A 56418-nucleotide genomic window follows, 5' to 3' on the forward strand; every position below is an offset into this window, starting at 1 on the left:
AACATCTACACGCACCACAACCACCTCGACGTCACCCCGCCCGCCGCCGAGCCGGAGAAGCCCTACTGGGGCTGGCACCAGGACGGCTACCGGCAGAACTCCGACCCGGAGACGATGGACCCCAACGTCCCCCGGCCGATGTTCTCGCTGAAGGTGGCGTACGTCCTGTCGGACCTCTCCGAGAACGGCCGCGGCGCGACCAAGGTCATCCCGGGCAGCCACCTGTGGAACTCGCTGCCCCGCCCGGCCGACCTGACGGTGCAGAACCCGGACCCCGAGGGCACCGTCGAGATCACCGCGAACCCCGGCGACGCGTTCATCTTCGACCGCCGCCAGTGGCACTCGCGCTCGACGAACCTGTCGACCATCACGCGCAAGATGCTGTTCGTCGGTTACACGTACCGGTGGATCCGCCCGCTCGACGAGCTGCACGTCGACAAGGAGTCGGAGTGGTACCGCAACCGCACCCCGGTGCAGCGCCAGCTGCTGGGTGAGGGCACCCACACGGCCAACTACTGGGGCATCAACTGGGACGGCTACATCGACGACGAGATCCCGCTGCGCAAGGAGCTCAAGACCCGGGGTCTGCTCGACCGCAACATCCCCTGGCTGCGCTGATCTCTTTTCGGAAGCCCGGCCCCTTTGTTCGGGGGCCGGGCTTTCTCATTTCTGGACGCCGACGCGACGGCGGATCTTGGCCAGCATGCGCTCCGGCAGGTCGTCGGCCTTGAGGAGGTTCGGCAGCAGTTCCGGCTGGCCGTTGAAGGCGCGGAAGGTCTCGCCGATCGTCACGCCGTGGTCGGGGCGGTGGACGACCTCGATGGTGTCGTCCGCGCCGACCTGCCCCGGCGTCAGCACGCGGAAGTAGGCGCCGGGTGCCCCGTGGACGGTGAACCGCTTGATCAGGTCGGGGATGCCCCAGAAGCCGGCGAAGGTCATGCAGGGTTCGCGGGGCTTGGTGACCTGCAGGACGGCGTCGCCGATGGCCCACCGCTCGCCGATGACCGCGCCGGTGACGTCGACGCCGCTGGTGGTGAGGTTCTCGCCGAAGGCGCCGGCGCCGAGCGGGCGACCCAGTTCGGTGGCCCACCACCGTGCGTCTTCGACGGCGTACGCGTAGACCGCCTGGTCGGTGCCGCCGTGGACCCGGCGGTTGCCGATGTAGTCGCCGTCGACGCCCTGGTCCGAGACCGTGACCCGGTCGATGGTCGGCTGCTTGTCGATGCCGGTCTGCCCACCCGGCCCGTCGGCGTAGTCGGTGATTGTGCGGCTGCCGATGTTGACCGAGAGAACGCGCCCTGTCATGCGAGCCAGGCTACGCAACGAGGGCCGGTCCGCGATGATCGCGGCCGACCCTCCGTTGTTCCGCGCGCGTCAGGCAGCGGGGACGTTGAGCTTCTTGGCGATGGCCGACTTGCGGTTGGCCGCCTGGTTCTTGTGGATGACGCCCTTGCTCACGGCCTTGTCGAGCTTGCGCGACGCCTCGCGCATCAGCACGGTCGCCTGCTCGGTGTCGCCGGCCGCGGTGGCCTCGTGGAACTTGCGGATCGCGGTCTTCAGCGACGACTTGACCGACTTGTTACGCAGCCGGCGCTTCTCGTTCTGCCGGTTGCGCTTGATCTGGGACTTGATGTTCGCCACGCGACAGCCTCGTCCTGCTCCTGGTTGGTTGAATGGGGCGCAGGCGAACCTCGCCACACGCGAAAAACCAGACTACCAGTCACTCCATTGACGGGCCAAAACGGCCCCTTACGTAGGCCGCGGTGAGGGCGACGGCCCGGTCGTCGTCCTGCTCCAGTGTCTCGATCGCGCGGCGCGCGGTGCGGCCCGGGATGTCCGCGAGGGCCTGCGTCAGCCGCTGCCGGGCGGCCGGGGTGCCATCGGCGAGGCGGTCCACGAGCGCGCTGGCGATCCCGTCCGCCAGCGCGGGGTCGGCCGCCAGCGCGCGCAGCGCATCGGCGGCGTCGGCGTCGGACTCGCCGTCGACGATCATCTCGATCAGCGGCGGGGCCGCCTCGGCGACGCCGCGGGCGCCGAGCGCCAGGGCGGCGAGCCGGCGGACCGCGTCGTCGTCGAGCGCTTCCCGCAGCAGCGCGGTGGCGGCGTCGCCGTCGATCTCGGCGACGCACTGGGCAGCGCGCATCCGGACCTCGGCCGTGGGCGCTTCGAGGCCGTCGGCGAGCAGGGGCAACGCGCGGTCGCCGGCGCGCGCGAGCGCCCAGCGCAGCGATCCGCTGTCTGGTCTGCGCGATGAGGTCGTCGACCAGCTCGGCGGGGGTGAACCCGGGATCGTCGAGCGCGCGCTTGACCTCCCGCAACGACAGTCCCAACGACCGAAGGCTCTCGATGTGGAAGATCCGCGCGATGTCCGCGCCGGAGTACTCCCGGTAGCCCCCGACGGTCCGGCCCGTCGGCCGCACCAGCCCGAGCGAGTCGTAGTGCCTGAGCATGCGAGCGCTCACCCCGGACCGCCGCGCCACGTCGCCGATCAACACGGCCCCTCCTAGCTGGTGCCACCCAGTGCCACGATCCGCTTCGCCTCCTCGATCGCCAACTCGAACCCGGCGTCGGGGTCAGTGGTCAGCCGCTCGGTGGCGTGGGCGTGCCTCCGCACGCGAGGGTCCGGGTTGTCCGCCGCGGCCTTTACCGCTGGTGCGCCGGCCTCGCCGAGCGCGACCAGTGCCCGGCTGAGGCTCAGCTGGGTCGGTGGCCCGCCGCGGCCGAGCTGGGCCGCGAGCTGGGCGGCCAGGGCGGGCTCGTCGCCGTCCGGTACGAGGGCGACCGCCGCCCGCCACGCGGCCCGCGCCACCTCGTCGTCGACGTCGGCGAGCAGCGCCGGGGTGATCGCCGGCCACGCCTCCGGGTCCCCGATCTTCGACAGCGTGTGCAGGGCCTGACTGCGCGCCTGCGCCGTCCCGGACCGCAGTTCGGCGACCAGCCTGGGAACGGTGACCGCGGGCGGCAGGCGGGTGAGCGCCCAGGTCAACATCTCCCGCACGGAGAACTCGGGCTCGACCGCACACCGCGCGACGAGCACGTCGACCAGCCGCGCGTCCGGCGTGGTCCCGACGGCCAACGCCGCCCGCAACCGCACCGCCGCGTCGTCGCTCCCCAACGCCTTGCCGGCCCGCGCGATGTCGTCCGCCGCCATGCCCATGACAACCACCTCCGGGCTCCAGTGAAGGCCTTGTCACGGTGTCAAGGTCAAACCACGTCACCCCCGCGGCCTGCGCCGCCGCTCCCTCCTTGCTCTGCAGCCATATACGCAACACCTTCGTGCCTGAGCGTTGCGTGTATGGCTGCAGAGCAAGGAATCACCGTATTTCGGTCAAAGCGAACTCTCGTGACGTCTCGGGGCTATCACGGCCGTTGGGCCGGACTCACGGGCGGGTCGGAGGCCGTAAAGAGTGTCTGTTCGGGTCGACACGCTTCGGCGTGTGCGTACATGCCGGAGCATGTCGGCTCCAGGAGAGGCCCACCGCCGACCCGGCGCCGCGGGTCAGAGGGTGAGATCCCAGCCCTGGCGGGCGGCGAGCCAGGTCAGCGCCACCTCGCCGTGCCAGGTCTGGTGGGCGCGGACCGTCGGGGCCGCGTCGTTGAGGGGAGCCGCGCCGCGCGTCAGGAAATAGCCCGACAGGGCGGCCAGGGCGCCGTCCAGGGCGCCGGGCGGGGCGTCGGTCGCGGTCGGGTGGCTAGACCAGAGTTGGTCCGCGTCGAGACCGCCGGCGTAGGCGGTGATGAGCAGGACCGCCGTGTCGAACCAGGCCGGGCCGTGGCAGAGCCAGTTCCAGTCGACGATCCAGGCCCGGCCGTCCGGGTCGATGATGACGTTGTCGAGGCGCAGGTCGCAGTGGGTCAGCTCCGGGCCGGCGGTCGTGACGAGCGCCGCCGCGCCCGATTCCAGTGCGGCCAGGGCCGGCAGGAGGTCGCGCGCCGCGGACGCCGACGGTGGGAGCGGGACCTTGCCGTCGGCCATCCAGCGCCAGCCGCCGAACTCGTCCGCGATCATCGGGGCCAGGGCGGGTAGGCGCAGGTCGAGCAGCGCCGGCGGTGGGTCGGCCAGCGCGGCCGCCGCCGTCGACCAGGCGTCGAGGGTCGCGGTCAGCTCGGCCGGCTGCCACGGCAGCGCCGGGGTGCGGCCCTCGACGGCCTCCGCGCACAGGACGAAGAAGTCCGGGGTGGCCAGCGTCCAGAGCGGCCGCGGCGCCCGCACCGACGGCGGGAGGGCGGCGGTGACCAGCGCCTCGTGGGCGTACCAGTCGCAGAGGTGCCGTTGGTCCGCGGAGCGGGCGGCCTTGACGAAGACCCGGTCCCCGGCGGCGGTGGTCAGCAGCCCGGCGAAGCCGCTGGTGAAGCCCGCGCCGGCGACCGCCGCACCCACCACCGGCGAGCCGAGGCGGCCCTCGATCGCGGCCCGCAGGTCGGCGGAGAGGTCGCCCCAGGACGGGCGCACGGCGGTCGCGGAGTAGGCGAACGGCGGCGTCGCGAGCATGGCGGCCATCCTGCCCGACCGCGTGCTGCCGGCCTACTCAATTGGACATGGGAGCATAGAGAGCGACCTCGACGACCGCCGACCAGAACGGACCACCGTGCCACCGACGCTCGACCCCGGCGCCAACCAGCCTGGTGCCACCGACCCGGCGCGCATCCGCAACTTCTGCATCATCGCCCACATCGACCACGGCAAGTCGACGCTGGCCGACCGGATGCTGCAGCTGACGGAGGTGGTCGACCCGCGGCAGATGCGCGCGCAGTACCTGGACCGGATGGACATCGAGCGCGAACGCGGCATCACGATCAAGTCGCAGGCGGTCCGGATGCCGTGGACCGTGCGCGAGGGTGACCAGGCCGGCCAGAGCGCCGTGCTCAACATGATCGACACACCTGGGCACGTCGACTTCACGTACGAGGTGTCCCGCAGTCTCGCCGCCTGCGAGGGCGCGGTCCTGCTCGTCGACGCCGCCCAGGGCATCGAGGCGCAGACGCTGGCCAACCTCTACCTGGCGCTCGAGAACGACCTGCACATCATCCCGGTGCTCAACAAGATCGACCTGCCGGCGGCCCAGCCGGAGAAGTACGCCGAGGAGCTCGCCCACCTGATCGGCTGCCGGCCGGAGGACTGCCTGCGGGTGTCCGGCAAGACCGGTGAGGGCGTGGCGCACCTGCTCGACGAGATCGTCCGGCAGTTCACGCCGCCGGTCGGCAACGCCGACGCGCCGGCCCGCGCCATGATCTTCGACTCGGTGTACGACATCTACCGCGGCGTCGTCACGTACGTCCGGGTGATCGACGGAAAGATCGAGGCGCGCGACCGGATCAAGATGATGTCCACGGGGGCCGCGCACGAGCTCCTGGAGATCGGCGTCATCTCGCCCGAGATGGTCAAGTCGCCGGGGCTCGCGGTCGGCGAGGTCGGCTACCTGATCACCGGCGTGAAGGACGTGCGGCAGTCCCGGGTCGGTGACACGGTCACGATCAACGGGCGGCCGGCGACCGAGGCGCTCGGTGGCTACAAGGACCCGAAGCCGATGGTCTACTCGGGCCTCTACCCGATCGACGGCTCGGACTACCCGGCGCTGCGCGACGCGCTCGACAAGCTCAAGCTCAACGACGCGGCGCTCGTCTACGAGCCGGAGACCTCCGCGGCGCTCGGCTTCGGCTTCCGCGTCGGCTTCCTCGGCCTGCTGCACCTGGAGATCATCCGGGAGCGGCTGGAGCGCGAGTTCAACCTGGACCTGATCTCGACGGCGCCCAACGTGGTCTACCGCGTGATCATGGACGACGGCGAGGAACTCTCGGTGACGAACCCGAGCGAGTTTCCGGTCGGCAAGGTCGCCGAGGTCTACGAGCCGGTCGTACGCGCGACCGTGCTGACGCCCAACGACTACGTCGGTGCCGTGATGGAGCTCTGCCAGGGCCGGCGGGGGTCGCTGCTCGGCATGGACTACCTGTCGACCGACCGGGTGGAGCTGCGCTACACGCTGCCGCTCGCCGAGATCATCTTCGACTTCTTCGACCAGCTGAAGAGCCGCACCAAGGGCTACGCCAGCCTCGACTATGAGCCCTCCGGCGAGCAGAAAGCGGACCTGGTCAAGGTCGACATTCTGCTGCACGGCGAGCCGGTCGACGCGTTCAGCGCGATCGTGCACAAGGACAAGGCCTACACCTACGGCGTCAACATCGCGGCCAAGCTGCAGAAGCTGATCCCCCGGCAGCAGTTCGAGGTGCCGATCCAGGCCGCGATCGGCAGCCGGGTGATCGCCCGCGAGACGATCCGGGCGATCCGCAAGGACGTGCTCGCCAAGTGCTACGGCGGTGACATCACCCGGAAGCGCAAGCTGCTCGAGAAGCAGAAGGAAGGCAAGAAGCGGATGAAGATGGTCGGCCGGGTCGAGGTGCCGCAGGAGGCCTTCATCGCCGCGCTGTCCACGTCGGACACTCCCGCGGACGCCAAGGCCGGCAAGAAGTGACGTCCCCGCTCGCCGCGGGGCCGTCGGCCGCCTTCTGCCCCCGGTGCGGCGCGGCACTGGCCAGCCGGCCGCCGACGGCGTGCCCCGCGTGCGCGTACCAGATGTATGTGAACGCTCGACCGACCGCGAGCCTGATCGTGGTCGACGGCGGTCGGTTCCTGGCGCTGCGCCGGGCCGTCGAGCCGATGGCCGGGCTCTGGGAGACGCCGGGCGGGTTCTGCGACGGCTTCGAGCACCCGCGGGACGCCGCCGCCCGCGAGGGCCGCGAGGAGCTCGGCGTGGAGGTCGAGATCAAGGACTTCATCGGCATGTACGTCGGGACGTACGAGTTCCAGAACGAGTCACTGCCCGTGTTGGACTGTTTCTTCTTCGCGACCCTCGACCCGGCGGCGATCCGGCTCGAGCCGACCGAAGCGACCGAGATGACCTGGTTCGACTTGGCTGATCCCCCGAAGATGGCGTTCTCGACGATGGACGCCGCCTTGGTCGACGCGGCCAATTCATTGCTGTCGGCGAAATAAACTTCCCATCCGGAGGAAAGATCCGGTTTGGCTTCTCCGCGCCTCGGGAACTTAGCGGCTGTCACACACCCCCCGAGGAGGAGGAAGGGCCATGACCGCAGGTGGGATCATCACCGCGCTCATTATCGGTCTCATCATCGGCGCTCTGGGCCGTCTCGTCGTGCCCGGCCGCCAGAACATCCCCATCTGGCTGACGCTGGTCATCGGTGTCGTCGCCGCTCTGCTGGGCTCCGCCATCGCCCGTGCCGGCGGCTTCGCGGAGACCAACGGCTGGATCGACTGGCGGGAGCTGCTGCTGCAGATCGCGCTCGCCGCGGTGGGTGTGGCTCTCACCGTCAGCATGTGGGGCCGTCGGCGCCGGGTCAGCCGGTACTGACACACCGTAACAACGCACTTCCGGAAGAGGGCGCTCCCGCGGGAGCGCCCTCTTCCTGTGTCCGCGCCCCGTCCCCCGCCGGATCACGAAACGACACCTAGCTCTGTCGTAAAAGAAATTTACGTACTAGTCTGCCGCGAAGAAGGTTACCTACATCCCCCGAACCCCCATCGCGGAAGGGAATGCGTCGTGAAGACGAGGCGGAAACCGTTCCAGGTTGTCACGGTGATCCTCACGGCCGCCCTGCTGGCCAGCGCCTGCGGCAGCGACGATAGCGGCAACGAAGAGCCCGCGGCAGACCCCGCCAAGCTCACCGTCTGGATGATGGGTGAGGGCGGCGACGCTCAGAACAGCTTCCTCGACGGCGTCGAGGCGGAGTTCAAGAAGAAGCACCCCAACACGGACGTGGTCGTCCAATACATCCCCTGGCTCGAGGCGCCCAAGAAGTTCCAGGCGGCGCTGGCCGGCGGCGAAGGCCCCGACGTCACCGAGCTGGGCAACACCGAGACGCAGGGCTGGGCCCAGCAGGAGGCGCTGTCCGACCTGACCGAGCGGATGGGCGGCTGGGCGCCGGGCAAGGACATCCTGCCCGACCTGGTGAAGAACGCGCAGCTCGACGGCAAGCAGTACGGCATCCCCTGGTACGCCGGCGTCCGCGCGATCTACTACCGCACCGACTGGTTCCAGGAGGCGGGCGTGCAGCCGCCGAAGACCTGGGACGAGCTCGTGTCGGTGGCCAAGGCGGTGCAGGCCAAGAAGCCGGGCACCTACGGCATCGCCGTGCCGGGCAACTCCGAGCTGCCGTTCTACTCGTTCCTCTGGGGCGCCGGCGGCGAGATCGCCACGGACAACGGCGGCACCTGGAAGTCCGGTTACACGTCGGCGGAGTCGCGCAAGGCCGTGCAGTTCTGGACCGACCTCGTGAAGGTGCACAAGGTGGCGCCACCCGCGGCCGCCGGGTGGAACGAGGTCGACGCGCGTACCCAGTTCGCCACCGGCAAGGCGGCGATGGCGTTCGCCGGCAGCTGGCAGCAGGCCGCGATGTTGCAGGCCGACCCCAAGCTCGACCAGGTCTGGGGCACCTTCCCGATCCCCGGCCCGACCGGCGGTGAGGCGCCCGCGTTCGCCGGTGGCTCCGACATCGCGATCTGGGAGGACAGCAAGGCCAAGGACGCCGCCTGGGACTACATGACGGTGCTGCTCGACAAGCAGAACAACAAGAAGTGGGCCGACAGCCTGAAGTTCTTCCCGGTCTACTCCGACCTGGTCTCCGCCGGCTACAACGACGACAAGATCATGGCGGCGTTCGCGGCGAGCATGAAGAGCACCAAGCTCACCCCGATGACGCCGAAGTGGGTCGAGGTCAGCCGGACCAAGACGGTCACCCAGGCGATGAACAGCGCGGTCATGAAGGGCCAGAAGACGGTCGACCAGGCGACGACCGACGCGGCCGCCGAGATCGAGAGCATCCTCAACGCCAAGTGACGACGACGACCCGCGTCGGCCCTGACGCACCGGCCCGGCCCGCTCCCCCGGCTCGCTCCTTCCGCCGGGGGGCGGGCCGGCTCCCGTACCTGCTGATGCTGCCCTGCCTGGTGGTCATCGCGGCGCTGCTGCTCTGGCCGCTGGGCCAGGTCGTGGTGATGTCGCTGTACGACCTCGACAGCGTCCGTCAGGTGCGCGGCGACCGTCCGTGGCCGTTCGCCGGGCTCGCCAACTACCGCGAGATCCTGACCGACCCGTTCTTCCACACGGTGCTGCGCAACACGGTGCTGTTCGCGGTGGCCAACGTCGTGCTGACCATGGTGCTCGGGACGCTGGTCGGGCTGCTGCTGCACCGGCTCGGGCCGCGGATGTCGGCGTTCGTGGGCGGCTGTGTGCTGCTCGCCTGGGCGACGCCGGCGCTGACCGGCACGATCACCTGGAAGTGGATCTTCGATGACACGAACGGGTTGGTGACGTGGCTGTTCAACGCGCTGCCTGACGGGTTGTCGTCTTCGCTCTTCGGCCGCGCTGACTGGACCGGCTACGGGTGGTTCAACGCGCCGCTGTCGTTCTTCTCGATCCTGACGCTGGTGGTGGTCTGGCACTCGTTCCCGTTCATCGCGGTCTCGGTGCTGGCGGGTCTCAAGAGCCTGCCGACGGAGCTGCTGGAGGCGGCCCGGGTCGACGGCGCGGGCGCGTGGCGGTCGTTCTGGTCGATCACGTTCCCGCTGCTGCGGCCGGTGTTCGGCATCCTGGTGGTGCTCTCGACGATCTGGGACTTCAAGGTCTTCACGCAACAGTTCGTCCTGGCCGGGGGTACGCAGGACCGCCCGACCTTCATGCTGTCCATCTACTCGTACGCCACCGCTTTCTCGCCGCCGCCCAAATATGGCCTGGGCGCGTCGATCGCGGTCGTGCTGACGGTGATCCTGTTGGTCGTGACCGGGTTCTACGTGCGGTCCCTGCTCAAGCAGGAGGAGCTGTGAGACGGTCCGCCCTGAACCTGCTCGGCGTGCTGGTGGCGCTGTTCGCGGTCTTCCCGGTCGTGTGGATGGTCGCGACGTCGTTCAAGTCGACCCCCGAGATCTTCTCCGGCGGCCCGGTCCCGTTCCCGCGTCACCCCACGCTCGACCACTACCGCTCGATCCTCACCGGCGACCTGATCCCGGGCGTGACCTTCATCGACTTCTTCCGCAACAGCGTCGTGGTCGCGGTCCTGACGGTGCTGCTCAGCGGCGTCGTGGCCCTACTGGCCGCCACCGCCGTGGCGCGGTTCCGCTTCAAGCTGCGGACCAGCTTCCTGATCATGCTGCTGGTCGTGCAGATGATCCCGCTGGAGGCGCTGGTCATCCCGCTGTTCCTGATGATCCAGCGGCTGGGCCTCTACGACACGCTGGCGTCACTGGTGCTGACGTACGTGGGCTTCTCGCTCCCGTTCGCCGTCTGGATGCTGCGGGGGTTCGTCGCCGCGGTGCCGGTGGAGCTGGAAGAGGCGGCGGCGATCGACGGCGCCAGCCGGGCGCAGATCTTCCGGCGGATCCTGCTGCCGCTGGTAGCGCCTGGGCTGGCGGCGACGAGCATCTTCTCGTTCATCGTGGCGTGGAATGAGTTGATCTTCGCGCTGACGTTCCTGAACGACCAGACGAAGTACACGCTTCCGGTCGCGATGACGTTCTTCTTCGGCCGGGACGATACGGCTTGGGGGCCGGTCATGGCGGCGTCGACGATTTTGACGGTGCCGGTTCTGATTTTCTTCCTGGTCGTGCAGCGGCGGATGGTTGGTGGGTTGGCTGCTGGGGCTTTGAAGGGCTGACCGGGGCCGGTGGTGCCCTTCGAGCTTTGTCCGATCTGCCGGCTAGAACGCCGTTGTGTCCGCATTCGCGCGACGCGGCTCGGCGCGGTTCGCGCGACGCGGCTCGGCGCGGTCCGCGCGGCGCGGCTCGGCGCGGTCCGCGCGGCGCGCGGTGGGTGCTGACTTATTCGTAGCGGCGGGTTGCGGCGTGGCGGGCGCGTTGGGCAGGGGTGTCGACGACATCGCGGCCGGACGGGGCTCGGGCTGGGCGGCCCGGCTGGAGGTCGATCGGTGGCGCGTTGACCGCCGTGGCGGTGTTGGCCTGGCGGGCCACCGGGATTGCGCCGCCGTGAGATCCATGCCGGCGTTCCGCGGTGTCGGTCAGGTCGTCGTCGTCTGCCCAGTCGTCGGTGTCCAAGACCGGCAGGCCGGCGTCGGCCGCCGCGGTAGCGGTGGGCGGGGCTGCGGGACTGGGCGGGGCCGAGCGGTAGACGCGGCCGACCTTTTCGGCGCCGGCGCCGCCAGGCACCTGGGCTCGGCCGACCGTCCGGAAGGGGCGCATCGGGCGGCGGACCGACGCGCGACCTTCGCGGTGCGCCGCCGCGCGTACCGCCGCTCCGGCGACCAGGTCGTTGATCTTGACCATGGCGGCGATGCAGACCGGTAGGAGCACGACGCCCCACAGCGGGATGAGCTCGGCCAGCGCGAGGATGATCGCGAACGCGGTCGCGCCTTCGAGGAAGACGAAGCACACCGTCGAGCTGGGGTTGATGTGGCGGAGCCGCAGCACGCGGGCGTAGAACGGGCGACCGCTCAGATCGCCGGCGGCGGCGAACTGGGCCGTGAGTCGTCGAACTGTCATCGGCTACCCCCACTACGGCGGCCGGTGGTCTGGGAACCGCCGCGGCCGGCGGCGGCGCGGGCGGCCGCGCGGCCGTCCGTCGGTCGGTTGGCGCTGAACCCCGGGCCGCCGGGCGCCTCGCCGGAGTCTCCGGAACGCGCGGCGACGACGGCGAAGACCGCGCGCTCGAGCGCGTACCCCCGGTCGTCGGCACCGCCCTTCACCTCGGCGTTGCAGTCGGCGGCGGCGCGCATCGCGACGACCAGGCCCTCGGGCGTCCAGCCGCGGGCCTGGCGCTGGGCCCGCTCGATCTTCCAGGCGGGCATGCCGAGCGTGCTGGCCATCTGGTAGGCGTTGCCCCGCCCCGCGGACGCGACCCGCGCGACCGTGCGGACGCCGTCGGCGATGGCGTCGGCGATCGGGACCGGGTCGACGCCGACGTGCAGGGCCCAGCGCAGCGCCTCGAGCGCCCCCGGGACGTCGCCGACCATCGCCGCGTCGGCCACGGTAAAACCGCTCACCTCGGCCCGGCCGCGGTAGTAGCGGGCCACCGTCGCCGCGTCGATGCGACCCTCGACGTCGGCGAGAAGCTGCGAGCAGGCGGCCGCCAGCTCGCGCAGGTCGTTGCCGACGGCGGCGAGCAGGGCTTCCGCCGCCTCCTCGGAGCCACGGTTGTTGCCACGCCGCAGCTCCTCGCGGACGAACGCGACTCGATCGCGATGAGACTTCAGCTTCGCGGCCGTGACCACCTCGGCGCCGGCGTTGCGCAGCCCTTCGGCGAGTGCCTTGGCCCGCCCGCCGCCGGTGTGCGTGACGATCAGCGTGACGTCGGGGTCGGGGTGCTTCGCGTAGTCGAGCAACGCCGCGACGACGTCCTTGCGCGCGTCCTGCCCGCCCCGCACGACCACCAATCGGCGCCCGCCGAACAGCGAGGGGCTGATCATCTCGGCCAGCTCGCCGGCGGCCAGCGCGTTGCCCTCGTACTGCCGGACGTCGGTGGACGCGTCGCCCGCCTTCGCGGCTTGAATTGCCTTGTCAACGGCGCGCGCCACCAGCAGTTCCTCGTCGCCGAGCACGAGTTGAATTGGGGGAAGGCCGCCGGTCACCGGGCCATACTCGCACGCGCTCCTGAATGACCGAACGTCCTCACCCAAATGAGTAGTCGATCACTCATCAACCGCAAATCGCGACAAATCATTGTGCGACACGGCTGCGCCGAGAATCCCGTACACGGGATCAGCGGCGATCGTGCGAGGCACCCGAGGCAACCACGGCGAGACCACCTCCTCTCCGCACGACCGCCAGGTCACCGGCGTGATCGGTACGCAGCACCCGCGCCCCGTCACGGGTGAGCCGCGCGAGCAGCGCCGGGTTCGGATGGCCGTACCCGTTGTCGACGCCGACCGACACGAGCGCCACCGCGGGGTCCACGGCGTCGAGGAACGCCGGCTCCTGGTAGGCCGAGCCATGATGCGCGACCTTGAGCACCTGGGCCCGCAGAGCACCCGCACCGTAGTGGTCGATCGTCGCCCGCTGCTCCTCCTCTTCGGCGTCGCCGGGAAGCATGACGCCCACCCCGTCGACGGTCGCCCGGAGGACGAGTGAGTTGTTGTTGGGGTCCGACCGTGTCCCTGACATTTCCACGGGCGGGCCGAGCGTGACCAGGTCCGTGGTGCCCACCGACCACCGCCAGCCGGCGTCGACGGCGGCGACGGTCGCGTCTGCCTCGGCGGCCGCGCCGACGACGAGGTCACGTCCCGCGTCCGGCTCCACATGGCGGGGAGTGATCACCGCTTCGAGGCGACGGCCGCGGCCGATGCCCTCCACGCCGCCGACGTGGTCGATGTGGAAGTGGCTGACGACCAGTAGTCGGACCGTACGTACGCCCAGCCGATCCAGGCAGCCGTCGGCCGCGGCCGGCTCGGGTCCCGCGTCGATGACCACGGCGCTCCCGGCTTCGGCGGGTAGCACCATCATGTCGCCCTGGCCGATGTCGCAGGCCACGATCACCCAGCCGGCGGGCGGCCAGGTGCTCGTGAGGACGCGTACCGGCAGGGCACCCACGACGGAGGCCGCCGCCACGACGGCGATCAGGCGGCGGGCGAGCCGGCGCCGGAACGCCACCAGGACGACGGCCGTGAGCACGCCCAGCAGGACGCCACCGCCGACGCCGCCGGGCCAGGGCAGGCTGCCCATGGGCGTGTTGGCGCCGTGGCGCGCGATCAGTACCAGCCACTGCGCCGGCCAGTGCGCGATCCAGGCGAGGAAGCCGGCGGCCGGCGGCCACACCGCGGACGCGATGGTCGCGAAGACGCCGAGAACCGTCGCGGGTGCCACGGCCGGAGCGGCCAGCAGGTTGGCCGGGATCGAGACCAGACTGACCGCGCCGGACAGGCCCGCGACGACGGGCCCGCAGGTCACCTGGGCAGCCGCTGGGATGGCGAGTGCCTCCGCGAGGCCGGGCGGCACGCGACGACGGCGCAGCCAGTCGCGCATCTTGGGCGCGAGGAGCAGCAGCCCGCCGGTCGCCAGCACCGACAGCGCGAAACCGGCGTCGCCGGCCAGCTCCGGGTCGAGCACGACCAGGATGACGATGGCGGCCGCCAGGGCCGGCACGGCGGCGCGGGAGCGGCCGCTGGCCAGTGCCAGGAGGCCGATCGCGCCCATGGTGGCGGCGCGGATGACGCTCGGCGACGGGCGGACCAGGATCACGAAGCCGACCAACGCCAGTCCACACAGGATGGCGGACGTCCACCGGCCGGCCCGGCACCAGCGCGTGATGAGCAGCACGAAGCCGATCACGATCGCCACGTTGGCGCCCGAGACGGCTGTCAGGTGCGTCAGGCCGGTGGTCTTGAAGTCGTCGGCCACGGCGGGGTCGAGGCGGCTGGTGTCGCCGAGGACCAGCCCCGGCAGGAGGCCGCCGGGTTCCGGCGGCAGGGTCGTGCAGGCGCGTTGTAGGCCGGCCCGGAGCACACCTGCGGCGCGTTGCGCCCATGACGGGCGGCCGACCAGCTCGGGCGCGGCGCCGGAGGAGATGACGGCGGCGGTCAGGTCGCCACCGCGCGGGCGGGCGAGCCTGCCCTCGAGACGTACGCGCTGACCCGGTAGTGGCGCGCCCCAGGCCTGGTGGGTCGCGAGGACGAGAATGCGGGCCCGGGCCTCGATCCGGTGCGCGTCGGTGTCGATCGGCCGGAGCCAGCGCAGGTCGGCGGTGACGACGTACATCGGTCGGTTGGCACCCCCGACGAGCCGCGGATCGTCACGGACCAGGACTTCGGCGACGACAGAGGCTCGCTCGTCGGCGTAGCCGGCCAGCGTCGGCGCGTCCCGCACCGCGACCCGGGCTGCGGTGGCGCCCGCTCCACAGACGACTCCTAGCAGCACCGCGACCGCGATCCGCCGCCACACTGGCGTGCCGAAAACGGCCCGCAGTCGCGGCCGCCCCGAGAGGCGACGCCGGAACCGACCGGCGCCGATCCGCTGTCGACCTGGATCGGCAACGGTCGCCTGCCGTGGCCAATCGACTTGGACCCGTTGTCGCGGCCAACCGGCGAGCCTTCGCCATAGCGGCCGATCGGCAGGAACCTCCCGCCGGAGCCAGTCGCCTTGAACCCGCTGTCGCGGCCAACCGGCGAGTACTCGCCATAGCGGCCGACCGGCAGGGACCCGCCGCCGCGGCCAGTCGATTCCAACCCGCTGTCGCGGCCAATCGGCGAGCACTCGCCACAGCGGCCGATCGGGTGGTCGCAGCTCGTTTGAGACGAAGCGTGGTCGCCGCCGACGGTCGCCGTCGCGGGCGTGCCGGGCGCGGCGGTTGGCGACGTACAGCGGGACCGCCAAGGTCGCCGCTCCGGCCGCGATGAGGGCACTGATCACCGCGCTCGCATACAGCGCTCCTAGTGCGCTCAGCCACGTCCCCAGTGCCAGGCCAGCGAGGCGGAGATCGGGTGGCGGTCGCCCGCCGGCGGGATCCGGCGCCGACAACTCGGTGGTCATACCGTCACCAGGTCCTTCAGGTCCTCGTAGCGGCTCGCGCCGATGCCGTCGACGTTGCGCAGGTCGCCGACGCTTTTGAAGCCGCCCTTGGCGGTGCGGTGGTCGAGGATCCGCTGCGCCAGGACGGGGCCGACGCCGGGTAGGGAGTCCAGCTCCGCCAGCGTCGCGGTGTTGAGGTTGACCTTGCCGTCGCCGGCACCGCCGACAGCCGGCCCGCCCGCCGACGGGTCCGGTGCGCTGCCGGGCGGCGGGGTGACGCCGACGAGCACCATCTCGCCGTCGGTCAGGCGGCGCGCGAGGTTGACCGTCGAAAGGTCGGTGCCGGGTGTCGCGCCGCCCGCGGCCTCCACGGCGTCGGCGACCCGCGCGCCGGCCGGTAGGCGTACCAACCCTGGTTTCCTGACCTTGCCCGCCACCGCCACGAAGATCTCGCCTGAAGCGCTGGTCGCTGGGCCCGCGTCGACGGCCGGTGGTGCGGAGACGGCGGTGACGGGTTCGACCTTCGGTCTGGCGCGGTAGGCGAAGAACGCCGCCACCAGCACCACCACGGCGGCGACGACCGCCAAGGCCTTGATGCCGCGCCGGCCGGGGTCGAAGGGCCCAGGCCCACCGAGGAGACGGCGGCCCGCGGGCTCGGGCTCGGGCTCGAAGCCTTCCGGCCGAGGAGACGGCGGCGACGGCTCGACCCGCGGGAACGTGGTCGCGAACGTCGCCGGGTCGTCGAGTCCTTCGAACGGCGACCGAAGTGGACGGGTCAGCGCCGTGTAGGGGTCGGCAGGGCTCGACTCGGCCGTCAGCCGGGCCAGCCGCTGGCGCACGAGCGCCTCGTCATCAGACACGCGGGCGACGTTAGGCCCGATGGCTCACCGGATGTACGCCGTCCGTCGCACCCTGTGGATAACTTCGAACTGTGGATAACCGAATGATCTTCGTGCGATTCGTCGACACTGGACGCCCTGTCTCACTTACGGAAGGGCTTCCCCCATGGCGCGATCACGGACCGGCGTCCACGCGGTGACGGCTAGGAGCGTCGGTGTACGACCACCGAAGCGAGCCCCGGACCCACATGCGCGGCGACGGCGGCGCCGATCTCCGTCACATAGGAGTCGCGCAGCCGCTCGCCCAGGCGCTCCTTCAGGCTGACCGCCAGCTGGTCGGCGCGGTCGGCGCCGTCGAGGTGGTGCACCGCCACGTCGACGTCGTCGTCGCCGGCCGCCTCGACCGCGAGGTCGACGAGGCGGGCGAGGCCGCGGCTGGCGGTGCGCACCTTGTCGCGGACGACGATGCCGCCGTCGACCACGTGCAGGATCGGCTTCACCGACAGCGCCGTGCCGAGGAGTGCCGACGCGGCGTTGATGCGGCCGCCGCGGCGAAGGAACTCCAAGGTGTCGACGTAGAACAGGGTCGAGGTGCGTTCCGCGGCCTCGGCGGCGGCGCGCTGGACCGCGTCGGCGTCTTCGCCTCGCCTGGCGGCCTCGCTGGCCGCCAGCGCGGGAAAGCCGAGCCCCATCCCGGTGGACTTCGCGTCGACGACCGAAACGGCGGGGCCGATCTCGGCGGCGGCGAGGCGGGCGGCCTCGACGGTGCCGGACAGCTGCGCCGACAGGTGCACGGAGACGACGGCGGACGCGCCTTCGTCGAGCAGACGTCGGTAGACATCCGCGAAGGCGGCCGGTGACGGACGGGAGGTGGTGACGGAGACCCGGCGGCCGCCGAGGGCGCGCGCCACCTCGATGGGGGTGACGTCGACGCCTTCGGACCCCTCGACGCCGTTGATCACGACGGTCAACGGCACCACCACCGCCATCGCCGCGTACGCGGACGGCGGCAGGTAGGCGGTGGAGTCGGTGACGACCGCTACGGGCATGCCGGCACGTTAGCCGAGATCAGCCACCGGCGCGGACGATGCCAGGAAGAAGGGGCCATCCAGCCCAATCACGAAAGCGACAAAGCCCAACCACCCAGGACGCCTCGGAACGCCACCGAACCGAGCGCCGAGAGGAGGCACGAGGACGACGCGAATCACGACAAGGCCGCGATCGGCTGGGCAAGCCCGGACCGCCACGCGAGCGCGAACCGCGCTGCGTACGCCAAGGCCACCAGGCCGGCTCGCGACGCACCGCGGGCGCGAACCTCAATGCGGGCGGACATCAACGCGGGCGCGCACATCAACGCGGCGCGCACATCAACGCGGGCGCGCACATCAACGCGGGCGCGCACATCAACGCGGGCGCGCACATCAACGCGGGCGCGGACCCAACCCGGGCTGCGGCCCGCGCTGCGCCGGGACGCGGCTCGGTCCCGCGGGCGCTGCGCGGGGACGCGGCTCGGTCGCGCGGGCGCTGCGCGGGGACGCGGCTCGGTCGCGCGGGCGCTGCGCCGGGACACGGCTCGGTCGCGCGGGCGCTGCGCGGGGACGCGGCTCGGCCGCGCGGGCGCTGCGCCGGGCCGCGGCGTGCCCGTCGGGACAAGGCGCCGGGGCGTGCCGTCGCGCTGCGGGCAGGCCTAGGAACAGAGGCGGTCAGATCTGGCTGTGTGTGCCCACGTTGTGGGCCATCAGTTGCCAGCCCGTCCCGCCCGTGCGCCGCGACCTGTCGCGCAGCTCGGTCCAATGGCAGTTGTGGAGCGACCCCAGTGTCCGGGTGGCCTCGTTGGGCCAGCCGAGCAGCGCACCGCAGCCCTGCCGCGCGGCGCCGCCATGCGTCGTCACCACGACCGTGCCGCCCGGAGCCAGCGACGCCGCGTCCTGCAGCGCCTCCATGACCCGCTTCGCCAGGTCGTCCAGGCTTTCGATGCCGCAGCCCGGCGAGGGCTCGCCGGCGCGCCAGCGGGCGTACTCCGTCGGGTGGCGGGTTTCGATGTCCGTGAGCAGTGAGCCTTGCCACTCGCCGAAATGCCGTTCGCGGAGTCGCACGTCCGGCGTGACCGACAGGCCCGTCAGCGACGCCAGGGCCGACGCCGTGTCGAAGGCTCGTGACAGGTCGCTGCTGATAAGGGCGTCGGGCTGGTACGTGGCCAGCAGCGCCGCGGCAGCAGCGGCCTGGTCGCGGCCCCGGGCGTTCAGGGGCGCGTCGGTCTGGCCCTGTACGCGGCCGCCCGCGTTGTAGTCGGTGTTGCCGTGCCGCCAGACGAGCAGCCTGGTCATTCGGTCGGGCTCGCCTCGTTGCCGGTAGGGGCGGCGGGGGCGGCCGGCACCAGGTCGCGGTCGAGGAACGGGATGGTCGGGCAGTCCTTCCACAGCCGGTCGAGGGCGTAGAACTCCCGCTCCTCGGCGTGCTGGATGTGGACCACCAGGTCGACGTAGTCGAGGAGCACCCAGCGGCCCCCGCGCTCGCCTTCGCGGCGGACGGGCTTGGCCTTTTCCGGGAGGTTGACCAGCCGCTCCTCGATCGCGTCGACGATGGCGAGGACCTGCCGCTCGTTGGGCGCGGAGGCGATCAGGAAGGCATCGGTGATCACCAGTTGGTCGGAGACGTCGATGATGACGATGTCTTGCGCCTTCTTGTCGGCTGCGGCCTGCGCGGCGGCGAGGGCCAGCTCGCGCGTGCGGTCGGTAGCGGTCACCTTGCTCCTCTGGTCGACGGCATTCCCTTCAAGCCTCTCACATGCCCGACCATCGTCCACCCAACCGCGGGCCCGAGGCGCCGCGCGCCAGCGGCTAGGAAACCGCAGCTCACGCTCGGTACAGGTGCCGTTTCGCTATGTATTGGACGACTCCGTCGGGCACCAGGTACCAGACGGGTTTGCCGGCGGCGACGCGCGAACGGCAGTCGGTCGACGAGATCGCCATGGCCGGGACCTCGATCATCGAGACCGCGTCGTCCGGGAGATGGTCGTCACTGAGGGTGAAACCGGGCCGCGTGACGGCGACGAAGTGCGCCAGCTCGAACATCTGGTCCGTGTCTTTCCACGACAGGATCCGGTCCAGCGCGTCTGCGCCGGTGATGAAGAAGAGCTGCGTCTTCGGGCCGTACATGGAACGGATGTCGCGCAAGGTGTCGACGGTGTAGGTGGGGCCCTGGCGATCGATGTCGACGCGGCTGACGTGGAACCGCGGGTTGGACGCCGTCGCGATCACGGTCATCAGGTAGCGGTCCTCGGCCGGCGAGACCTCGCGGCTGTCCTTCTGCCACGGCTCGCCGGTCGGGACGAACACCACCTCGTCGAGGGCGAAGATGTCGGCGACCTCGCTCGCGGCGACCAGGTGACCGTGGTGGATCGGGTCGAACGTGCCACCCATGATCCCGACCCGGCGGGCGCCGTGATCGTCGTCAACGTCCATCAAAGGATCGTATGCCCGTCATCGCCCCCGGGCAGCGAGTGCGAGACGAAGGTCATCGTCGTTGTCGATCACGACACGGCGCAGCACCGCCGGCAGGTCGTCGCGCGCCAGCATCGCCGCCGCCAGGTCGCGGGTGCGCTGCTCGACCGCATAGCGGGGGAACGCCAGGTCGGCGAGGTGCTCGGCCGCGTAGGGCGTGCGCCGCCGCGCCGCGGCCGGCATCTCGGCGAAGTAGCGCTCCACGTAGGGCGCCGTCAGCTCGGTCTGCTCGGGCTGGAACAGCCCCCGCGCGCACGCGTCGAGCAGCCGGTTGGACAGCGTGTCGTCGTCGATCACCGCGGCCCAGGCGGCCGCCTTGGCCTCGGGGTCGGGGCGGGCCGCCCGCGCCCGGGCCGCCCACTCCTCCCCCGCCGCGCTCCGGTCGGCGGCGAGCTCGGCCGCGATCCGGTCGGCGTCGACGGCCCCCAGCACCGCGAGCCGGTGCACGATGCGCCAGCGCAGCTCCTCGTCGACCTCGACGCCGGCCGGCACGTCGACCCCGTCGAGCCACCCGAGCAGGCGCGACGCGTCGACGCCGGCGTCGACCAGGGCCCGCATCGCGGCCAGCCGGCGCGACGCGCCGGCATCGGGGTCGGCGACCAGCACCTCGCACACGGACGCCACCCGGGCCAGCGCGGCCGCGCGATCGCCCGGCGCCAGGTAGCGGTCGATCAGGTTGCGGGCCTGCAGCAGCGCGTCGACCACCACGATCACCTCGGTCTCCGCCGGGAGGGCGGCCACCAGCAGGTCGACGAGGTCGCTGACCGGGCGCTCCGCGTCGCGTACGGCGTCGATCGTCGAGGTCCAGAGCACGGCCCGGCTCAGCGGGTCGCGCAGCCCGGGCAGCACGGCCGGCACCGCCGCCGCCGAGGCGGGGTCGAGCCGGATCTTGGCGAACGTCAGGTCGCCGTCGTTGAGCAGCAGCAGGTCGGGCGCCGGCTCGTCACGCAGCTGCGGCACCTCGGTGCGTTCGCCGTCGACGTCGACCTCGATCCGGCGGCGCAGGGTGGTCGCGCCGTCGGCAGCCCGGTCGTAGAGGCCGAACGCCACCCGGTGCGGGCGCAGCACGGCCCCCGACTGGACGATCGCGGCGGGCGCCTCGACGCGCAGCGTGTTGACACCCGGCTCGCGCAACCACCGCGCCGCCCACGCCGACAGGTCGCGCCCGCTGGCCGTCGACAGCGCGCCGAGCAGGTCGGCCAGCGTCGCGTTGCCGAACGCGTGGGTCTGGAAGTGCGCCCGGATGCCGGCCAGGAACGCCTCGTCGCCCACCCACGCGACCAGCTGGCGCAGGGCGGCGGCGCCCTTGGCGTAGGAGATGCCGTCGAAGTTGACCAGCGCGTCGGCCGAGTCCGGCACGCTCGTCGGGGCCACCGGGTGGGTCGACGGCCGCTGGTCGGTCTCGTAGCCCCAGCCCTTGCGGCGCATCCCGAACGTGGTCCACGCGTTGCGGAACCGGGTCGCCTCGGCCGTCACCCGGGTGCCCATGTATTCGGCGAACGACTCGTTGAGCCACAGGTCGTCCCACCACCGCATGGTGACCAGGTCGCCGAACCACATGTGCGCCATCTCGTGGGCGATCGTGGTGGCGCGCAGCTCGCGCTCGTTGTCGGTGACCGCCGACCGGTAGACGTATTCGTCGCGGATCACCACCAGGCCCGGATTTTCCATCGCGCCGGCGTTGAACTCGGGCACGAACGCCTGGTCGTATTTGCCGAACGGGTAGCGGAAGCCGAACAGCTCGTGGAACCGGTCAAGACACTGCCGGGTGATCGTGAAGATCTCGTCGGCGTCCTTGTCGAGGTGCTCGGCCACCGACGCCTTGCAGAACAGCGCCAGCGGCAGACCGTCGTGAGTGGACTCGACCACATGGTAAGGGCCGGCGATCACCGTGACGAAGTAGGTCGCCAGCGGCGGCGTGGTGACGAACTCCCAGCGGTTGGTGGCCCCCGCGGGCGACCGCGAGGCGACCGCCGCGTTGGCCGCGACCGTCCACGCCGCCGGCGCGGTCACCCGCATCGTCACCGGCGCCTTGAGGTCGGGCTGGTCGAAGCAGGCGAAGATGCGCTGCGCCTCGTCGAGAAAGGACGTGGCGTGCAGGTAGACGCCGCCGTCGGCCGGGTCGACGAACCGGTGCAGGCCCTCGGAGGTGTTGGAGTAGGCCATGTCGGCCTCGACCGTGAGCTCGTTGTCGGCGCGCAGGCCGGTCAGCGCCAGCCGGTTGCCGTCGAGCGCCGCCGGGTCGAGCGCCGCGCCGTTGAGCGTCGCCGCGTGCAGGCGAACGGGCTTGAGCTCGACGAACGTCGCCGAGCCGGGCTCCGCCGCGCGGAACCGGATCGTCGTGGTCGACCGGAAATGGTCGTCGGTCGTCACGTCGAGGTCGATGGTGTAGGCCTCGACGGTGATGGCGGCGGCGCGGTCGGTCGCCTCCTGTTGGGTCAGGCTGCGCATCCGCCTATCGTGCACGAACGTGTCCGGACCGGGCGACCCCACCCTGATGCGGTATAGCCTGACGGTCCGCCCCAGCGGCGCGAGCATCCGAGGAGCAGCGCGATGGCACACCACCCTAAGGGAGACTTCGACCTGGCGCGCGCCGAATGGCAGCGCGTCGGCGACGCCCCCGCCGAGCACGGCTCCGTCGAGGTCGCGTTCGTCGACGACCTCATCGGCCTGCGCAACTCGGCCGAGCCGCAGGGCCCCGTGCTGGTCTTCACCCAGGCCGAGTGGGACGCCTTCGTGGCCGGCGCCCGCGACGGCGAGTTCGACCTGGCCTGAGCGCACCGCGGCCGTCATGCCGCACCCAGCAGATGGCGGATGAGCTGCATGTGCCGGATCCGCGGCGTCAACGCGCGCAGTTGCAACGCCAGGTTGGTGGCCGCCAGGATCGGCTCGTCGTCGGGCAGGTCGAAACCCATCCGCTCGCGCAGCCAGGGCGACACCTGGGCCCAGCTGTAGTAGCTGGTCTCGCGGTCGGGTTCGAGCGGCGCCGGGAAACCGCCGGGCCCGCGCCGGCCGAGCGCCCACAGCCGGACGATCTCGCGCGAACGGCCGATCCGCGCGCCGATCTCGGCCAGGGTCAGCCAGTCGCGGTCCGCCACGCGTACGACGTGGAGGTCGGTCCTGGTCTCCACCTGCTGGATGGCGGTCGCGACGGCGTCGGCGAGCACGGACGCCGGACGGTCGAAGGCCAGCCGGTGCGTGCCGTCGGGACCGGTCTGCGAGCGTGGCGGCGCCGGCAACGTGGCCAGCCGCCGCCGCTCGATGAGGCCCGGCGCCCGATCGACCACCAGAAGGAACTGTTGGACCCGCATGGCCGCCTCCCCCGTCGGGCGCACCGTGCGCCCGTTCGCGACCGAGTCTGGTCGTCGCTCGGCTTCCCGGGAGGAGCCAGCGGAAGCCCGTTTCAGCTTGCGCGGGACACCGAGATGCGCTAGTCGCTGATAGCCTCCATCGCATGCGGACGCTGAGTTTCCTCGGCTGGTGGACGCCCTAGGGGCGGCCCCGCATCCGCGTGCCCAACGTCGACGGCCGCCCGAGTCCGGGTGGCCGTTTCGCGTGTCCGGCCCGGCTCCCGCGGCTACCCCGTCCTCCCGGAGGCAGCCATGACCCGCACCGTCACGACCCGCCGGCTCACCGGCCTCAAACCGACCGGCGAGCCGCACCTGGGCATCCTGCTCGGCGCGATCCAGCCGATGGTCCGCGACCAGTACACCAGCGACGCGACCGTGTTCCTCGCCGACCTGCACGCGCTGACCGCCGCGCACGAGCCGCGCACGCTGCGCGAGACCACCCTCCGCCACGCGACCGTGCTGCTCGCGGCCGGTCTCGACCCGGACCGGACCGTGTTCTACGTGCAGTCGCAGGTGCCCGACCACGCGGAGCTGCACTTCCTGCTGGAGCGCACGGCGGCGCGCGGCCGGGCGGCGTACCCCGTGTTGCAGGCCTCCGACATCCTGTTGCACGACACGGCGGAGGTGCCCGTGGGCGCCGACCAACGCCCGCGCGTCGCGCTCACCCGCGACATCGCGATGCGGTTCAACCAGCGGTACGGTCCGACGTTCGTGGTGCCGGAGCCGGTCACGCCGACGGTCGCGGCCCGGGTGATGGACCTCGCCAACCCGACGGTGAAGATGGGTCAGACGACGTCGTCGGCGTCCGGCGCCATCGGGCTGCTGGACCCGCCCGCCCTGGTCACCCGCAAGCTGAGCCGGGCGGTGACCGAGACCGACGGGATCATCGCGTACGACCCGGCGGCCCGGCCCGGGGTGAGCAACCTGCTGGAGATCCTGGCCGCGTGCGTGGGCGGGACACCGGTCGAGATAGGAACGGCGCTGCGGGGGTACGGAGATCTCAGGCGCGCCACGACGGAGGCGGTTCTCGGCCTGCTGGGGCCGTTGCGCGCGCGCTTCGAGACGTTGGCCCGGGATCCCGGCTACGTGCGGCAGGTGCTGGCGGAGGGTGCGGAGCGGGCGCGATCCCGTACTGCCGAGACCGTCTTCCGCGCGAAGCGGGCGATCGGGGTGCTCGCCTGACGCCTTGTCGTACCGCCGTGCTAGACCTGTCGACGCACGCTCACGTCCGAGGGGATCGCGTCATGACCGCATCGACCGGCGACACCGAGCGCCGCGCCCAGGCCAACCCGTGGCTCGTCCTCGTCACGCTCTGCCTGGGCTTCTTCATGATCCTGCTCGACACGACGATCGTGAACATCGCGATCCCCGACATGAGCACGAGCCTCGACGCCTCGCTCGACCAGATCCTCTGGATCATCAACGCGTACGTGCTGGTCTACGCGGTTCTCCTGATCACCGCCGGCCGGCTGGGTGACCTGTTCGGACCCAAGCGGCTGTTCGTGCTCGGGCTCGTCGTGTTCACGGTCGCGTCCGCCGCCTGCGGGCTGGCCTCCTCGCCGGAGCAGCTGATCGTGTTCCGGGTGATCCAGGGCGTCGGCGGCGCGCTGCTGACGCCGCAGACGCTCTCCACGATCACGGTGATCTTCCCGCCGGACAAGCGCGGCGTCGCGTTCGGCGTCTGGGGCTCGGTGGCCGGCGTGGCGACGGTGGCCGGCCCGACGCTGGGCGGCTACCTGGTGACCGACTTCGGCTGGGAGTGGATCTTCTTCGTCAACGTGCCCGTCGGCATCGTGACCGTGGTGCTGGCCCTGATCGCCATGCCCGACCTGCGGCTCAACCGCCGTCACCGGCTCGACTGGGTCGGCACGGCGCTCGCCACGGTCGGGCTGTTTCTCCTGGTCTACGGCCTGATCGAGGGCGAGTCGCACGACTGGGGCCGGGTCTGGGGTCCGATCACGATCGTCGAGCTGATCGGCGCCGGCGTCCTGGTGCTGGCCGTCTTCCTCTACCACCAGCACATCACCCGGACGGGCGAGCCGCTGGTGCCGTTCGGCATCTTCAAGGACCGCAACTTCGCCGTGATGAGCGGGGTCAGCGCCGCCATCGCGTTCGGCATGCTGGGCCTGTTCCTACCCCTGGTGATCTACCTACAGTCGGTGCTGGGGCTGTCGGCGCTGCAGGCCGGCATCGCTGTCGCGCCACTGTCGCTGCTGTCGATGGTGATCGCCCCGTTCGCCGGGCGGGTCGCCGACCGCGCGGCCGGCAAGTGGGTGCTGACGGCCGGGCTCGTGCTCTGGTGCGCGGGCATGGCGACGGTGGTCGCGCTGGCCGAGGTCGGCACCGGCCAGTGGGGCCTTCTACCTGGCCTGCTGATCGCCGGCACCGGCCTCGGCATGGTGTTCGCTCCACTGCAGACGATCGCGATGCGCAACGTGCCGCCGCGCCAGGCCGGCGCCGCGTCCGGCCTGATCAACACGACCCGCCAGCTCGGCGCCGTGATCGGCTCGGCCGCCGTGGGCGCGCTGCTGCAGGCGCAGCTGGCCGGCAAGCTGTCGGAGGCGGCCCGGTCCAACGCGGCCGACCTGCCACCGGAGGTGCGCCAGCCGTTCGTCGACGCGGTCGCCGGGGCCAGCGGCGGCAGCCTGCACGTCGGCGCGGGCCAGTCGGGCGCCGCGCTCCCGGCGGACGTGCCGGAGCAATACCGGCAGGCGCTGACCGAGATCGCCACGCGCACGTTCCACGAGGGCTTCACGGGCGCGATGAAGGCGACCCTGCTCCTGCCGCTCATCGTGCTGGCGGTGGCGGCGGTGACCTGCCTGTTCATCCGCACCCGACGGACGGCGGCCGCGCCGGCCGCCGAGGCGACCCCGGTGGACCGCGGTGGGGACCCGGTCAGGCCCGGGCCGGGGTCCTGAGCGCCTTCTCGAAGCAGCGGCTGTAAGGGTTGGTGACGTACTCGCCGTAGGTCGGGATCGGACGGTAGCCGGCGTTGCGATAGAGGCCGAGCGCGGCGGGGAGATAGCTGCCGGTCTCCAGCCGCGCCACCGCGTAGCCGTCGGCGGCCGCGCGCTCCTCGAGCACCGCGAGCATGGCCCGCCCGAAGCCGTCGCCGCGGTGTTCGGGGCGCACGTACATGCGCTTGATCTCGACCGCGGTCGCGTCGATGGCCTGCAGCGCGCCACAGGCGACCGCCTGGTCGTCCACCACGATCACCAGGTAGCGGATGTCGTCGTGCAAGGGGAAGGAGCCGTCGATCGCGTCGCTGGCCCGCTCGGCCGCGCGCAGTTCCGCTTGCTGGGCGGTCACGAGCGCGAGCAGGTCCGGCTCGTCGCCCCGCCGGGTCTCCACGTTCACCGGCCGACCGTAACCGCGACGGATTTCCGGCCTGTTACACCCGCGCACCCGGCGGCCACGCCGCGCCACCACGCCTCCGCGCCGCCGCTCCGGGTCACTCGTCGTCGGTGTCGTCGTCCTCGGCGGTGTCGTCGTCGAAGTCCGTGCCGTAGACCGGCAGGTTCGGGGTCGGCTGGCGGCGGGCCTTGCGGGCGGCGAGCCGCTCGGCGGCCCGGGCACGGGTGGGGCGCTCGGTGATCCGCGGGTCGGTGCCGCGCAGGCCGGCGGTCGGGTCGATGCCCGCGCCGAGCGTCGGCTCCCAGTCGAACTCGCGGTCGCCGATCCGCACCAGGCTGCCCTGGACGGCGCCGGCCTTGGCGAGCTGGTCCTCGACACCGAGGCGGTTGAGCCGGTCGGCCAGGTAACCGACGGCCTCGTCGTTGTCGAAGTTGGTCTGGCGGACCCAGCGCTCGGGCTGCACGCCGCGTACGACGAAGGCGCCGTCGATCGGGTCCTCCTCGACGGTGAAGCCGGCGTCGTCGACCGCCCGCGGCCGCAGGATGATCCGGGTGGGCTCGCCCTCCGGCATCGCCGCCCGCCGCTGCGCGACGAGCTCTGCCATCGCGTAGGTCAGCTCGCGCAGCCCCTCGCGGGTGGCGGCGCTGACCTCGAACACGCGGAAGCCGCGCTCCTCCAGGTCGGGGCGGACGATCTCGGCGAGATCCCGGCCGTCCGGCACGTCCACCTTGTTGATCGCGACGAGGCGGGGACGGTCCTCGAGACCGCCGTACGCGCTCAGCTCGGCCTCGATCGCGTCGATGTCGGAGATCGGGTCGCGGCCGGGCTCGAGCGTGGCCGCGTCGACCACGTGCACCAGCACGGCGGTGCGCTCGATGTGCCGGAGGAACTCGAGGCCGAGGCCCTTGCCGGTGGCCGCGCCCGGGATGAGCCCGGGCACGTCGGCGATCGTGAACGTGTGGTCGTCGAGCCGCACGACGCCGAGGTTCGGCACCAGCGTGGTGAACGGGTAGTCCGCGATCTTCGGCTTGGCCGCCGACAGCACGGCGATCAGCGACGACTTGCCGGCCGACGGGAAGCCGACGAGGCCGACGTCGGCGACGCTCTTGAGCTCGAGCACGACGTCGAGCCGCTCCCCCGGCTCCCCGAGCTCGGCGAAGCCGGGCGCCTTGCGGCGGGAGTTGGCCAGCGACGCGTTGCCCCGCCCGCCACGGCCGCCGCGGGCCACCTCGACGGTGGTGCCGGCGCCGACCAGGTCGGCCAGCACCTCGCCGTCGCTGGTCAGCACCACGGTGCCGTCCGGTACGCGCAGCATCAGGTTGTCGCCGTTGGCACCGTCACGGTTGGAGCCGGCGCCGCCCGCGCCGTTGGCCGCCTTGACGTGGGGCCGGAAGTGGAAGTCGAGCAGCGTGTGCACCTGCGGGTCGACGGTGAACGAGACGCTGCCGCCGTGCCCGCCGTTGCCGCCGTCGGGCCCGCCGAGCGGCTTGAACTTCTCCCGGTGGATCGACACGCAGCCGTGCCCGCCGTCGCCGGCCCGCAGGTGCAGGACGACCCGGTCAACGAACGTAGCCACGCATCCTCATTTCGATCAAGTCATTGCTCGGGTCCGCCTGGGGCGCGACCGTCGCTCCCGCCAGGGACCGCTCGCTCACGCGTCGCTGCCAGGTCCGCGGTCGGCTCTTCCATTGTGACCGGCCTGTGCGGCCGCGCCGACGTGATGTCGGTCGTGCCCCGGCAAACGCGAAGCGGGCCGGGACACCTGGTCCACGGCCCGCTTCGTCGACTGCTGTGCGGCAGGTGCCTGCCTCAGTGCTCGCTCGGCACGATGCTGACGGTCTTGCGGCCCCGCTTGGTGCCGAACTGGACCGCGCCCGCGGCCAGCGCGAACAGCGTGTCGTCGCCGCCACGGCCGACCAGGTCGCCCGGGTGGAACTTGGTGCCGCGCTGGCGGATCAGGATCTCGCCGGCGCTGACCACCTGGCCACCGAACCGCTTCACGCCCAGGCGCTGGGCCGCGGAGTCACGACCGTTGCGCGAGCTGGACGCACCCTTTTTGTGAGCCATCGCCTACGCCCTACTTCCCGCTGGAGATGCCGGTGACCTTCACCTGGGTCAGCTTCTGGCGGTGACCCTGGCGCTTGTGGTAGCCGGTCTTGTTCTTGAACTTGTGGATCCGGATCTTCGGCCCCTTGGTGTGCGCGGCGATCTCGCCGGACACCGAGACCTTGGCAAGCTTGGCCGCGTCGGTCACCAGGTCGTCACCGTCAACGAGGAGCACCGCGGCGAGCGTCACCGCGTCGCCGGGCTCGCCGACGAGCTTCTCGACCTCGATCACGTCACCCTCGGCGACCTTGTACTGCTTGCCGCCGGTCTTGACGATCGCGTACATGGGACGCGGACTCCTGTCGTAGCGTGGCGGTGGTCTTTCGACGTTCGCCGGGCCGCCTGCGCGCGGAAGGCGCATCGGCGGGCACACGTGAACGCGGCGCACGGAGGTGCGCCACAGGCAAGCGTACGGCATGCCTGCCTGGCATCCCAAACCGGCCCTGCTCCTCAAGCGGGACGCAAGCCGGCACGCGGGACCCGTCCAAGGATACCGCTGTTGCTGGTGAGATCACCCGGCGGCGACGGGTTCGGGCCGGGCGCCCGCGATCCGCAGGGCCTCCACCAGGCGGCGGTAGAGGGCGTCGGTGGCGAGCAGTTCAGCGTGGGTGCCGCGGGCGCGGATGCGCCCCTCGTCCAGCACCACGATGGTGTCCGCGTCGAGGACCGTGGACAGGCGGTGGGCGATCGTGACGACCGCGCCGACGGCGGCCCGATCCCGGATGCAGTCGTGCAGGGCCGCCTCGGTCAGCCCGTCGACCTGGGCGGTGGCCTCGTCGAGGAGGAGCACGTCGGGCGTGCGCAGGATGGCCCGGGCCAACGCGATCCGCTGGCGCTGGCCGCCGCTCACCGAGTTCTCCGTCAGCGACGTGTCGAGCCCGTCGGCCAGCGAGTCGATCTTGTCGTCGAGGCGCACGGCCCGCAGCACGGCCCGGACCTCGGCCTCGGTCGCGTCGGGATGGGTGAACAGGATGTTGTCGCGAATGGTGCCCGGGACGACCGGCGTCTCCTGCTCGACGTAGGCGAGCCGGGAGCGCACCTCGTCGTGGGTGAACGACCGGTAGGGCCGGCCGTCGAGCAGCACCTCGCCGCTCTCCGGCTCGAGAAAGCGCAGGATCAGCGAGAACAGCGTCGTCTTGCCCGCGCCGGAGGGGCCGACGATCGCCGTGTGACCCCGCCGCGGCACGGCCAGGTCGATGCCCCGCACGGCCGGCTCGGTGCCGGGCGCATAGCGCGCGGTGACCGACCGGAACTCGATCACCGCCTCGGCACCCGGCGCGTCGTCGCCCACCGCCGACGGCCCCGCCGCGTCCGCCCCGGTGCCGGCACCCGCTCGCCGCATGGGCTCTTCGGCGGCGCCCGTCCGCGCGGGACGCGGCGACTCGATCTCCATGGCGTCGACCTGGCGGATGCGCGCCGCGGCGGCCATGCCGGCCTGCAGGCTCGTGACGTTCTGCGTGAGCTCGGTGATCGGGCCCATCAGCGCGAACGCGTAGAGCAGGAACGCGATCAGGCTCGAGACCTCGATCAGGCCGCGGTCGGCCCGCCAGGCACCGATGCCGAGGATCACGATGATCGCGAGCTGGATGCCGGTCCACGAGATCGTCCAGACGGTGGCGGTGCGGCGGGCGGCGCGGATGCCGTGCGCCGCCGCATCGCGGGCGTCGGCGACGATCCGCTCGGTCTGCCGCCGCTCCGCCCGGCTCGCCTTGACGGTGCGGATGGCACGCAGGGTGCCTTCGAGCGCGCCGCCGAGCCGACCGACGGACTCCTGGGCCGCCTCCTGCGCCTTCGCGATCGCCGGCATCAGCGCCATCATGATCGCTCCGACCACCAGGACCGAGCCGAGCGTGAGGCCGAGCAGGACGACATCGAGCACGCCCATCAGGACCAGCGTCGCGACCAGCGCGAGCGCGCTGTTGAGCATGCCGACGATGCTGGCGGACGCGTCGTGCAGCAGGCCGGCGTCGGACGTCACCCGAGTGACCAGCTCGCCGCTCGGCCGCCCGGTGATGTCGCGCACCCGGGCCGCGAAGTAGCGCCGGATCATCGACACCCGGGCATCGAGCACCACCTTCTGCGAGACGGTGCCCATGATCACCCATTGCCACAGCGAGATGGCCGCGCCAACCACCATGAGCGCCAGGAGGACGCCCACCGGGCGCCACAGTGACGCATGGGGTTGGCCAAGGGTGTCGATCACCCACTTGGTGACCATCGGCGTGGCCAGGCCGACCGCGCTGGCCAGCAGGCCGAGGACGAACCCCACCACCAGCACCCGCCGGTGCGGCGCGACGAACGAGATGAGAACGCGGAGCCGGGCGAAGCGAGGGGCTGGGTCGGTCATGCGCACTAGTGGAACTTAGGTGTTCCATTTGCGTCAAGTGAATATCCGAATTGAGACTGCTAACCTCACCATGTGCAGGTACAAGAACGTGGTGCGCGCGCCCGCACCAGGCAGGCCATCCTGGCCGCCGCGATCGAGGTGCTGGGCCAGAACCCCAACGCGGCCCTGAGTGAGATCGCCACGGCGGCCGACGTCGGCCGCACGACCCTGCACCGTTACTTCCCAGAGCGCTCCGACCTGCTGCGCGCCGTCGCCGCCGAGGGCGCCGCCCGCCTCGACCGCGCCACCGCCAGCGCCCGGCTCGACGAAGGAACCGGGGCGGAGGCCCTGCTCAGGCTGTGCCGCGAATACTTCGACCTCGGCAGCCTGCTCTCCCTGATCTTCACCGACCCCGAATGCCTGGCCGAGGCGACGCCGGTGGTCGACGACGGCTGTGACGACCGCTTCTCTGACATGGTCGACCGCGGCCACCGCGACGGCACGATCGACGACAGCCTGCCCGCGCCGTGGTTGTCGAGCCTGATGTGGTCACAGCTCTACGCGGGCTGGAGCTACGTCACGCAACACGGCGCCTCGCGCCACGACGTGCTGCGCCTCCTGGTCCGTACGGTCGACGGCGCGGTCGCCCCACGCCCCAACGGCAGCCGTTAGTTCGGGCAGAGCGTGTCGAGGCGGTCCTGGATCGCGCTCAGGGCGGCGTCGTCGATGGTCTCCACGTCGGACGTCAGGCCGTCGACCTGGCCGGCCAGCTGCGTCAGCGTGGTCTTGAGCTGTGCGTCCGTCGCCCCCGAGGAGGCCTTGCGCAGGTCGGCGGCCCACGCGTCGAGCACCTGACCGAGCTTGCGCTCCGCGGCCTGCTCGGCGTTCTTGTCCTTGCGACCCTGCGCCTCGAGTACGGCGGTCAGCTGCTGGACGAACGCCGTCGTGCCCTTCTCGCTGGCCTGCTTCGCGTCGGCGCAGATCTTCGTCGCGTTGCCGCCGGCCTTGGCGGTCGGCTCGGGGCCGAGCGACAGCTGCGGCGCCGCCGAGGCTCCGGGCGCCCCGACAGAGGGGGATGCCGCCGCGGACGGGGTCGAGGCGGAGGCGCTGGCGCCGGGCGTACCGGCCGCATCGCCGCGGCCTTCCACGTCACCTGAGCAACCGGCGACCGCGACCAACGCGGCGGATACGGCGAGCACGGCAAGCTGACGGCGCAGGCGCATCGGTGGTGTCCTCCGGGGGTGGCGGCGGGATGCCGCGACCCTAACGCGCATTCACGAGATCCGCTCAGCCGCCCCCTGAGCCAGCGGGAGACGCGCCGGCCCGGCCACTGCGGACAGTGACCGGGCCGTCGGACGGGACAGCGTTACGGGCGCGTGCGCCGGCGGGTGCCGCCGCGGCGGCCTCGGCGCCGGGTCGTGCCGGCCTCGGCCAGGTCGCCCTCTTCGTCGCCGGCGGCATCGGGGTCGTCGGCGCCGGCCAGGCGGCCGTTGGTGGCCGGTGCGATGTCGGTGGGGGCCTCCACCTCGTCGACCGGGTCGAGGACGACGTCGTCGTAGCGGGACAGGTCGTACCCCATGGTGTCGTCCTCGTCGACCACCGTGGGCTCGACCGTGTCCGGCGCGGACGCCTGGGCGGGGGCCGACTTGCGACCGCGGCGCCGCGAGGACGTCGCCGGTGCGGCCGCCACGGCCTTGACCTTGTCGCCGCCGGAGCCAGAGCCGGAGCCGGAGCCAGCACCGTTGGCGCCGTGCGCGTGACCGCCACCGCCGCCCTTAACCGGCACCGGTTCCGTGTGGATGATCAGGCCGCGGCCCCTGCAGACGTCACAGGTCTCCGAGAACGCCTCCAGCAGGCCGGCGCCGATCCGCTTGCGGGTCATCTGCACCAGGCCCAGCGACGTGATCTCGGTGACCTGGTGCTTGGTGCGGTCGCGGCCCAGGCACTCGGTCAGCCGGCGCAGCACCAGCTCGCGGTTGCTCTCGAGCACCATGTCGATGAAGTCGATGACCACGATGCCGCCGAGGTCGCGCAGGCGCAGCTGGCGCACGATCTCCTCGGCCGCCTCGAGGTTGTTGCGGGTGACCGTCTCCTCGAGGTTGCCGCCGGCGCCCGTGTACTTGCCCGTGTTGACGTCGACGACCGTCATCGCCTCGGTGCGGTCGATCACCAGGTGGCCGCCCGAGGGCAGGAACACCTTGCGGTCGAGGCCCTTGAGGATCTGCTCGTCGATGCGCTTCTCGGCGAACAGGTCGACCGACGAGGTGTGCCGGTGCAGGCGCGGCACGAGGTCGGGCGAGACGTGACCGAGGTACGACTCGACCATCTCGTACGACTCGTCGCCCTGCACGACGATCTCGCGGAAGTCCTCGTTGAACAGGTCCCGGACGACCCGGATCAGCAGGTCGGGCTCCTCGTAGAGGAGCGCCGGCGCGCCACCCGCGGCCGCCTTCTCCTGGATGTCGTCCCACTGCGCCTGCAGCCGCTTGACGTCACGTTCGAGCTCGTCCTCCGAGGCGCCCTCGGCCGCGGTGCGGACGATCACGCCGGCGCCTTCGGGCACGAGCTTCTTGAGCACGTCGCGGAGCCGCTTGCGCTCGGTGTCGGGCAGCTTGCGGCTGATCCCGGACGCGTTGCCGCCGGGCACGTAGACGAGGTGCCGGCCCGAGAGCGCGATGTGGCTGGTCAGCCGGGCGCCCTTGTGGCCGATCGGGTCCTTGGTGACCTGCACGAGCACGGAGTCGCCGGATCGCAGCGCCTGCTCGATCGAGCGGGCCCGGCCCTCGAGGCCGGAGGCGTCCCAGTTGACCTCGCCCGCGTAGAGCACCGCGTTGCGGCCCCGGCCGACGTCGACGAACGCCGCCTCCATCGAGGGCAGCACGTTCTGCACCTTGCCGAGGTAGACGTTGCCGGCCATCGCGCCGGACGACGCCCGGGTGACGTAGTGCTCGACCAGCACGCCGTCCTCGAGCACCGCGATCTGGGTGCGGTCGGCCCGCTGCCGGACCACCATCACCCGGTCGACGGCCTCGCGCCGGGCCAGGAACTCGGACTCGCTCAGGATCGGCGGCCGGGTGCGGCGCTGCTCGCGACCGTCCCGCCGGCGCTGCCGCTTGGCCTCCAGCCGGGTCGAGCCGGAGACGCCCTGCACCTCGTCGGAGGTGGTGCGCGGCTCGCGGATCCGGACCACGGTGTGCACGCCGTCGTCGCCCCCGGTGTCGGTGTCGCCCTTGCGGCGCCGCCGCCGGCGCCGGCGGGTCACGCCGTCGCCGTCCTCGCTGTCGTCCTCGTCGGCGGCGGCCGCCGCGGGCTCCTCGACCTCGTCGGCCTCGTCGATCGGCCCCTTGCCGCGCCCGCGACCGCGCCGGCCGCGGCGCCGCCGCCGGCGGGCGCTCTCGTCGTCGTCCTCGTCGTCGTCGGCCTCGACGGCCGAGCCGGCCTCCTCGGCCTCCTCGGCCACGTCCGCCTCGACCACGGCCGGCTCCTCGGCGGTACGCCGACCGCGCCGGCGCCGCCGCGACGTGCCCTCGGCGGCCTCTCCGGACTCGGCCTCGTCGGCTTCGGGCTCGGGGGAGGGAGCAGCAGTGGTGGCGGCAGGGGCAGCCGGCTCGGCGGCGTCGGTCGTGCCCCGGGTGCGCCGGGTGCGCCGGACCGGGGTGGGCTCCTCGTCCGCCTCCGGCGCCATGAACAGCACGGTGGCCGCCCGGCGCCGGCGCGGCGCCGGCTCCTCCGGCTCGGCGCCGGTGTCGAGCGGCTCGGTGGTCGCCTCGGTGGTCTCTTCCTCGTCGACGGGCTCGCCGGGCACGCCCGGCGCCTGGCTCTCGACCAGTCCCGGGTCGGCGTCCGGCGCGCCCGCGGCGGCGGCGCCGGGCTCGACGTCGCCCGCGGTGGCCCGCCGGCGCGAGCGGGTGGTGGTGGCCTCGCCGGACCGGGCCCGGCTGCGCGTGCGACCCCGCGGCGCGGCGGCCGGCTCGACGTCACCCAGGCCGGCGATCGGCTCGGCGGCCGGATCGTCGGACTCGGCGGCGATCGCCTCGTCGCCGGACGGCCCGCGACCGGACGCCGGCTCGACGTCGCCCAGGCCCGCGGCCGGCTCGGCGACCGGGTCGTCGGACTCGGCCGCGACGACCGCGTCGGCGCTGCGCTCGGCGGGGGCGGCGTCCTCGGTGGCGGCCTTGCGGCGCCGGGTGCGCTTCACGGGCGCGGCGTTCGTACCCTCTGCCGCGGACTCGCCCTCAGTGTCGGCTTTGGGGGTGCTTGCGGCCTTACGTCGGCGGCGGACCGGCACCTCCTCGTCGGCAGCGTCGGCGGCCGGCGAGGCGTCCGAAGCGGCGGCAGCGGCGGTGGACTTGCGGGCCCGGGTGCGCTTGACGGGTGTGGCCGGCGCCTCGGCTGCGGGCTCGTTGCCCTGCACCTCGTCGCCCGTTGGCTCGTTCTCGAGCATGGACGTTCTCCAGTTCTGGCAACCCCGGGCGCGGGTGAGCGCTGCCACGCAGGGTCGCCGCAAAGTGTTTCCGGTGCTGCCCGCTGCTGGGAGCCGCGAGCAGACCGAAGTCTGGCTGGCTAAACGCAGGCCGCGTCGCCGCGGTCAGCGTTCACCGACGACAGCCCCGTCGCGGTCCGCCTCCAACGGATCCGCGATCGCCCCCTGCGCGGTCAGCCGGCCCTGTGCCAGCCGGGTCGCCCGTGGCGGGACCGGCGGCTCCAGGTCGGCCACCACACGGAGACCGGCAAGGACGTCATCGGGTCGTACGGACGGGGTGACCTGCCGCACGACTACGTCGAGTATCGCACACGGCCCCTCAGAGGCTCCGGAAGCCGCCGGACCGGAATCGATCACCTCGATGGACGCCACCGCGGCCCGCGTGTCGAAGGTGCGCCGGCCCTGCTTGGTCTGCCGCTCGACCAGAACTTCGGACGAATCCCGAAATTTCGTGACAGCGTCTGACACATCGGCGAGCGACAGCCCCGGCAGCTCGAGCCGCCAGCGCGACGCGTCGATCCGGTCGGCCAGGCTCTCCCCCGCCGCCTCGACCGCGTCCAGCACGTCGAGCCCCGGCGAGAGTGACGCATCCAACGCGCCGCGCACCCAGTCGGGCTCGACCACCCGTTGCAGGCCGATCTCCAGGTATTCCGCCTCGCTGGCGGTGCCCGTCGGCGCCGCGCTGGCGTACGAAATCTTGGGGTGGGGGGTGAAGCCCTGCGAGAACGCGATGGGCACGCCGGCCCGTTTCACCGCCCGCTCGAACGCGCGCGCGAAGTCGCGATGCGAGGTGAACCGCAGCGGCCCCCGCTTGGCGTACCGGATCCGGATGCGCTGGACGACGGGCGCCTGCCCACCCTCCGGCTGTGGCTTCCTGCTGATCGCCGTGCTCCTCGAAACTCGAACCGTCGCTCCCATCTTCCCACCCGCTACCGTCACGCCATGACGGACGTCGACCCCAAGGCACGCATCGCGGGCGTTTTCGATCGGGCCGCACCGACCTACGAGCAGACCGGCGTCGAGTTCTTCGCCCCACCCGGCCGCGCGCTGGTCGCCCGGGCCGGCGTGCGCACCGGCGAGCGCGTGCTCGACCTGGGCTGCGGCCGCGGCAGCGTGCTCTTCCCCGCCGCGCGGGCGGTGGGCCCGACCGGCGCGGTGGTCGGCGTCGACTTCGCGCCGGCGATGGTGGCCGCCACGGCCGAGGCCGCCAAAGACCTGCCCTGGGTACGCGTGACCAGCGGCGACGCCGAGTTCCCGGAGTTCCCGCCCGGCTCGTTCGACGTGGTCACCGCTGGCTTCATGGTCTTCTTCCTGTCCGACCCGGCGGCTGCCGTGGCTCGGTGGGCCGGGCTGCTGCGCCCGGGCGGCCGGCTGGCGCTGAGCACCTTCGCCGAGGCGACCGCGGCCGGCCAGGCGTTCCTGGCGGACCGCGCGGCCGCCCTGGCGCGGTTCCAGACGCCTGACCCGGCGACCGCCGGCCCGAGCAGCGCGTCCCGGGAGTGGGTGGCCGCCCTCTTCGCCGACGCCGACCTGACCGACGTGACGATGACCGAGATGACGGTCGAGACTTTCTTCGACACCGGCGAGAGGTACTGGACGTGGTGGCTCTCGATCGGGTCGCCGCACCAGTTGGCGCGGGTGCCGGCCGAGCGGCGGCCGGCGGCCCGGGCCGCCCTGACGGCGGTGCTGGACGCGCACCTCCGCCAGCCCGGCGGTGGCTACCGCATGGTCACGCCGATGCGGCTCACGGTCGCCCGGCGGCCGGACTGAATGCCGCGTCGAGGAAGTCGTCGAGCGTGCGCAGCGCGACCTCGGCCGGATAGGTCCCGCTGAGCATGTAGAGCCCCAGCCCTTCGACCAGGGCGAGCAACGTGGTGGCCGCGCCGGTCGGCAACAGCGTCGCGAAGAAGTCGCGCAGCCCGAGCGCCCCCCGCCGCTGCACCTCGGCGACCGACGGCCGGGTGGCCGCGTAGGCCAGGAACGCGAGCGCGACCTTCCCGTCGGCCCGCCGCTCCTCGTCCAACGGGAGCATCTGGGTGACCATCGCGCGGACCAGGTCGCGCGGCGCCGGGTCAGGGCCGAGGGCGCCGACGGCCGCCCCGATCCGCGCCTCGGTGCGGTCGCTGACCACCTCGAGCGCGAACAGCATCATCTCGTCCTTGGTGCGGAAGTAGTGCTGCACCAGCCCCGTCGTCGCGCCGGCCTCGGCGGCCACGTGCCGCAGGCTCACCGCCTCCAGCCCGCGCTGCGCGGCCACCCGCATCAGCGCGTCGGCGATCAGCGTGCGCCGCTCGGTGGGGTCGACCCGCTTCGGCATGCGGCCATGCTTTCACGTTGCGGTCGTATTGACCCGCAGCGCCGCCCCTAGCGGAGGCGGAGCCTGATCTCCTGCGCGCCGGCGACCTCGTAACGCTCGACCTCGGCATAACCGTGCCGCCGCGCGAAGCGCAGCCCGTCGACGTTGGCCGCGAGCACGAGCGTCTCGATCGCCGCCGGGTCGAGCGCCCGGGCCGCGGCCAGCGCGCGCTCGTGGATCAGCGTGCCGAACCCGCGGCCCCGGTGGGCCGGCAGCACCCGGGCGATGACGGTGGCGACGCCGTCGGCGTCCAGCGGCCGCACGGTCGAGTTGCCGACCGCGACCGCACCGGCGTACGCGAGCTCCAGCCGGTTGCGGCCCGCCCGGTCCCGCACGTCGGGGAGGGAGAGCGGCCACGGCGGGACCACGGTGTTGTGGATCCCACGCCACTCCTCCAGCGCGCCGTCGTCGACAGGCGCGACGAACCGCAGCTCAGTCACGACCGCTGCCGACCGGGGTCAGCGGCAGCAGCTTGCGGCCCGTGGGGCCGATCTGGATCTCGGTGTCCATGGACGGGCAGACGCCGCAGTCGAAGCACGGGGTCCAGCGGCAGTCGTCCTGCTCGTACTCGCTCATCGAGTCCTGCCAGTCCTGCCACAGCCAGTCCTTGTCGAGACCGGAGTCCAGGTGGTCCCAGGGCAGCACCTCGAGCTCGTCGCGCTCGCGGGTGGTGAACCAGTCGAGGTCGACGCCGTAGGACGGCAGCACGGCGGCCGCCGCGTCGATCCACCGCTGGTAGGAGAAGTGCTCGCTCCAGCCGTCGAACCGCCCCCCGTCTTCCCAGACGCGGCGGATCACGGCGCCGATTCGGCGGTCGCCCCGGGACAGCAGGCCTTCGATCAGCGAGGGCTGGCCGTCGTGGTAGCGGTAGCCGATCGCCCGGCCCAGCGACCGGTCGCTGTTGATCGCCTGCTTGAGCAGCTTGAGCCGGTTGTCGATGACCTCCGGCGGCTGCATCGAGGCCCACTGGAACGGGGTGTGCGGCTTGGGCACGAACCCGCCGATGGAGACCGTGCAGCGGATGTCCTTGGAACCGGTGGCCGCCCGGCCGGCCTTGATCACCTCGTGCGCGAGGCGGGCGATCTGCAGCACGTCGTCGTCGGTCTCGGTGGGCAGGCCGCACATGAAGTAGAGCTTCACCTGGCGCCAGCCGTTGGTGTAGGCGGTGACCACGGTGCGGATGAGATCTTCCTCCGACACCATCTTGTTGATCACGCGCCGGATCCGCTCGGAGCCGCCCTCGGGCGCGAACGTCAGGCCCGTGCGGCGGCCGTTGCGCGACAGCTCCTGCGCCAGCTCGATGTTGAACGCGTCGACCCGGGTGGACGGCAGCGAGAGCGAGACGTTTGTGCCCTGATACTGCTCGGCCAGGCCGGAGCAGATGTCGCCGATCTCGGAGTGGTCGGCGCTGGACAGGGAGAGCAGGCCCACCTCGGAGAAGCCGGAGAACTCCAGACCCTCCTTGACCATCTGGCCGACCGTGGTGATCGAGCGCTCGCGGACCGGCCGGGTGATCATGCCGGCCTGGCAGAACCGGCAGCCGCGCGTGCAGCCCCGGAAGATCTCCACCGCGTAGCGCTCGTGCACGGTCTCGGCCAGCGGCACCAGCGGCTTCTTCGGGTACGGCCACTGGTCGAGGTCCATCGTCGTGCGCTTGTGCACGCGGAACGGCACGCCGGCCCGGTTGGGCACCACCCGCTGGATGCGGCCGTCGGGCAGGTAGTCGACGTCGTAGAAGCGCGGGACGTAGACGCTCTCGGTCTTGGCCAGGCGCAGCAGCAGCTCGTCGCGGCCGCCGGGCGAGCCCTCCGCCTTCCAGGCCCGGACCAGCGCGGTGACCTCGAGGACCGCCTCCTCGCCGTCGCCGAGCACGGCCGCGTCGAGGAAGTCGGCGATCGGCTCGGGGTTGAACGCGGCGTGGCCGCCGGCCAGCACGATCGGGTCGTCGTCGGTGCGGTCCCGCGCGTACAGCGGGATGCCGGCCAGGTCGAGCGCGGTGAGCAGGTTGGTGTAGCCGAGTTCCGTGGCGAACGAGACGCCGAGCAGGTCGAACGCGCGCACCGGGCGGTGGGCGTCGACGGTGAACTGCGGCACGCCGTGCTCGCGCATCAGCGCCTCGAGGTCGGGCCAGACGGCATAGGTGCGCTCGGCCAACACGTCCGGCTGCTCGTTGAGCACCTCGTAGAGGATCTGCACGCCCTGGTTGGGCAGGCCGACCTCGTACGCGTCGGGATACATCAGCGCCCAGCGGACGGTGGTGGCGTCCCAGTCCTTGCGTACCCCGCCCAGCTCGCCGCCGACGTACTGGATCGGCTTGCTGACCCGCGGCAACAGCTCTTCGAGCCGCGGCCACACGGTTGCGACGGTCATCGACCCCTCCTTCAATCCCAACGCACCAGGGTACGCGGCGCGCCTGAACGGGTCGGTCGCGCGTACACCGGCGTCTTGAACGGGTTCAAGATCGGCGTAGCATCGATGCCGTGATCACCCTCAGCGTGGCCGACCGGCTGTCGGCCTGGCGATACGCGTTCGCCACCACCAACCCGCCCGAGCAGGGCGTCGTCGACTCGGTCACCCGTTGGCTGGTCGTCACCCGGGCCGGCGTACTGCCGATGACCTTCACCTCGGGCCTGATCGCCGTGCTCCTGGCGGCCGTCGCCACCGTCTCGGTCGACTGGCTCAACGTCGTGCTGGCCGTGGTCGGCATCGTGGCCGCCCACCTGGCCAACAACCTGATGAACGACCTGACCGACACCGACGTCGGCAACGACACCGCCGACTACCCCCGGGCCCTCTACGCGCCGCACCCCATCCTGGCCGGGCTGGTCACCCGCCGGCAGCTGGTCGTCGGGATCCTGCTCTGCCAGGTGGTCGACCTGGCCATCATGATCACGCTGATCGTGCGGCAGGACTGGTGGATCGCCGCGTTCGCGCTCGGCGGGCTGTTCCTCTCCTGGGCCTACACCGCTCCCCCGCTGCGGCTCAAGAAGATCGGCCTCGGTGAGTTGGACGTGCTGCTCACCTGGGGTCCGCTGATGGTCGGCGGCGTCTACTACGCGGGCACCGGCACGCTGCCCTGGGCGGTGGTGGTCGCCGCGTTCGTCTACGCGCTGCTGCCGACCACGGTGCTGATGGGCAAGCACATCGACAAGCTGCCGTACGACCAGCGCACCGGCACCCGCACGCTGCCGGTCGTGCTCGGCGAGCCGGCGGCCAAGGCGGCCACGGTCGCGATGATGGTCCTCTACTACGTGGGCGTCGTGGCCCTGGTCGCGGCCGGTGAGCTGCCCTGGCCGGCGCTACTCACCCTCGGTGGGCTGCCGACGCTGGTCTGGGTGTGGCGGCGGTTCCGCGAGCCGAAGCCGGTGGACCCGCCGCCCAACAACCCCGTCTGGCCACTGTGGTGGGCGCCGCTGGCCTTCATCCACACCCGCCGGGCCGGCGCCCTGCTGATCCTCGGCCTGGCGGCGTGGGCCGTCTGGGTCGCGGTGCGCTAAGGAGAAAGGAACGGTCCGTTATTAACGCAATGCGTTAATAACGGACCGTTCCTTTCGCTAGGGCCGTGGGCCGAGGAGGTCCCACTTGTTGCCGGCGACGTCCTCGAAGACGACGACCGAGCCGTAGGGCTCGTGCCGCGGCTCGCCGTGGAAGGTGACACCGGCGTCGCGCATCCGCGCGTAGCTCGTTTCGAAGTCGTCGACGCGGAGAAAGAAGCCGACACGGCCGGCGAGCTGGTTGCCGACGACCGCGGCCTGGTCGGCGCCGTCGGCCTGGGCGAGCAGCAGGCCGGTGGCCGCACCCGGCGGCCGGACCACGACCCAGCGCTTGGGCCGGCCGTCGTTGGTCTCCGCCGGGCTGTCCTCGACGAGGTCGAAGCCGAGGGCGTCGACGAAGAAGCCGATCGCCTCGTCGTAGTCGTCCACAACGATCGCGGCAAGTTCGATGTGCATGGTGCGGAAGACTAGCCCGGCTCGTCTAACCTCGGGTCGGGCCGGGAGAGGAGCGCCGCGATGGCGGAGGAGGAACGGGAGGAGCCGCGCTGGAGCGGCGCCGCCCCCGTGCCCGCGCCGGCGCCGAAGCGCAAGCGGTGGCTCGACGACGAGTCGGTGTTCCCGCCGCCACCGCCGCCGCCCGACTCGCCGCCCCGGGACCCGACGCTCGACCTGCCGACGGGGCGGGCGGTCGAGGAGGACACACCGGTCGACCCGTGGGCCGATGCCGACCCGCTGCCGTCGTACCCGGTCTCCTATCCGCCGACCCGGCCCGATCCGATCGTGTCGGCACCGCCCCCGCCGCAGCTGCCGGTGCCGGTGCCAGCGCCCGCACCGACACCGCCGGCCAGGACGCGCAAGGCCAAGCGCCGGCCCGAGCCGGCCGGACCGCCACCGGGCTGGCGCCCACCGCCCGGCTACGTCGCCGTGCCGGTGCGCCGGCGCCGCCGCTGGCCGTGGTTCGCCCTGCTCTCGCTGCTGTGCTGCTGCGGCTGCCCGGCCTGGTTCGGCCAGCCGATGTGGACGCAATATCCGGCCAGCGCGGCCGTGCCGAGCGCCGTCGACGGGCTGACGTTGCGCGACGACCCGCAGAGCCGGCGGGCCACGCAGCAGCTCAAGGACGAGCTCAACAATGCGTACATGTTCAAGGAGGGGACCTTCGCCGGTCTGTTCGTCGACCGCGACGACAAGCTCGCCACCGTCTTCGGCACCACCGGCTTCCACTTCTCCCCCGACGACGACGTGACCAGCGAGATCAACCGACTGACCGGGCCCTACCACCTGCGCCAGGTACGCACCGTCGAGTCGACCGAGCGGGGCGAGAGCCGGCGCTGCGGCGTGGGCACCGACAACGGCGCCGAGGTGGTGGTCTGCTCCTGGGCCGACCACGGCAGCATCGGCACCGGCGTCTTCACGCGGCTCGACGTCAACGACAGCAACAAGAGGCTCAGCCGGCTGCGCGACACGATCGTCACTCGCGGATCGGACGGTTGAAAACTCCGATAGACGGGCACAATGATCGGATGATCCGCCGGTGGTTGTTCGCCGATCAGTTGGGGCCGCACTTCCTCGACGGCCCGCGACAACCCGTGCTGCTGGTCGAGTCCAAAGCGGTCTTCCGGCGTCGCGCGTTCCACCGGCAGAAGGCCCACCTCGTCCTTTCCGCACTGCGGCACCGCGCCGCAGAACTCGGCGACCAAGCGATCTTCCTGCGCACGGAAACCTACGGCGAAGCTCTACGCAAGGTCAGCGGGGAGCCACTCGACGTGTGCCATCCGACCTCTCGCCGGGCCCGTGACTTCGTGCAGCGGCTCGACGGGGTGACGGTGCTCCCGCCGCGCGGTTTCGCCACCAGCCCGGCCGACTTCGTCGCGTGGGCCGACGGCCGGCACGGGCGGCTGCGCATGGAGGACTTCTACCGCGACGCCCGCCGCCGCCTCGACGTGCTGATGGACGGCGACGCGCCGGCCGGCGACCGGTGGAACCTCGACACCGAGAACCGGCAGCCGCCGCCGGACTCCGGCATGGACGTGCCGCCACCGCCGATGCCGGTCGAGGACGAGATCGACGAGGGCGTACGCGCTGACCTGGATCGCTGGGAGAGCGAGGGCATCCGGTTCGTCGGCAACGACGGCCCACGGCTGTTCCCGGCGACCCGCCGCGAGGCGCTCGCCCGGCTGCGGCACTTCGTCACGCACCGCCTGTCGGCGTTCGGTCCCTACGAGGACGCCATGCTGGCCGCCGACCCGTGGATGGCCCACAGCATGCTGTCCGCGCCGCTCAACCTGGGCCTGATCGACCCGCTCGAGGCGGTGCACAAGGCCGAGGACGCCTACCGCTCCGGCGCGGCGCCGCTGTCGTCGGTGGAGGGCTTCGTCCGCCAGCTGATCGGCTGGCGCGACTACATCTGGCACCTCTACTGGTATTTCGCCGCCGACTACGGCGCCGCCGACGGCCTGCGCGCCACCCGACCGGTCCCGGCGTGGTGGCAGTCGCTGGACGCCGACGCGGTCGAGGCCCGCTGCCTGTCCGACGTGCTGGCCGGCGTCCGCGACCGCGGCTGGGTGCACCACATCCCGCGCCTGATGGTGCTCGGCAACTACGCGCTGCAGCGGGGCTGGCGGCCGGCCGAGCTCGTCGACTGGTTCCACCGCAGCTTCGTCGACGGCTACGAGTGGGTGATGACGGCCAACGTCGTCGGCATGAGCCAGTACGCCGACCTGGGCGCGATGACCACCAAGCCCTACGCGGCCGGCGGCGCGTACATCAACCGGATGAGCGACTACTGCCGCGGCTGCCGCTACGACCCGCGCTCGCGCCTCGGCGTCAACGCGTGCCCCTACACGGCGGGCTACTGGGCCTTCCTCGACCGCAACCGGGGCCGGCTGCGCGGCAACGCCCGCCTCGGCCAGGCCATGCGGCAGCTGGACCGCCTCGCTGACCTGGCGGCGGTACGCGACCAGGAGCACACCCGCGGCGACGAGGCGCCGTGACGGCGTCCTATGTGGTCACCGGCGCCGCCGGCGGGGTGGGCCGGGCGATCGCGCAGCGCCTGCTGTCGGTCGACGGCACCACGGTGGTGGTCCTCGACCTCGCCCCCGTCACCTGGTCGCACCCGCGCCTGCTGTCGGTGACGGGCGACGCCACCGACGAGTCGGCCGCGGCCGCCGCGGCGGAACAGGCCGTTGCCGCGGCCCCGCTGGCCGGCTGGGTCAACAACGCGGCCGTCTTCCGGGACCTGTCGCTGGACACCGCCCCGGCGGCGGAGGTGGTCGCCCTGATCACGCTCAACCTGGCGCCCGCGGTGGTCGGATCGGCCGTCGCGATCCGCCACTTCCTGGCCGCGGGCACGGGCGGCGCGATCGTCAACGTCTCGTCGCACCAGGCCCAGCGGTCGGTCCGCGGCGCGCTGCCCTACGCGACGGCGAAGGCCGCGGTCGAGGGCCTGACCCGGTCGCTGGCGGTCGACTACGGCCCGGCCGGCATCCGGGTGAACGCGGTGGCGCTGGGCTCGATCGACACGGAACGCTACGCGGACTACCTCGCCCGCCTGTCCCCGACCGCGGTCGCCCAGGTGGCGGAGCAGATGGCCCGGCTGCACCCGATCGGCCGGGTCGGCCGCTCCGACGAGGTCGCGGAGGCGGTCGCCTTCCTCCTCTCCCCCGGCGCGAGCCTCATCACGGGAACGGTGATCCCGGTCGACGGCGGCCGCGCGGCCCAGGGCCAGGACCCGGAGTCCCGCGGTTAACAACGGGCCGTTCCTCTGCGTAAAACGTTAATAAGGGGCCGTTCCTTCTACGCTCGCCACGCACGAGCGCACGAAGTCGGCGACGACCGGGTTCGCGTCGGAGTCGGGGCGCCAGGCGACGGCGATCTCGGTCGGGCGCACGCCGGTGACCCGCCGGTAGGTGACGCCGGGGCGGGCGTAGAAGCGGGACGCCGACTCGGGCGCCAGCGCGATGCCGTAGCCGCTGGCGATGGCCTGCAGCCAGTCGTCGGGGTGTTCGGTGGTCGCGCCGATGACCGGCGGTCGGTCGCCCCGTTCCTCCGCCGCCAGCCAGTAGTCCCGCCAGGCGCCCGTCTCCGCCGGCGCCGCGACGAACGGCTCGTCCCACAGGTCCTCGAACGGGATCTCCTCCCGGCTCGCGAGCGGATGCCCGCTCGGCAGGGCGACCAGCCGCGCCTCGGTGAGCAGGACCCGCACCCGCAGCGCCTCCTGGCCCGGGAACGGCAGCCGGAGCAGCGCGGCGTCGACGTCGCCGTCGGTGAGCCCCGCGGACGGATCCGCCCAGCTCGCCTGGCGCATCTCCACCCGCCAGCCCGGCCGCGCCCGCCCGAACGCCTCGATGATCTCCGTGGTCGACTCGTTGGCCGCGCTGGCCAGGAAGCCGACCCGCAGCACCCGCGCCGCCCGCCGGGCCGCGCCCTTGGCGTCACGCACCATGTCGTCGTGGGCGGCCAGCCAGGCCGGCGCCGCGCGGGCGAGCGCCCGTCCGGCCTCGGTCAGCGCCATGCCGGCACGCGACCGCACGAACAGCGGCACCCCGAGCCGTTCCTCGAGCTGGTGGATCTGCTTGGTCAGGGCGGGTTGCGACACGTACAGGCGGGCTGCCGCGCGGGTCAGCGTCCCCTCCTCGGCGACAGCCACGAAGTAGCGCACCAGCCTGGTGTCCATATCCATTCCATCAGGTTATAGATGCTGGTATTGGACCCGCCGGCCGACCTGACCGAGGCTCGATGGGTGACCAGCACCTACGTCGCCGTGACCGCGATCGCCGCCGCCGCCAACGCCGCCGCGGCCACAATGGACTTCGCCCGGCCCCGCTGGATCCTGACCAACATGACGCGGTACAAAGTGCCGCACTCCTGGCTGCCCCTGCTCGGCACCGCCAAAGCGGCCGGCGCGGCCGGCCTCCTGGTCGGCCTGGCGGCGCCGGCGATCGGCGCGCTGTCGGCCGGCTGCCTGGTCGCCTACTTCGGAGGCGCGGTGGTCACGGTCGTCCGGGCCCGCTGCTGGAGCCACCTGCCGTCGCCGCTGTTCTTCCTCGCCCTGGCCGCCGCCCCGCTCGTCCTCACGGCGCGGGCGTCGTGACGGCCGCTCCGAGCAGGGCGAGGTCGTCGTCGGTCAGCCGCAACCGGCCGGCCGCCACGTTCTCCTCCAGGTGGGACAGCGAGCCCGTCCCCGGTATGAGCGCGATGGCGGGCGAACGGGCCAGCAGCCAGGCCAGCGCGACCTGCGGCACCGTGGCGCCGCGCCGATCGGCCACGGTGGCCAGCTGGGCCACGGTCAGCGGCTGGAAGCCGCCGACGGGGAAGAACGGCACATAGGCGACGCCGGCCGCGGCGCAGGCGTCGACCAGCGGATCGTCGGCGCGCGCGGCGATGTTGTAGAGGTTCTGCACGCACACGATGTCGGCGACCGCCCGCGCCCGCTCGAACTCTGCCCGGCTGACGTTCGAGATGCCCAGGTGCCGGATCAGCCCCTCCGCGCGCAGCGACATCAGCGTCTCGAGCGCGGCCTCGAGCGGCGCGTCGGGGTGACCCCGGTCGCCCAGGCGGAGGTTCACCACGTCGAGCCGGTCCACGCCGAGGGAGCGCAGGTTCGCCTCGACGCCGCGGCGCAGGCCGTCCGGGGTGAGGCCGCGCTGCTCGGCCGGTGGCAACAGGATGTCGTCACCCTCGACCAGCGCGCCGACCTTGGTCACGATCACCAGATCACCGGGGTACGGGTGCAGGGCGGCGCGGATCAGCTCGTTCGCGGCCACCCCGTCCCGCGCGTAGTAGTTCGAGGTGTCGAGGTGGTTGACGCCGAGCTCCACGGCGCGGCGCAGGATCGCTGTCCCGGTGTCCCGGTCGGGCCGCCCGCCCCGCGGCCAGCCGGTGAGCTTCATGGTGCCGTAGCCGACCCGGTTGATCCGCAGATCGCCGCCGAGCCGCAACTGTTCGTCAATCATGATCAGAAACTTACCCACCTTGACAGGTGTACGCCGTACACCTACCGTCAGGTGTACGCCGTACACCCTGGGGGAAGTCATGAAGTCGGCCTGGCGCCTGCCGCTGCTGCTCGTGCTGTTGACCCTGGTCCCGGTGGTCGCCGGGTCGCTCCGCCTGCTCGAGCTCGCCGGGGGGCCGCAGCTGCTCCCCAGCAACCCGCGCGTCGACGCCTTCCCACTGCCCGTGGTGCTGCACGTGGCCGCGGCGGCGCTCTACGCGTTCCTCGGCGCGCTGCAGTTCTCCGCCCGACTGCGCCGTCGCCGTCCCGCGTGGCATCGCCGGGCCGGCCGGGTGCTGGTCGCGGCGGGGCTGGTCGTCGCCGTCTCGGCGCTCTGGATGACGCTGTCCTATCCGGACGCCCCCGGCGGCGGCCTCTTGTGGGGCGTGCGTCTGGTGGTCGGGTCGGCCATGGCCGCCTGCCTCCTGCTCGGGTTCGCCGCGATCCGCCGCCGCGACATCGCCGCACACCGCGCCTGGATGATCCGGGCCTACGCCCTCGCGGTCGCCGCCGGCACGCAGACCTTCACCCAGGGCATCGGCGAGGCCGTGTTCGAGCCGGCCGACCTGACCACGGCCCTGTCGGTGTCAGCGGGCTGGGTCATCAACGCGACCGTGGCCGAGTGGGCCGTCCGGCGGGCGCCGGTCCCGCGGCGCCGTCACGTGCTGAGCCGTTCGGCGGCGTAGCCGACCAGGGAGGTCCGGCGCCAGGTACGGGTCCCGCGGCGCCGTCACGTGCTGAGCCGTTCGTCGGCGTAGCGGACCAGGAGGTCCGGCGCCAGGTACGGTCCCGCGGCGCCGTCACGTGCTCAGCCGTTCGTCGGCGTAGCGGACCAGGAGGTCCGGCGCCAGGTACGGGTCCCGCGGCGCCGTCACGTGCTGAGCCGTTCGTCGGCGTAGCGGACCAGGAGGTCCGGCGCCAGGTCCGCCAGCGCGTTGAGCGCGATCGAGATGTGCCCGCCGGCGAAGGCCTGCGCGAGGAGCCGCGCCGTGTGCGCCGGCGGAGCGACGCGGGCCAGCGCCACCCACATCTCCGCCTGCCGGTTGGGGTCGTCGATCCGGCCGGCGGCGTGCTCGGCGTCGTGGAGCAGCGGCTCGGGGTCGGCGGCGACGCCGATCACGCGGACGAGGGCGCGGACGCGGCCGAACGGGTCGGTGACCGCGCGGGCCGCCCGCTCGGCCCGCTCGGCGTCGCCGTCGGCGAGGGCCCGCTCCAGCACCGCCAGCAGGTCTTCCGACTGCTGGAACGGTTCGGCCACCGCGGCCGCGAGCCGTTCCGCGCGGTCGAGGTCGCCCGCGGCGAAGGCCGCCCGGAACAGCAGCGTGTCGGGTTCGACGAACATCGACCCGTACCTGGTCGCGATTCGCTCGGCGCGGGGCTGGTCCCCACCGGCCGCCACGGCGGCCACCAATGCCGGCAACAGGTCCGCCAGGTCCCGTGGGTCCGGGGCGATGAGGAGGTCTTCGGCCAGGTCGGTGAGGGCCGCGGCCCGCTCGGGCAGGCCGACCGCGGCCTCGACCAGCAGGACGAGAGTCCACAATCGACGAAGTGGGTCGTCGGCCGGCTCCTGCTTCGCGATGAAGCGGTCGAGGAAGACGGCCGCCCGGTCGGGGTCGCCGGTCCGCGCCGCCGCGCGGGCCAGGCCCGGCCATCCCGCCGGCTCGTCGATCAGCGTTTCGATTCGCGCCGCCAGAGCGAATTCCCGCGCCTGCGCGGCCGTCTCCCACAGCGTGACCAGCAGGCCGACCCGCAGGTCGGGTTCCGGCAACCCGTTGGCGATGCGCACGGCGCGGTCGAGGTCGCCCGCCTCGGCCACCGCCCGGACCAGGTCGGTCAGGAGCACCGACCGTGTGTAGGGCTCGTCGATCTCAGCTGCGGCCCGCTCGGCGAGGTCCACGATGCGGTCGGCGGCACCTACCAGCGCGGTCAGCGCCTGCAACCGCTGGACGGGCGCCTCGACGGCCGCGGCGAACCGGCTGGCTCGCTCCTGATGTCCGGCGGCGACGAAGGCCTTGGTCGCGGTGACGGACAGCTCCGCCCGGCCGTAGGGGTTGGCGACCGCGGCCACCACCCGCTCGACCCGGTCGGGATCGGTGCCGGCGACCGCCGCGATCAGCGGGGACAGCGCCGACGACAGCTGCTCGGAATGGTTGCCGGTGATGGCCGCGGCGACCTGCTCGGCGCGGTCGACGTCGCCGGCGGAGACGAAGCCGCGGGCCAACGCGGTCAGCTCCCACGGGCTCGGCGGCGGCGCATCGGAACCACTCGCTATGCGCTCGGCGTCGCGGGTGAGCGCCACCGCCCGCGCCCGGTCCCCGGCGCCCAGCGCGACCCGCGCGATCTCCAGCACCGCGGCGGCCCGTGCTCGTTGCGGCGGCACGGCAGTCGCGATCCGCAGGGCACGGCGTGGATCGCCGGCCCCGGCCAGCGCCGCCACGAGAGCGGCGACCACCTGGTGGCGCCGATCCGCGAAGGTGATCGCCGCGACCAGCCGCTCGGCCCGGTCGTGGTCGCCGGCGGCGATGGCGGTCTCCATCAGTTTGACCAGCAGGTTGGCCTGCTCGTTGACCTCGTCGACGGCGACGGCCGCCTGTTCGACGTCGTCGAACACCGCCTTCGCCGGCTTGCCCGCGGCGACCATCGCCAGGATGAGGTCGGTCGACGCGTCGACCCGTTGGCGGACATCCGTGATCGCCGCGGCGGAGTGGGCGGCCCGGTCGAAGAGCGCGGCGCTCCGGTCCGGGGCGGCCGACGCCAGGCCCACCAGCAGATACGCCCGGGGCGCCGGTTCGGTCAGCGACGCGGCGACCTGTTCGCCGTGGTCGAGCAGGGCCGCCGCCCGGTCGTGGTCGCCGGCCGCGGTCGCGGCTCGCACCAGTTCGGGCCACACGACGCCGTGAGCCCAGGGGTCCGACAGCGTCCCCGCCGAGCCTTCGGCCCGCTCGATCAGGGCGGCCGCCCGATCCGGTCGCCCGGCGGCGGCCATCGCTGTGGCCAACGTGGTCACCATGCGGGCCCAGTCGAAGGGCCCGACATCGTCGAGATCGACCAGCTGTTCGGCCTGGTCCATGTCCCGAGCCGACAGGATCGAGCCGGTCAGCGCGGTGCGGCCGGTGATCGGGTCCCGGGTGCGGGCGACGCCCTCCCCGGGGCGCGGGTTCTCGTGCGAGTGGGTGCCGTCAGCGGCCTCGGCCAGCTGCGCCACGCGCTCGCGATCCGCCGGCGGCCAATGGTCGGCGAGCCGCCACAGCGCCCGCGCCCGGTAGCCGGGGTCGGTGACCGCCAGGGCGATCCGCTCCGCCCGGTCCAGGTCACCCAGCGCCACGGCCGCGGCGGCGAGCGTCGTGCCGGCCCACGGTCCCCAGCTCGCGATGCCGTCCGCCTCCGCGCGGTCGAGCACGGCGGTGGCGCGCGCGAGGTCACCGTTGGCGGCGGCCGCCTGGGCCAGCCGGCTCAGCTCGACCGGCTGGTCCCGGGGTGCGACATGGTCGTCGATGACACGTTCGGCCCGGTCCAGCTCGCCGGTCTCCACCAGTGCCCGCAGCAGGCCGTTGAGCGCCGACGCCCGTTCCCACCCGGCGGCGACGCTCAGTGCCAGCGCCTCGGCACGGGCCGGCTGGCCCAGCCGCGCCCACATCTCGGGCAGGCCCGGGGGCACAGCGGCGTTGCGGGACAGCAGCCCGTCGCGGGCCGCGGCCAGACGGGCCATCGCCACCAGGTCGGGCGGGTCCGCGGCCAGCACCGCGTCCTGGGCGATCGCCACCTCCGCGAACGCGGCCGCGTCCCCGCCGCTCAGAGCGCGCAGCAGATCGCGCCGGGCCGGGTCGGTGGCCAGCGTGACCAGCGCCGCCGGGTCCGGAAGGGCCCGCAGCATCCGCGGGTAGCCCCGCAGCAGGAAGGCCGGGGTGTCCTGCGGCCAGCCGCGGTCCGCGTACTCCTGTGCCCAGGATCGGATCCGCGCCCGGTAGCCGTCGAGCGCGGCGCCCAGGTGCGCGACCGCCTCCGCCCGCAGGGTCTCGTGGGTGAACAGGAACACCCGTTGCGGGCGGAGGTCACCGGGTTCGTCGCGGCCGCCGACCGTGCGCCCGAAGACCCCACCGAGCAGGGCGTCGAGGCGGAAACGGGGCAGCCCGCTCAACGCCTCCAGCTCCGGCAGGGACAAGCCGCCGCCGCTGGCGGTGACCAGGCCGATGACCTCCTGGTGCGGCTGGTCACCGGCGAGCAGCTCCGCGAGCTCCCGGTTGGCGGCCGCGGCGACCTGGGCGGCGTGCGGGGACGCCGGCAGCTCGCGGACCCGGCAGCGCCGCAACGGATGGTCGGCGGGCACGTCGGCCGGCACCGGCGGGTCGGGCCGGCTCGCCACGACGATCCGCAGCCCGTCGTCCGGCGCCCTGGGCAGCACGGAGGCGATGCTCGCCAGGCCCGAGCCCGGCCGGGCGCCGGTGTCCTCGTCGAGGCCGTCGACGACGAGCACCAGCCGCCGGCCGGCCTTCCGGGTGCGCTGTGCGGCCGCCTGCAGCAGCGCCCGGCGGTGGGCGTCGCGGCCCGACGGGGTCAGGCTCGGCGGCACCTGCTCGCCGGCGACCGCGGCGAGCTGCTCGATCAGGGCGTCGGTGAACGCGCCGCTGTCGGACTGGGTGACCAGCCGCGCGGTGATGAAGAACGAGACCACCTCCACGCCGGCCGGCGGGTCGAGGACGAACGCGGACAGCAGGGCCGACTTGCCCGCCCAGGGGCCGGCCCGCCACCACAGGTACGGCTCGTCGCCGGCGCAGAACCGCGCCAGCTCGTCGAGCTCGGCGCCGCGGTCGAGGGTGCCGCCGGCGGGCGCGATGTCGCGCACCAGCTCCCGGTAGCCGGCGCGGGTCAGCGTCGCGCCCGGCGCCGGCACCACGTCCGGCAGGGCCGCGACGTCCGCGACCTCCAGCAGAGCGGCCAGTGGGCCGGCGGTCAGCGCCCGGTCGAGCCGGACGGCGGTCAGCCGGCCGAGCCCTTCCCTGCGGTGGTGCTCCGCGACCACCCCGATGAGCCGCTCCCCGGCCCACACCGCGGCGCCCGACATCGCCTCCCAGGGCGAGGTGCCCGGATCCGGGTCGTGGTCAGGGGCGGCGACCGTGATCTCGAGGGTCCCGCCACGGCGGTTGGCGAGAACCGCGAGCGACCCGGCGGCGTACGCGAGGTCGCGGAACGGCCGCCCCTCCTTGGTGCGCAGCTTCCAGCGGGGAAAGCCGGCCGTGTGCACGTCGATGACCGCCCGGTGCTCGCCGACCCGCCCGATCGGCGCCGGCGTCACCACGGGCGCCCCGGCGGGCGGCTCGAAGCCGAGCACCACCAGGTCGGCGTCGGTATCGCCCCACACCGGCGTCGCCTCGGCCGTCCACACGCCGGCGAGCCCGGCGTCGAAGCGCACCGACAGCGCCGTCGCGCCGGCCACCACGTGCGCCGCGGTCAGCACCCGCCCGCCGGTGACGCGGTAGCCGGAACCGCGCCGCGACCCTCCGCCCGGCAGCGCCGCGATCACCTCGGCGACCCGGGCGGCCGACCAGGCCTGCGGCATCATTGTTCGTCGCGGACGCCGGCCCCACCGATCAGCGCGGCCCGCTCCGGGTCGTCACCGCGCACCGGCTGCAGCGTCAACCGGATCACCTGGGTCACCGTGCTCGCCCGGCGCGTGCCGGCGTTGCCTTCGAGGACCCAGAAGCGCACCTTGACGCCGGGTTCGCGGGCCTTCTCGACCGCGACGGTCAGCTCGAGCTCGACCGAGTCGGCCTTGAAGCGCAGGTCCTTGCCCTCGCCGCCCCACATGGCCCGGGTCAGCTCGGAACGCAGCTGCCAGATCATGTCGGCCAACTCGATCGCGTCGTCCATGCCACCCTCCCGGCCGGTGCACCCACAGTACCGACCGTCCACCCCCGACAGAGTCAACCGTCGGTGCGACGACACTGCCATACCCTTGCCGCCATGCCCGCTGGATCGGTCGCCATCGGTGTCTTCGGTGACATCGGCGTCTGCACGTTCGCGTGACCGACCTCGGCGCCGGCTACGTGCGGTGGATCGCGGCCCGGGCGGTGCTGCACCGCGGGTGGTGGCTGGTGACCAGCGTCTACCTGGTCGTCGACGCGCGCCTGTCGGCGGCGGAGCTCGTGCTGATCGGCGTCGCTCAAGCCATCACCGGGCTGCTGTGCGAGATCCCGGCCGGGGTCCTCGCCGACACGGTGAGCCGCCGGTGGTCCCTGGTGGTGTCGCACGCGCTGATGGGCACCGCGATGTTCACCACCGGCCTCGTCACCGACTTCCTCCCGCTGCTGGCCACGCAGGTGCTGTGGGGCCTGTCATGGACCTTCGCCAGTGGCGCCGACGTGGCGTGGATCAGCGACGAGCTCGACGATCCGCCCCGGGTGCGGGTGGTGCTGATCCGCGCGGAGCGGGCCCAGCTGGTCGGCACCGTGGCCGGCCTGCTGGGTGTCGGCGGCCTGGCCTGGCTGATCGGCCGCGGCCCGGCGCTGGTGGTGTCGGGCGCGGGCATGCTGCTCCTGGGCGCGCTCGTGGCGGCGCTCTTCCCGGAACGGCGTTTCGTGCCCACGCGCGCCGACCGGTGGGCCGCCGCCCGGTCGATCCTGACCCGCGGCGGCCGGCTCGTCCGCGGCAGCCGCGTGCTGCTGGCCGTCTTCGCGGCGACCTTCCTGGTCAACGGCGTCGCCGACGCCGTCGGACGGCTCTATCCGCTGCGGCTCGTCGACCTGGCCCCGGCCGCCGACCCGATCGTCTGGTTCACCGCCCTGGGTGTGGTGATGTGTCTGGCGGGTGCCGCCGCGCTGCGGTTCGCGCAGCCCCGGATCGGCGGCCCGCACACGGTCCGCCGCGGCTACGTCGCCGCCTGCGCGGTCGCGGCGGCGGGCGTGGCCGGGCTGGCGGTCGCGCCCGGCGCGGCCGGGGGCAGCGTCGCGGTCGTGCTGGCCGCCGGCGCGCTGCCGTTGGCCCGCGGCTTCGGCGCCATCTGGGTCAACGACCGGACGGTAGGCCCCGTCCGCGCGACCGTGCACTCCCTGCTGGCCCAGGCGGAGTACCTGGGCAAGATCCTCTGCGGCCTGGCGGTCGCGCTCGTCGCCGACGTGGCCGGCCTGCTCCAGGCCTTGACGGCGTGCGCGGCCCTCCTGGTGCTGGCGATGGCGATCGCCCACCGCGCCACCCGGGAGTGATGGACTTCGACGAGGCAGTCACTCGAGGTCGAGCTGCCGCAGGTTCGTGTGGGCCAGCTCGATGATCTCGTCGGCGTTGCCCGAAAGGATGGTCCGCGTCGCGTACAGGGTGAAGCCCTTGATCTGGCCGTAGGTGAGCTTGGGCGGCAGCGACAGCTCCTGGCGGGCGGTGCGCACGTCGACCAGCGCGGGCCCGTTGTGGGCGAGGGCGCCGCGCACGGCGGCTTCCAGCTGGTCGTCGGTGTCGACGCGGGCCGCGAACAGCCCGGCGGCCTCGGCGATGGCGGCGAAGTCAGGATCGAGCAGCTCGGTGGCGTAGGTGACGATGCCCGCGGCCTTCATCTCCAGCTCGACGAAGGACAGGGCCCGGTTGTTGAACACGACGACCTTGACCGGCAGCCGTTGCTGGCGCAGCGTGAGCAGCTCGCCGAGGAGCATGGCCAGCCCGCCGTCGCCGGCCAGCGCGACGACCTGCCGGTCGCGGTCGGCGGCCTGCGCGCCCATCGCCTGCGGCAGGGCGTTGGCCATGCTGCCGTGGGTGAACGAGCCGATTAGCCGGCGCCGCCCGTTCATGTGGCGAGCGCCGCGTCGTCCGGCCGGACCACGGCCTCCGCCCGGCGCACCGCGCCCGGCCACGGCCCGCCGGACTCGTCGGCGAGGAAGATCTCCCCTGGAACGACGAGCACGGCGACACCGCGGCGCTGCAGCGCGGCCCGCATCGCCATCTCCAACAGCCGCGGCACCTGGGACGGGATGCTGACCAGCTCGCAGTAGACGCTGCATTCGGCGAACAGCTGCTGCGGACGGGTCTCCTGGAAGTAACCGCTGCCGATCTCGTCCCGGGGGATGTGGGCCGCGATCGCGAGGACCGGCACGCCGCTGCGGTTGGCGTCGTACAGGCCGTTGATCAGGTGCAGGTTGCCGGGCCCGCAGCTGCCGGCGCAGACGGCCAGCTGGTCGGTGATCGCGGCCTCCCCGGCCGCGGCGAACGCGGCCGCCTCCTCGTGGCGCACGTGCTCCCACGCCAGCCCGCCGTCGCGGCGCAGGGCATCCGTGAAGCCGTTGAGCGAGTCGCCGGGGATGCCGTAGACCCGCCGCACGCCGGACGCCTTCAGCGTCGCCACCATCGCCTGCGCCACCGTACGCGCCATGTCCGCTTCACCCCGCCACCGATTCTCGCCCGGGACGGCGGCGCGGCCTCCGGATATCGAGGAATAACTCGCGCGCGGGCATTGCTGGTGGTCAGGTAGCCTTGTGTGCGACAGGCGATGACCCGGCCATCACCGGTGAGCCTCCGGAAGAACGGATCTTCGGATCTCACTAGAACCGGACGGGTTCGGCCCGTTACAGCCGGCCAACGAGCGGGTGGTCGCGCCTTGACCACCAAGCGGGGTGGTACCGCGGCCCTTCGTCCCCCGAAGGGTCGTCCTCGCAGTCCACGACGTGTGTGAGCTGTTCGAGGAGATTGACCACCGATGGCCTATCCCAAGCACGAGAGCAAGCCGGGCGTCCCGGCGAGCCCCGACCTGCCCGCGGTCGAGCGGCGTGTGCTGGAGCACTGGACGGCCGACAAGACCTTCGAAGCCTCCGTCGAGCTCCGCGACGCGGGCGTCAACGGCGACAACGAGTTCGTCTTCTACGACGGCCCCCCGTTCGCTAATGGCCTCCCCCACTACGGCCACCTCTTCACCGGTTACGTGAAGGACGTGGTCCCCCGTTACCAGACGATGCGCGGCAAGCGCGTGGAGCGGCGGTTCGGGTGGGACACCCACGGGCTGCCGGCCGAGGTCGTCGCCGAGAAGCAGCTCGGGATCACCACCAAGGCCGAGATCGTCGACCTGGGCGTGGAGCGGTTCAACGAGGTGTGCCGCACCTCGGTTCTGCAGTACACGCAGGACTGGGAGCGCTACGTCACCCGCCAGGCCCGCTGGGTCGACTTCACCAACGACTACAAGA

At 72.6% G+C, this 56418-nt stretch carries 50 protein-coding genes and 3 pseudogenes (2 of these 53 only partly in view); 20 read left to right on the forward strand and 33 right to left on the reverse strand.

From position 1 onward, the window contains the following. Window positions 1-618, forward strand: partial view of a phytanoyl-CoA dioxygenase family protein gene (locus tag O7635_RS37725; RefSeq protein WP_278085269.1) — the 3' portion only. 285 nt of this gene lie to the left of the window's left edge; only the last 618 of its 903 coding nucleotides appear in the window; the start codon falls outside the window, past its left edge; the stop codon is at window positions 616-618. A 45-nt stretch (window positions 619-663) separates the two neighbouring features. Here O7635_RS37725 and O7635_RS37730 read toward each other — a convergent pair whose 3' ends face one another. The 5 genes and pseudogenes from O7635_RS37730 to O7635_RS37750 form a co-directional block, all read right to left on the reverse strand. Beyond that, window positions 664-1305 (reverse strand): MOSC domain-containing protein, encoded by a 642-nt coding sequence (locus O7635_RS37730; protein WP_278085270.1) that lies wholly within the window; start codon window positions 1303-1305, stop codon window positions 664-666. A gap of 69 nt (window positions 1306-1374) precedes the next feature. After that, a complete protein-coding gene (rpsT, locus tag O7635_RS37735) occupies window positions 1375-1641 on the reverse strand; it encodes a 30S ribosomal protein S20 (protein WP_278085271.1) in 267 nt (88 codons plus the stop codon). A gap of 79 nt (window positions 1642-1720) precedes the next feature. Next, a pseudogene (locus O7635_RS37740) lies at window positions 1721-2495 on the reverse strand (MerR family transcriptional regulator). Between the two features lie 8 nt (window positions 2496-2503). Then, the gene (locus tag O7635_RS37745) at window positions 2504-3157 is read right to left on the reverse strand and encodes a HEAT repeat domain-containing protein (protein WP_278085272.1); all 654 of its coding nucleotides are present in this window, start codon (window positions 3155-3157) and stop codon (window positions 2504-2506) included. A 342-nt stretch (window positions 3158-3499) separates the two neighbouring features. Next, window positions 3500-4492 (reverse strand): phosphotransferase, encoded by a 993-nt coding sequence (locus O7635_RS37750; RefSeq protein WP_278085273.1) that lies wholly within the window; start codon window positions 4490-4492, stop codon window positions 3500-3502. A 97-nt stretch (window positions 4493-4589) separates the two neighbouring features. Between O7635_RS37750 and lepA the strand changes: the two genes are divergently transcribed. The 6 genes from lepA (at window position 4590) to O7635_RS37780 (ending at window position 10665) form a co-directional block, all read left to right on the forward strand. Then, window positions 4590-6470: a translation elongation factor 4 gene (lepA, locus tag O7635_RS37755; protein ID WP_278085683.1), complete on the forward strand. Its 1881-nt coding sequence runs from the start codon at window positions 4590-4592 to the stop codon at window positions 6468-6470. 107 nt (window positions 6471-6577) lie between these two features. Then, window positions 6578-6991, forward strand: a complete 414-nt coding sequence (locus O7635_RS37760) for an NUDIX domain-containing protein (RefSeq protein WP_278085274.1) — start codon at window positions 6578-6580, stop codon at window positions 6989-6991. Window positions 6992-7082: 91 nt separating this feature from the next. Continuing rightward, entirely contained in the window at window positions 7083-7367 is a 285-nt protein-coding gene (locus O7635_RS37765; RefSeq protein WP_278085275.1) for a GlsB/YeaQ/YmgE family stress response membrane protein, read from the forward strand. A 189-nt stretch (window positions 7368-7556) separates the two neighbouring features. Further along, window positions 7557-8852 carry a sugar ABC transporter substrate-binding protein gene (locus tag O7635_RS37770; protein ID WP_278085276.1) on the forward strand — a complete coding sequence of 432 codons (1296 nt, stop codon included), beginning with the start codon at window positions 7557-7559 and terminating at the stop codon, window positions 8850-8852. Next, on the forward strand, window positions 8849-9838 hold the full coding sequence (locus O7635_RS37775; protein ID WP_278085277.1) for a sugar ABC transporter permease: 990 nt from the start codon (window positions 8849-8851) through the stop codon (window positions 9836-9838). The genes O7635_RS37770 and O7635_RS37775 overlap by 4 nt, the downstream gene beginning before the upstream one ends. Beyond that, a complete protein-coding gene (locus O7635_RS37780) occupies window positions 9835-10665 on the forward strand; it encodes a carbohydrate ABC transporter permease (protein ID WP_278085278.1) in 831 nt (276 codons plus the stop codon). The genes O7635_RS37775 and O7635_RS37780 overlap by 4 nt, the downstream gene beginning before the upstream one ends. Window positions 10666-10828: 163 nt before the next feature. Here the strand turns inward: O7635_RS37780 and O7635_RS37785 are convergent, their stop codons facing one another. The 9 genes and pseudogenes from O7635_RS37785 to pepN form a co-directional block, all read right to left on the reverse strand. After that, window positions 10829-11506, reverse strand: a complete 678-nt coding sequence (locus O7635_RS37785; protein WP_278085279.1) for a hypothetical protein — start codon at window positions 11504-11506, stop codon at window positions 10829-10831. 134 nt (window positions 11507-11640) lie between these two features. After that, window positions 11641-12591, reverse strand: a pseudogene (gene holA, locus O7635_RS37790) (DNA polymerase III subunit delta); the annotation flags it as partial. Window positions 12592-12721: 130 nt separating this feature from the next. After that, window positions 12722-14881 (reverse strand): annotated as a pseudogene (locus O7635_RS37795) (ComEC/Rec2 family competence protein); the annotation flags it as partial. A gap of 599 nt (window positions 14882-15480) precedes the next feature. Beyond that, window positions 15481-16323 carry a ComEA family DNA-binding protein gene (locus tag O7635_RS37800; protein WP_278085280.1) on the reverse strand — a complete coding sequence of 281 codons (843 nt, stop codon included), beginning with the start codon at window positions 16321-16323 and terminating at the stop codon, window positions 15481-15483. A 182-nt stretch (window positions 16324-16505) separates the two neighbouring features. After that, window positions 16506-17351 carry a DegV family protein gene (locus tag O7635_RS37805; RefSeq protein ID WP_278085281.1) on the reverse strand — a complete coding sequence of 282 codons (846 nt, stop codon included), beginning with the start codon at window positions 17349-17351 and terminating at the stop codon, window positions 16506-16508. Between the two features lie 654 nt (window positions 17352-18005). Continuing rightward, window positions 18006-18629 carry a histidine phosphatase family protein gene (locus tag O7635_RS37810; RefSeq protein ID WP_278085282.1) on the reverse strand — a complete coding sequence of 208 codons (624 nt, stop codon included), beginning with the start codon at window positions 18627-18629 and terminating at the stop codon, window positions 18006-18008. Next, entirely contained in the window at window positions 18626-19048 is a 423-nt protein-coding gene (rsfS, locus tag O7635_RS37815) for a ribosome silencing factor (protein ID WP_278085283.1), read from the reverse strand. Before rsfS ends, O7635_RS37810 begins: the two co-directional genes overlap by 4 nt. A 109-nt stretch (window positions 19049-19157) precedes the next feature. Then, the gene (nadD, locus tag O7635_RS37820; RefSeq protein ID WP_278085284.1) at window positions 19158-19766 is read right to left on the reverse strand and encodes a nicotinate-nucleotide adenylyltransferase; all 609 of its coding nucleotides are present in this window, start codon (window positions 19764-19766) and stop codon (window positions 19158-19160) included. Between the two features lie 18 nt (window positions 19767-19784). After that, window positions 19785-22256, reverse strand: coding sequence for an aminopeptidase N (gene pepN / locus O7635_RS37825; protein ID WP_278085285.1), 2472 nt, complete (start codon window positions 22254-22256; stop codon window positions 19785-19787). Window positions 22257-22358: 102 nt separating this feature from the next. On the opposite strand from pepN, the gene O7635_RS37830 reads away from it, so the two are divergent. Then, complete coding sequence (locus O7635_RS37830; protein ID WP_278085286.1) at window positions 22359-22580, forward strand: DUF397 domain-containing protein; 222 nt, start codon at window positions 22359-22361, stop codon at window positions 22578-22580. 14 nt (window positions 22581-22594) lie between these two features. Here the strand turns inward: O7635_RS37830 and O7635_RS37835 are convergent, their stop codons facing one another. Beyond that, a complete protein-coding gene (locus O7635_RS37835) occupies window positions 22595-23116 on the reverse strand; it encodes a hypothetical protein (protein WP_278085287.1) in 522 nt (173 codons plus the stop codon). Window positions 23117-23407: 291 nt separating this feature from the next. Here O7635_RS37835 and O7635_RS37840 point away from each other — a divergent pair, with 291 nt between their 5' ends. Together O7635_RS37840 and O7635_RS37845 are read left to right on the forward strand one after the other, a co-directional pair. Beyond that, entirely contained in the window at window positions 23408-24337 is a 930-nt protein-coding gene (locus O7635_RS37840) for a tryptophan--tRNA ligase (RefSeq protein ID WP_278085288.1), read from the forward strand. Between the two features lie 62 nt (window positions 24338-24399). Then, window positions 24400-26073: a DHA2 family efflux MFS transporter permease subunit gene (locus O7635_RS37845; protein WP_278085289.1), complete on the forward strand. Its 1674-nt coding sequence runs from the start codon at window positions 24400-24402 to the stop codon at window positions 26071-26073. Here O7635_RS37845 and O7635_RS37850 read toward each other — a convergent pair. The 5 genes from O7635_RS37850 to O7635_RS37870 all read right to left on the reverse strand — a co-directional run bounded on the left by O7635_RS37850 (window position 26051) and on the right by O7635_RS37870 (window position 30962). Continuing rightward, window positions 26051-26512 (reverse strand): GNAT family N-acetyltransferase, encoded by a 462-nt coding sequence (locus O7635_RS37850; RefSeq protein ID WP_278085290.1) that lies wholly within the window; start codon window positions 26510-26512, stop codon window positions 26051-26053. The genes O7635_RS37845 and O7635_RS37850 overlap by 23 nt on opposite strands. 94 nt (window positions 26513-26606) lie before the next feature. Beyond that, window positions 26607-28085 carry a GTPase ObgE gene (obgE, locus tag O7635_RS37855; protein ID WP_278085291.1) on the reverse strand — a complete coding sequence of 493 codons (1479 nt, stop codon included), beginning with the start codon at window positions 28083-28085 and terminating at the stop codon, window positions 26607-26609. A 233-nt stretch (window positions 28086-28318) separates the two neighbouring features. Continuing rightward, the gene (gene rpmA, locus O7635_RS37860) at window positions 28319-28576 is read right to left on the reverse strand and encodes a 50S ribosomal protein L27 (protein ID WP_203701817.1); all 258 of its coding nucleotides are present in this window, start codon (window positions 28574-28576) and stop codon (window positions 28319-28321) included. Between the two features lie 10 nt (window positions 28577-28586). Then, window positions 28587-28901 carry a 50S ribosomal protein L21 gene (gene rplU / locus O7635_RS37865; RefSeq protein WP_278085292.1) on the reverse strand — a complete coding sequence of 105 codons (315 nt, stop codon included), beginning with the start codon at window positions 28899-28901 and terminating at the stop codon, window positions 28587-28589. 225 nt (window positions 28902-29126) lie between these two features. Beyond that, the gene (locus O7635_RS37870) at window positions 29127-30962 is read right to left on the reverse strand and encodes an ABC transporter ATP-binding protein (protein ID WP_278085293.1); all 1836 of its coding nucleotides are present in this window, start codon (window positions 30960-30962) and stop codon (window positions 29127-29129) included. 72 nt (window positions 30963-31034) lie between these two features. Between O7635_RS37870 and O7635_RS37875 the strand changes: the two genes are divergently transcribed. Then, window positions 31035-31613 carry a TetR/AcrR family transcriptional regulator gene (locus O7635_RS37875; protein ID WP_278085294.1) on the forward strand — a complete coding sequence of 193 codons (579 nt, stop codon included), beginning with the start codon at window positions 31035-31037 and terminating at the stop codon, window positions 31611-31613. On the opposite strand, the gene O7635_RS37880 is transcribed toward O7635_RS37875, so the two are convergent. The 3 genes from O7635_RS37880 to O7635_RS37890 all read right to left on the reverse strand — a co-directional run bounded on the left by O7635_RS37880 (window position 31610) and on the right by O7635_RS37890 (window position 36342). After that, on the reverse strand, window positions 31610-32164 hold the full coding sequence (locus tag O7635_RS37880) for a hypothetical protein (protein ID WP_278085295.1): 555 nt from the start codon (window positions 32162-32164) through the stop codon (window positions 31610-31612). The two genes, O7635_RS37875 and O7635_RS37880, sit on opposite strands and share 4 nt — an antisense overlap. 143 nt (window positions 32165-32307) lie before the next feature. Continuing rightward, window positions 32308-35385, reverse strand: coding sequence for an Rne/Rng family ribonuclease (locus tag O7635_RS37885; RefSeq protein ID WP_278085296.1), 3078 nt, complete (start codon window positions 35383-35385; stop codon window positions 32308-32310). 144 nt (window positions 35386-35529) lie between these two features. After that, window positions 35530-36342, reverse strand: coding sequence for a TIGR03936 family radical SAM-associated protein (locus O7635_RS37890; protein ID WP_278085297.1), 813 nt, complete (start codon window positions 36340-36342; stop codon window positions 35530-35532). A 24-nt stretch (window positions 36343-36366) separates the two neighbouring features. On the opposite strand from O7635_RS37890, the gene O7635_RS37895 reads away from it, so the two are divergent. Further along, a complete protein-coding gene (locus tag O7635_RS37895) occupies window positions 36367-37194 on the forward strand; it encodes a methyltransferase domain-containing protein (RefSeq protein WP_278085298.1) in 828 nt (275 codons plus the stop codon). Here O7635_RS37895 and O7635_RS37900 read toward each other — a convergent pair. From O7635_RS37900 to O7635_RS37910, 3 genes are read right to left on the reverse strand one after another with little or no spacing between them, the layout of a single operon-like run. Beyond that, on the reverse strand, window positions 37169-37741 hold the full coding sequence (locus O7635_RS37900; protein WP_278085299.1) for a TetR family transcriptional regulator C-terminal domain-containing protein: 573 nt from the start codon (window positions 37739-37741) through the stop codon (window positions 37169-37171). The genes O7635_RS37895 and O7635_RS37900 overlap by 26 nt on opposite strands. Before the next feature lie 47 nt (window positions 37742-37788). Continuing rightward, entirely contained in the window at window positions 37789-38220 is a 432-nt protein-coding gene (locus tag O7635_RS37905; protein WP_278085300.1) for a GNAT family N-acetyltransferase, read from the reverse strand. Further along, complete coding sequence (locus O7635_RS37910; RefSeq protein WP_278085301.1) at window positions 38213-40150, reverse strand: TIGR03960 family B12-binding radical SAM protein; 1938 nt, start codon at window positions 40148-40150, stop codon at window positions 38213-38215. Before O7635_RS37910 ends, O7635_RS37905 begins: the two co-directional genes overlap by 8 nt. A gap of 110 nt (window positions 40151-40260) precedes the next feature. Between O7635_RS37910 and O7635_RS37915 the strand changes: the two genes are divergently transcribed. Further along, window positions 40261-41277, forward strand: a complete 1017-nt coding sequence (locus O7635_RS37915) for a prenyltransferase (RefSeq protein ID WP_278085302.1) — start codon at window positions 40261-40263, stop codon at window positions 41275-41277. 57 nt (window positions 41278-41334) lie between these two features. On the opposite strand, the gene O7635_RS37920 is transcribed toward O7635_RS37915, so the two are convergent. Continuing rightward, on the reverse strand, window positions 41335-41730 hold the full coding sequence (locus O7635_RS37920) for a VOC family protein (RefSeq protein ID WP_278085303.1): 396 nt from the start codon (window positions 41728-41730) through the stop codon (window positions 41335-41337). 60 nt (window positions 41731-41790) lie between these two features. Between O7635_RS37920 and O7635_RS37925 the strand changes: the two genes are divergently transcribed. The 3 genes from O7635_RS37925 to O7635_RS37935 are packed head-to-tail and all read left to right on the forward strand — an operon-like array spanning window position 41791 to window position 45019. Continuing rightward, window positions 41791-42765, forward strand: coding sequence for a hypothetical protein (locus tag O7635_RS37925; protein WP_278085304.1), 975 nt, complete (start codon window positions 41791-41793; stop codon window positions 42763-42765). A 29-nt stretch (window positions 42766-42794) separates the two neighbouring features. Continuing rightward, the gene (locus O7635_RS37930) at window positions 42795-44264 is read left to right on the forward strand and encodes a cryptochrome/photolyase family protein (protein ID WP_278085305.1); all 1470 of its coding nucleotides are present in this window, start codon (window positions 42795-42797) and stop codon (window positions 44262-44264) included. Further along, window positions 44261-45019, forward strand: coding sequence for an SDR family oxidoreductase (locus O7635_RS37935; protein ID WP_278085306.1), 759 nt, complete (start codon window positions 44261-44263; stop codon window positions 45017-45019). The genes O7635_RS37930 and O7635_RS37935 overlap by 4 nt, the downstream gene beginning before the upstream one ends. A 27-nt stretch (window positions 45020-45046) precedes the next feature. On the opposite strand, the gene O7635_RS37940 is transcribed toward O7635_RS37935, so the two are convergent. Beyond that, the gene (locus O7635_RS37940) at window positions 45047-45946 is read right to left on the reverse strand and encodes a LysR family transcriptional regulator (RefSeq protein ID WP_278085307.1); all 900 of its coding nucleotides are present in this window, start codon (window positions 45944-45946) and stop codon (window positions 45047-45049) included. 21 nt (window positions 45947-45967) lie between these two features. Here O7635_RS37940 and O7635_RS37945 point away from each other — a divergent pair, with 21 nt between their 5' ends. Then, entirely contained in the window at window positions 45968-46363 is a 396-nt protein-coding gene (locus O7635_RS37945) for a DoxX family protein (protein ID WP_278085308.1), read from the forward strand. Here the strand turns inward: O7635_RS37945 and O7635_RS37950 are convergent. Further along, window positions 46344-47225 (reverse strand): oxidoreductase, encoded by an 882-nt coding sequence (locus O7635_RS37950; protein ID WP_278085309.1) that lies wholly within the window; start codon window positions 47223-47225, stop codon window positions 46344-46346. The two genes, O7635_RS37945 and O7635_RS37950, sit on opposite strands and share 20 nt — an antisense overlap. A 79-nt stretch (window positions 47226-47304) precedes the next feature. Between O7635_RS37950 and O7635_RS37955 the strand changes: the two genes are divergently transcribed. Next, window positions 47305-47949 (forward strand): DUF2306 domain-containing protein, encoded by a 645-nt coding sequence (locus tag O7635_RS37955; RefSeq protein WP_278085310.1) that lies wholly within the window; start codon window positions 47305-47307, stop codon window positions 47947-47949. A gap of 185 nt (window positions 47950-48134) precedes the next feature. On the opposite strand, the gene O7635_RS37960 is transcribed toward O7635_RS37955, so the two are convergent. After that, entirely contained in the window at window positions 48135-52820 is a 4686-nt protein-coding gene (locus tag O7635_RS37960) for a serine protease (protein ID WP_278085311.1), read from the reverse strand. Then, a complete protein-coding gene (locus tag O7635_RS37965; RefSeq protein ID WP_278085312.1) occupies window positions 52820-53131 on the reverse strand; it encodes a trypco2 family protein in 312 nt (103 codons plus the stop codon). The genes O7635_RS37960 and O7635_RS37965 overlap by 1 nt, the downstream gene beginning before the upstream one ends. Window positions 53132-53283: 152 nt before the next feature. On the opposite strand from O7635_RS37965, the gene O7635_RS37970 reads away from it, so the two are divergent. Continuing rightward, entirely contained in the window at window positions 53284-54462 is a 1179-nt protein-coding gene (locus O7635_RS37970; RefSeq protein ID WP_278085313.1) for an MFS transporter, read from the forward strand. Window positions 54463-54480: 18 nt separating this feature from the next. Here O7635_RS37970 and O7635_RS37975 read toward each other — a convergent pair whose 3' ends face one another. Both O7635_RS37975 and O7635_RS37980 read right to left on the reverse strand, forming a co-directional pair. Next, the gene (locus O7635_RS37975) at window positions 54481-55035 is read right to left on the reverse strand and encodes a thiamine pyrophosphate-dependent enzyme (RefSeq protein ID WP_278085314.1); all 555 of its coding nucleotides are present in this window, start codon (window positions 55033-55035) and stop codon (window positions 54481-54483) included. Continuing rightward, on the reverse strand, window positions 55032-55613 hold the full coding sequence (locus O7635_RS37980; RefSeq protein ID WP_278085315.1) for a thiamine pyrophosphate-binding protein: 582 nt from the start codon (window positions 55611-55613) through the stop codon (window positions 55032-55034). The genes O7635_RS37975 and O7635_RS37980 overlap by 4 nt, the downstream gene beginning before the upstream one ends. Window positions 55614-55937: 324 nt before the next feature. On the opposite strand from O7635_RS37980, the gene ileS reads away from it, so the two are divergent. Next, window positions 55938-56418, forward strand: partial view of an isoleucine--tRNA ligase gene (ileS, locus tag O7635_RS37985; RefSeq protein WP_278085316.1) — the start only. Its footprint extends 2639 nt past the window's final position; the window shows 481 of its 3120 coding nt (coding positions 1-481); it begins with the start codon at window positions 55938-55940; the stop codon falls past the right edge of the window.

The organism is Asanoa sp. WMMD1127 (assembly GCF_029626225.1).
Classification (GTDB): domain Bacteria; phylum Actinomycetota; class Actinomycetes; order Mycobacteriales; family Micromonosporaceae; genus Asanoa.

What these genes read in the sequence shown, in the direction of transcription:
- O7635_RS37785 (WP_278085279.1), bottom strand. Translation starts at nt 11,506, where the DNA reads ATGACAGTTCGACGACTCACGGCCCAGTTCGCCGCCGCCGGCGATCTG.
- O7635_RS37870 (WP_278085293.1), bottom strand. Translation starts at nt 30,962, where the DNA reads ATGACCGACCCAGCCCCTCGCTTCGCCCGGCTCCGCGTTCTCATCTCG.
- O7635_RS37830 (WP_278085286.1), top strand. Translation starts at nt 22,359, where the DNA reads ATGGCACACCACCCTAAGGGAGACTTCGACCTGGCGCGCGCCGAATGG.
- O7635_RS37930 (WP_278085305.1), top strand. Translation starts at nt 42,795, where the DNA reads ATGATCCGCCGGTGGTTGTTCGCCGATCAGTTGGGGCCGCACTTCCTC.
- O7635_RS37745 (WP_278085272.1), bottom strand. Translation starts at nt 3,157, where the DNA reads ATGGGCATGGCGGCGGACGACATCGCGCGGGCCGGCAAGGCGTTGGGG.
- O7635_RS37805 (WP_278085281.1), bottom strand. Translation starts at nt 17,351, where the DNA reads ATGCCCGTAGCGGTCGTCACCGACTCCACCGCCTACCTGCCGCCGTCC.
- O7635_RS37835 (WP_278085287.1), bottom strand. Translation starts at nt 23,116, where the DNA reads ATGCGGGTCCAACAGTTCCTTCTGGTGGTCGATCGGGCGCCGGGCCTC.
- O7635_RS37920 (WP_278085303.1), bottom strand. Translation starts at nt 41,730, where the DNA reads ATGCACATCGAACTTGCCGCGATCGTTGTGGACGACTACGACGAGGCG.
- O7635_RS37750 (WP_278085273.1), bottom strand. Translation starts at nt 4,492, where the DNA reads ATGCTCGCGACGCCGCCGTTCGCCTACTCCGCGACCGCCGTGCGCCCG.
- O7635_RS37955 (WP_278085310.1), top strand. Translation starts at nt 47,305, where the DNA reads ATGAAGTCGGCCTGGCGCCTGCCGCTGCTGCTCGTGCTGTTGACCCTG.
- pepN (WP_278085285.1), bottom strand. Translation starts at nt 22,256, where the DNA reads ATGCGCAGCCTGACCCAACAGGAGGCGACCGACCGCGCCGCCGCCATC.
- nadD (WP_278085284.1), bottom strand. Translation starts at nt 19,766, where the DNA reads ATGGACGTTGACGACGATCACGGCGCCCGCCGGGTCGGGATCATGGGT.
- O7635_RS37965 (WP_278085312.1), bottom strand. Translation starts at nt 53,131, where the DNA reads ATGGACGACGCGATCGAGTTGGCCGACATGATCTGGCAGCTGCGTTCC.
- O7635_RS37910 (WP_278085301.1), bottom strand. Translation starts at nt 40,150, where the DNA reads ATGACCGTCGCAACCGTGTGGCCGCGGCTCGAAGAGCTGTTGCCGCGG.
- O7635_RS37900 (WP_278085299.1), bottom strand. Translation starts at nt 37,741, where the DNA reads ATGCCGAAGCGGGTCGACCCCACCGAGCGGCGCACGCTGATCGCCGAC.
- O7635_RS37975 (WP_278085314.1), bottom strand. Translation starts at nt 55,035, where the DNA reads ATGAACGGGCGGCGCCGGCTAATCGGCTCGTTCACCCACGGCAGCATG.
- O7635_RS37895 (WP_278085298.1), top strand. Translation starts at nt 36,367, where the DNA reads ATGACGGACGTCGACCCCAAGGCACGCATCGCGGGCGTTTTCGATCGG.
- O7635_RS37730 (WP_278085270.1), bottom strand. Translation starts at nt 1,305, where the DNA reads ATGACAGGGCGCGTTCTCTCGGTCAACATCGGCAGCCGCACAATCACC.
- O7635_RS37840 (WP_278085288.1), top strand. Translation starts at nt 23,408, where the DNA reads ATGACCCGCACCGTCACGACCCGCCGGCTCACCGGCCTCAAACCGACC.
- O7635_RS37980 (WP_278085315.1), bottom strand. Translation starts at nt 55,613, where the DNA reads ATGGCGCGTACGGTGGCGCAGGCGATGGTGGCGACGCTGAAGGCGTCC.
- O7635_RS37940 (WP_278085307.1), bottom strand. Translation starts at nt 45,946, where the DNA reads ATGGACACCAGGCTGGTGCGCTACTTCGTGGCTGTCGCCGAGGAGGGG.
- rpmA (WP_203701817.1), bottom strand. Translation starts at nt 28,576, where the DNA reads ATGGCTCACAAAAAGGGTGCGTCCAGCTCGCGCAACGGTCGTGACTCC.
- rplU (WP_278085292.1), bottom strand. Translation starts at nt 28,901, where the DNA reads ATGTACGCGATCGTCAAGACCGGCGGCAAGCAGTACAAGGTCGCCGAG.
- O7635_RS37880 (WP_278085295.1), bottom strand. Translation starts at nt 32,164, where the DNA reads ATGCGCCTGCGCCGTCAGCTTGCCGTGCTCGCCGTATCCGCCGCGTTG.
- O7635_RS37925 (WP_278085304.1), top strand. Translation starts at nt 41,791, where the DNA reads ATGGCGGAGGAGGAACGGGAGGAGCCGCGCTGGAGCGGCGCCGCCCCC.
- O7635_RS37960 (WP_278085311.1), bottom strand. Translation starts at nt 52,820, where the DNA reads ATGCCGCAGGCCTGGTCGGCCGCCCGGGTCGCCGAGGTGATCGCGGCG.
- O7635_RS37945 (WP_278085308.1), top strand. Translation starts at nt 45,968, where the DNA reads ATGCTGGTATTGGACCCGCCGGCCGACCTGACCGAGGCTCGATGGGTG.
- O7635_RS37950 (WP_278085309.1), bottom strand. Translation starts at nt 47,225, where the DNA reads ATGATTGACGAACAGTTGCGGCTCGGCGGCGATCTGCGGATCAACCGG.
- O7635_RS37890 (WP_278085297.1), bottom strand. Translation starts at nt 36,342, where the DNA reads ATGGGAGCGACGGTTCGAGTTTCGAGGAGCACGGCGATCAGCAGGAAG.
- O7635_RS37810 (WP_278085282.1), bottom strand. Translation starts at nt 18,629, where the DNA reads ATGACCAGGCTGCTCGTCTGGCGGCACGGCAACACCGACTACAACGCG.
- O7635_RS37765 (WP_278085275.1), top strand. Translation starts at nt 7,083, where the DNA reads ATGACCGCAGGTGGGATCATCACCGCGCTCATTATCGGTCTCATCATC.
- O7635_RS37845 (WP_278085289.1), top strand. Translation starts at nt 24,400, where the DNA reads ATGACCGCATCGACCGGCGACACCGAGCGCCGCGCCCAGGCCAACCCG.
- O7635_RS37885 (WP_278085296.1), bottom strand. Translation starts at nt 35,385, where the DNA reads ATGCTCGAGAACGAGCCAACGGGCGACGAGGTGCAGGGCAACGAGCCC.